56 protein-coding genes and 1 pseudogene (1 of these 57 only partly in view) are annotated in these 57,043 nt (G+C 45.2%); 28 read left to right on the top strand and 29 right to left on the bottom strand.

Annotation, left to right across the window (positions count from 1 at the left end):
* Positions 1-85 precede the first annotated feature (85 nt).
* Complete coding sequence (locus LY387_RS25225) at positions 86-331, top strand: DUF3297 family protein (RefSeq protein WP_234496870.1); 246 nt, start codon at positions 86-88, stop codon at positions 329-331.
* Positions 332-394: 63 nt separating this feature from the next.
* Here LY387_RS25225 and LY387_RS25220 read toward each other — a convergent pair whose 3' ends face one another.
* Positions 395-1,960, bottom strand: a complete 1,566-nt coding sequence (locus tag LY387_RS25220; RefSeq protein WP_234496869.1) for an arylsulfatase — start codon at positions 1,958-1,960, stop codon at positions 395-397.
* Positions 1,961-2,292: 332 nt separating this feature from the next.
* On the opposite strand from LY387_RS25220, the gene LY387_RS25215 reads away from it, so the two are divergent.
* Together LY387_RS25215 and helD are read left to right on the top strand one after the other, a co-directional pair.
* Positions 2,293-3,840: an arylsulfatase gene (locus LY387_RS25215; protein WP_234496868.1), complete on the top strand. Its 1,548-nt coding sequence runs from the start codon at positions 2,293-2,295 to the stop codon at positions 3,838-3,840.
* Between the two features lie 143 nt (positions 3,841-3,983).
* Positions 3,984-6,044, top strand: a complete 2,061-nt coding sequence (helD, locus tag LY387_RS25210; protein WP_234496867.1) for a DNA helicase IV — start codon at positions 3,984-3,986, stop codon at positions 6,042-6,044.
* 85 nt (positions 6,045-6,129) lie between these two features.
* Here helD and LY387_RS25205 read toward each other — a convergent pair whose 3' ends face one another.
* Positions 6,130-7,875: a methyl-accepting chemotaxis protein gene (locus tag LY387_RS25205; protein WP_234496866.1), complete on the bottom strand. Its 1,746-nt coding sequence runs from the start codon at positions 7,873-7,875 to the stop codon at positions 6,130-6,132.
* A gap of 330 nt (positions 7,876-8,205) precedes the next feature.
* Here LY387_RS25205 and LY387_RS25200 point away from each other — a divergent pair, with 330 nt between their 5' ends.
* On the top strand, positions 8,206-8,760 hold the full coding sequence (locus LY387_RS25200; protein ID WP_234497858.1) for an HAD-IA family hydrolase: 555 nt from the start codon (positions 8,206-8,208) through the stop codon (positions 8,758-8,760).
* 41 nt (positions 8,761-8,801) lie between these two features.
* Here the strand turns inward: LY387_RS25200 and LY387_RS25195 are convergent, their stop codons facing one another.
* Positions 8,802-9,275 carry an FKBP-type peptidyl-prolyl cis-trans isomerase gene (locus LY387_RS25195; protein ID WP_042471405.1) on the bottom strand — a complete coding sequence of 158 codons (474 nt, stop codon included), beginning with the start codon at positions 9,273-9,275 and terminating at the stop codon, positions 8,802-8,804.
* 10 nt (positions 9,276-9,285) lie between these two features.
* Positions 9,286-9,909 (bottom strand): thiol:disulfide interchange protein DsbA/DsbL, encoded by a 624-nt coding sequence (locus LY387_RS25190; protein ID WP_234497856.1) that lies wholly within the window; start codon positions 9,907-9,909, stop codon positions 9,286-9,288.
* 145 nt (positions 9,910-10,054) lie between these two features.
* Between LY387_RS25190 and LY387_RS25185 the strand changes: the two genes are divergently transcribed.
* Positions 10,055-10,681 carry an OmpA family protein gene (locus tag LY387_RS25185; RefSeq protein ID WP_234496865.1) on the top strand — a complete coding sequence of 209 codons (627 nt, stop codon included), beginning with the start codon at positions 10,055-10,057 and terminating at the stop codon, positions 10,679-10,681.
* A gap of 79 nt (positions 10,682-10,760) precedes the next feature.
* Here LY387_RS25185 and LY387_RS25180 read toward each other — a convergent pair whose 3' ends face one another.
* The gene (locus LY387_RS25180) at positions 10,761-12,509 is read right to left on the bottom strand and encodes a formate--tetrahydrofolate ligase (RefSeq protein ID WP_234496864.1); all 1,749 of its coding nucleotides are present in this window, start codon (positions 12,507-12,509) and stop codon (positions 10,761-10,763) included.
* A gap of 168 nt (positions 12,510-12,677) precedes the next feature.
* Complete coding sequence (locus LY387_RS25175) at positions 12,678-13,985, bottom strand: inosine/guanosine kinase (RefSeq protein ID WP_234497854.1); 1,308 nt, start codon at positions 13,983-13,985, stop codon at positions 12,678-12,680.
* A 210-nt stretch (positions 13,986-14,195) separates the two neighbouring features.
* Between LY387_RS25175 and LY387_RS25170 the strand changes: the two genes are divergently transcribed.
* On the top strand, positions 14,196-15,152 hold the full coding sequence (locus LY387_RS25170; protein WP_234496863.1) for a sensor domain-containing diguanylate cyclase: 957 nt from the start codon (positions 14,196-14,198) through the stop codon (positions 15,150-15,152).
* 32 nt (positions 15,153-15,184) lie between these two features.
* On the opposite strand, the gene LY387_RS25165 is transcribed toward LY387_RS25170, so the two are convergent.
* A complete protein-coding gene (locus LY387_RS25165) occupies positions 15,185-15,664 on the bottom strand; it encodes a CreA family protein (RefSeq protein WP_234496862.1) in 480 nt (159 codons plus the stop codon).
* A gap of 72 nt (positions 15,665-15,736) precedes the next feature.
* Here LY387_RS25165 and LY387_RS25160 point away from each other — a divergent pair, with 72 nt between their 5' ends.
* Positions 15,737-16,237 carry a hypothetical protein gene (locus LY387_RS25160; RefSeq protein ID WP_234496861.1) on the top strand — a complete coding sequence of 167 codons (501 nt, stop codon included), beginning with the start codon at positions 15,737-15,739 and terminating at the stop codon, positions 16,235-16,237.
* Between the two features lie 124 nt (positions 16,238-16,361).
* Entirely contained in the window at positions 16,362-17,012 is a 651-nt protein-coding gene (locus LY387_RS25155; RefSeq protein ID WP_042471422.1) for an HAD-IA family hydrolase, read from the top strand.
* 78 nt (positions 17,013-17,090) lie between these two features.
* On the opposite strand, the gene LY387_RS25150 is transcribed toward LY387_RS25155, so the two are convergent.
* The 3 genes from LY387_RS25150 to LY387_RS25140 all read right to left on the bottom strand — a co-directional run bounded on the left by LY387_RS25150 (position 17,091) and on the right by LY387_RS25140 (position 20,397).
* Positions 17,091-17,303 (bottom strand): TFIIB-type zinc ribbon-containing protein, encoded by a 213-nt coding sequence (locus LY387_RS25150; RefSeq protein WP_234496860.1) that lies wholly within the window; start codon positions 17,301-17,303, stop codon positions 17,091-17,093.
* Between the two features lie 262 nt (positions 17,304-17,565).
* The gene (locus LY387_RS25145) at positions 17,566-19,002 is read right to left on the bottom strand and encodes a methyl-accepting chemotaxis protein (protein WP_234496859.1); all 1,437 of its coding nucleotides are present in this window, start codon (positions 19,000-19,002) and stop codon (positions 17,566-17,568) included.
* 138 nt (positions 19,003-19,140) lie between these two features.
* Entirely contained in the window at positions 19,141-20,397 is a 1,257-nt protein-coding gene (locus LY387_RS25140) for an aromatic amino acid transport family protein (RefSeq protein WP_234496858.1), read from the bottom strand.
* A gap of 505 nt (positions 20,398-20,902) precedes the next feature.
* Here LY387_RS25140 and LY387_RS25135 point away from each other — a divergent pair.
* Positions 20,903-21,844, top strand: a complete 942-nt coding sequence (locus LY387_RS25135; RefSeq protein WP_234496857.1) for an endonuclease/exonuclease/phosphatase family protein — start codon at positions 20,903-20,905, stop codon at positions 21,842-21,844.
* 84 nt (positions 21,845-21,928) lie between these two features.
* Here LY387_RS25135 and LY387_RS25130 read toward each other — a convergent pair whose 3' ends face one another.
* The 4 genes from LY387_RS25130 to LY387_RS25115 form a co-directional block, all read right to left on the bottom strand.
* Positions 21,929-22,495 (bottom strand): PhnA domain-containing protein, encoded by a 567-nt coding sequence (locus LY387_RS25130; protein ID WP_234496856.1) that lies wholly within the window; start codon positions 22,493-22,495, stop codon positions 21,929-21,931.
* Between the two features lie 178 nt (positions 22,496-22,673).
* Positions 22,674-25,088: a VolA/Pla-1 family phospholipase gene (locus tag LY387_RS25125; protein WP_234496855.1), complete on the bottom strand. Its 2,415-nt coding sequence runs from the start codon at positions 25,086-25,088 to the stop codon at positions 22,674-22,676.
* Between the two features lie 22 nt (positions 25,089-25,110).
* The gene (locus LY387_RS25120; protein ID WP_234496854.1) at positions 25,111-26,361 is read right to left on the bottom strand and encodes an outer membrane protein transport protein; all 1,251 of its coding nucleotides are present in this window, start codon (positions 26,359-26,361) and stop codon (positions 25,111-25,113) included.
* A gap of 238 nt (positions 26,362-26,599) precedes the next feature.
* Positions 26,600-27,388: a M48 family metallopeptidase gene (locus LY387_RS25115; protein ID WP_234496853.1), complete on the bottom strand. Its 789-nt coding sequence runs from the start codon at positions 27,386-27,388 to the stop codon at positions 26,600-26,602.
* A gap of 97 nt (positions 27,389-27,485) precedes the next feature.
* Here LY387_RS25115 and LY387_RS25110 point away from each other — a divergent pair, with 97 nt between their 5' ends.
* The 5 genes from LY387_RS25110 to cutA all read left to right on the top strand — a co-directional run bounded on the left by LY387_RS25110 (position 27,486) and on the right by cutA (position 30,532).
* A complete protein-coding gene (locus LY387_RS25110; protein WP_234496852.1) occupies positions 27,486-27,920 on the top strand; it encodes a hotdog fold thioesterase in 435 nt (144 codons plus the stop codon).
* Entirely contained in the window at positions 27,917-28,150 is a 234-nt protein-coding gene (locus tag LY387_RS25105) for a DUF3389 domain-containing protein (RefSeq protein WP_234496851.1), read from the top strand. Before LY387_RS25110 ends, LY387_RS25105 begins: the two co-directional genes overlap by 4 nt.
* A gap of 63 nt (positions 28,151-28,213) precedes the next feature.
* Positions 28,214-29,932 (top strand): SgrR family transcriptional regulator, encoded by a 1,719-nt coding sequence (locus tag LY387_RS25100; protein WP_234496850.1) that lies wholly within the window; start codon positions 28,214-28,216, stop codon positions 29,930-29,932.
* A gap of 2 nt (positions 29,933-29,934) precedes the next feature.
* Positions 29,935-30,186, top strand: a complete 252-nt coding sequence (locus tag LY387_RS25095) for a hypothetical protein (RefSeq protein WP_234496849.1) — start codon at positions 29,935-29,937, stop codon at positions 30,184-30,186.
* Between the two features lie 22 nt (positions 30,187-30,208).
* The gene (gene cutA, locus LY387_RS25090; RefSeq protein WP_042471445.1) at positions 30,209-30,532 is read left to right on the top strand and encodes a divalent-cation tolerance protein CutA; all 324 of its coding nucleotides are present in this window, start codon (positions 30,209-30,211) and stop codon (positions 30,530-30,532) included.
* Here the strand turns inward: cutA and LY387_RS25085 are convergent.
* Positions 30,519-31,127, bottom strand: coding sequence for a DUF2238 domain-containing protein (locus LY387_RS25085; RefSeq protein ID WP_234496848.1), 609 nt, complete (start codon positions 31,125-31,127; stop codon positions 30,519-30,521). The genes cutA and LY387_RS25085 overlap by 14 nt on opposite strands.
* A 200-nt stretch (positions 31,128-31,327) precedes the next feature.
* Here LY387_RS25085 and LY387_RS25080 point away from each other — a divergent pair, with 200 nt between their 5' ends.
* Entirely contained in the window at positions 31,328-32,167 is an 840-nt protein-coding gene (locus LY387_RS25080) for an isopenicillin N synthase family dioxygenase (RefSeq protein ID WP_234496847.1), read from the top strand.
* A 165-nt stretch (positions 32,168-32,332) separates the two neighbouring features.
* Here the strand turns inward: LY387_RS25080 and LY387_RS25075 are convergent, their stop codons facing one another.
* Positions 32,333-33,442, bottom strand: coding sequence for a mechanosensitive ion channel family protein (locus LY387_RS25075; RefSeq protein WP_234496846.1), 1,110 nt, complete (start codon positions 33,440-33,442; stop codon positions 32,333-32,335).
* A 188-nt stretch (positions 33,443-33,630) separates the two neighbouring features.
* Here LY387_RS25075 and LY387_RS25070 point away from each other — a divergent pair, with 188 nt between their 5' ends.
* Positions 33,631-34,293 (top strand): potassium channel family protein, encoded by a 663-nt coding sequence (locus LY387_RS25070; protein ID WP_234496845.1) that lies wholly within the window; start codon positions 33,631-33,633, stop codon positions 34,291-34,293.
* Positions 34,294-34,352: 59 nt separating this feature from the next.
* Positions 34,353-35,657 (top strand): annotated as a pseudogene (locus LY387_RS25065) (TrkH family potassium uptake protein); the annotation flags it as partial.
* 123 nt (positions 35,658-35,780) lie between these two features.
* On the opposite strand, the gene msrB reads toward LY387_RS25065, so the two are convergent.
* Positions 35,781-36,908, bottom strand: coding sequence for a peptide-methionine (R)-S-oxide reductase MsrB (gene msrB, locus LY387_RS25060; protein WP_234496843.1), 1,128 nt, complete (start codon positions 36,906-36,908; stop codon positions 35,781-35,783).
* Between the two features lie 127 nt (positions 36,909-37,035).
* Between msrB and LY387_RS25055 the strand changes: the two genes are divergently transcribed.
* The 4 genes from LY387_RS25055 (at position 37,036) to LY387_RS25040 (ending at position 42,694) form a co-directional block, all read left to right on the top strand.
* The gene (locus tag LY387_RS25055) at positions 37,036-37,434 is read left to right on the top strand and encodes an OsmC family protein (RefSeq protein WP_042471459.1); all 399 of its coding nucleotides are present in this window, start codon (positions 37,036-37,038) and stop codon (positions 37,432-37,434) included.
* Positions 37,435-37,443: 9 nt separating this feature from the next.
* Complete coding sequence (locus tag LY387_RS25050; protein WP_234496842.1) at positions 37,444-38,319, top strand: YdcF family protein; 876 nt, start codon at positions 37,444-37,446, stop codon at positions 38,317-38,319.
* A gap of 121 nt (positions 38,320-38,440) precedes the next feature.
* A complete protein-coding gene (locus LY387_RS25045) occupies positions 38,441-41,620 on the top strand; it encodes a response regulator (protein ID WP_234496841.1) in 3,180 nt (1,059 codons plus the stop codon).
* Positions 41,621-41,779: 159 nt separating this feature from the next.
* Entirely contained in the window at positions 41,780-42,694 is a 915-nt protein-coding gene (locus LY387_RS25040) for an alpha/beta fold hydrolase (RefSeq protein WP_234496840.1), read from the top strand.
* 77 nt (positions 42,695-42,771) lie between these two features.
* Here the strand turns inward: LY387_RS25040 and LY387_RS25035 are convergent, their stop codons facing one another.
* The gene (locus tag LY387_RS25035) at positions 42,772-44,154 is read right to left on the bottom strand and encodes an MATE family efflux transporter (RefSeq protein WP_234496839.1); all 1,383 of its coding nucleotides are present in this window, start codon (positions 44,152-44,154) and stop codon (positions 42,772-42,774) included.
* A 98-nt stretch (positions 44,155-44,252) separates the two neighbouring features.
* Between LY387_RS25035 and LY387_RS25030 the strand changes: the two genes are divergently transcribed.
* The gene (locus LY387_RS25030; protein WP_234496838.1) at positions 44,253-45,152 is read left to right on the top strand and encodes a helix-turn-helix transcriptional regulator; all 900 of its coding nucleotides are present in this window, start codon (positions 44,253-44,255) and stop codon (positions 45,150-45,152) included.
* Positions 45,153-45,180: 28 nt separating this feature from the next.
* Here LY387_RS25030 and trxC read toward each other — a convergent pair whose 3' ends face one another.
* Entirely contained in the window at positions 45,181-45,618 is a 438-nt protein-coding gene (gene trxC / locus LY387_RS25025; RefSeq protein WP_234496837.1) for a thioredoxin TrxC, read from the bottom strand.
* A 220-nt stretch (positions 45,619-45,838) separates the two neighbouring features.
* On the opposite strand from trxC, the gene LY387_RS25020 reads away from it, so the two are divergent.
* Complete coding sequence (locus LY387_RS25020) at positions 45,839-46,927, top strand: ketoacyl-ACP synthase III (protein WP_234496836.1); 1,089 nt, start codon at positions 45,839-45,841, stop codon at positions 46,925-46,927.
* 114 nt (positions 46,928-47,041) lie between these two features.
* On the opposite strand, the gene LY387_RS25015 is transcribed toward LY387_RS25020, so the two are convergent.
* On the bottom strand, positions 47,042-47,296 hold the full coding sequence (locus LY387_RS25015; protein ID WP_042471468.1) for a DUF333 domain-containing protein: 255 nt from the start codon (positions 47,294-47,296) through the stop codon (positions 47,042-47,044).
* Between the two features lie 157 nt (positions 47,297-47,453).
* Entirely contained in the window at positions 47,454-48,917 is a 1,464-nt protein-coding gene (locus LY387_RS25010) for a DUF3943 domain-containing protein (protein WP_234496835.1), read from the bottom strand.
* A 182-nt stretch (positions 48,918-49,099) separates the two neighbouring features.
* Between LY387_RS25010 and LY387_RS25005 the strand changes: the two genes are divergently transcribed.
* Together LY387_RS25005 and LY387_RS25000 are read left to right on the top strand one after the other, a co-directional pair.
* A complete protein-coding gene (locus tag LY387_RS25005; RefSeq protein ID WP_042471470.1) occupies positions 49,100-49,618 on the top strand; it encodes an NUDIX hydrolase in 519 nt (172 codons plus the stop codon).
* Positions 49,619-49,638: 20 nt separating this feature from the next.
* Positions 49,639-50,295, top strand: coding sequence for a potassium channel family protein (locus LY387_RS25000; protein ID WP_042471473.1), 657 nt, complete (start codon positions 49,639-49,641; stop codon positions 50,293-50,295).
* Positions 50,296-50,318: 23 nt separating this feature from the next.
* On the opposite strand, the gene LY387_RS24995 is transcribed toward LY387_RS25000, so the two are convergent.
* Entirely contained in the window at positions 50,319-50,813 is a 495-nt protein-coding gene (locus tag LY387_RS24995) for a DUF4174 domain-containing protein (RefSeq protein ID WP_128650089.1), read from the bottom strand.
* A gap of 128 nt (positions 50,814-50,941) precedes the next feature.
* On the opposite strand from LY387_RS24995, the gene LY387_RS24990 reads away from it, so the two are divergent.
* Together LY387_RS24990 and LY387_RS24985 are read left to right on the top strand one after the other, a co-directional pair.
* Positions 50,942-51,421 (top strand): NYN domain-containing protein, encoded by a 480-nt coding sequence (locus tag LY387_RS24990; protein ID WP_234497853.1) that lies wholly within the window; start codon positions 50,942-50,944, stop codon positions 51,419-51,421.
* A 14-nt stretch (positions 51,422-51,435) separates the two neighbouring features.
* Entirely contained in the window at positions 51,436-51,843 is a 408-nt protein-coding gene (locus tag LY387_RS24985) for a nitrous oxide-stimulated promoter family protein (RefSeq protein WP_234496834.1), read from the top strand.
* 22 nt (positions 51,844-51,865) lie between these two features.
* Here the strand turns inward: LY387_RS24985 and LY387_RS24980 are convergent, their stop codons facing one another.
* Genes LY387_RS24980 through LY387_RS24970 form a run of 3 tightly spaced genes read right to left on the bottom strand, consistent with a single transcriptional unit; the run spans position 51,866 to position 53,356 of the window.
* A complete protein-coding gene (locus LY387_RS24980; RefSeq protein ID WP_234496833.1) occupies positions 51,866-52,333 on the bottom strand; it encodes a DUF3429 domain-containing protein in 468 nt (155 codons plus the stop codon).
* A 13-nt stretch (positions 52,334-52,346) separates the two neighbouring features.
* The gene (locus LY387_RS24975; protein ID WP_234496832.1) at positions 52,347-52,667 is read right to left on the bottom strand and encodes an AzlD domain-containing protein; all 321 of its coding nucleotides are present in this window, start codon (positions 52,665-52,667) and stop codon (positions 52,347-52,349) included.
* Entirely contained in the window at positions 52,664-53,356 is a 693-nt protein-coding gene (locus tag LY387_RS24970; protein WP_234496831.1) for an AzlC family ABC transporter permease, read from the bottom strand. The genes LY387_RS24975 and LY387_RS24970 overlap by 4 nt, the downstream gene beginning before the upstream one ends.
* 137 nt (positions 53,357-53,493) lie before the next feature.
* Here LY387_RS24970 and LY387_RS24965 point away from each other — a divergent pair, with 137 nt between their 5' ends.
* Positions 53,494-54,315, top strand: coding sequence for a hypothetical protein (locus tag LY387_RS24965; protein WP_234496830.1), 822 nt, complete (start codon positions 53,494-53,496; stop codon positions 54,313-54,315).
* Here the strand turns inward: LY387_RS24965 and LY387_RS24960 are convergent.
* From LY387_RS24960 to LY387_RS24945, 4 genes are all read right to left on the bottom strand, one after another.
* Entirely contained in the window at positions 54,312-55,136 is an 825-nt protein-coding gene (locus LY387_RS24960; protein ID WP_234496829.1) for an EAL domain-containing protein, read from the bottom strand. The genes LY387_RS24965 and LY387_RS24960 overlap by 4 nt on opposite strands.
* A gap of 268 nt (positions 55,137-55,404) precedes the next feature.
* A complete protein-coding gene (locus tag LY387_RS24955) occupies positions 55,405-56,193 on the bottom strand; it encodes a lipase family protein (RefSeq protein ID WP_234496828.1) in 789 nt (262 codons plus the stop codon).
* 82 nt (positions 56,194-56,275) lie between these two features.
* Entirely contained in the window at positions 56,276-56,908 is a 633-nt protein-coding gene (locus tag LY387_RS24950) for a hypothetical protein (protein ID WP_128650093.1), read from the bottom strand.
* Between the two features lie 57 nt (positions 56,909-56,965).
* A protein-coding gene (locus LY387_RS24945; RefSeq protein WP_128650094.1) for a helix-turn-helix domain-containing protein crosses the window boundary here: on the bottom strand, positions 56,966-57,043 show its 3' end. It continues 567 nt past the right edge of the window; the window shows 78 of its 645 coding nt (coding positions 568-645); its start codon lies off the right edge, out of view — the gene reads right to left on this strand; the stop codon is at positions 56,966-56,968.

Genomic DNA, 57,043 nt, shown 5'->3' with positions numbered 1-57,043 from the left:
CGACACATGCGCAGAGACTTGTTGAGGCGATAGAGTCTATTGACTACAATAAGCCACTTTTCACTAACTCATTCAGGTTATCACCATGAGCGACAACGCAAAGCCAGAATTACCAGATCATCTATCAGGCAACCCACGTAGCCCACACCACGTGGCTGAGTGTTTTGAACACCAAATCGGCATTCGCCTAAATGGTAAAGAGCGCACAGACGTTGAAGAATACTGCATCAGCGAAGGTTGGGTAAAAATCCCTTCTCCAAAGGCAAAAGACCGTTGGGGTCAACCAATGTTGATCAAGCTTAAAGGCACGGTTGAAGCGTTTTACGTTTAATCCGCCAGAAAAACAAAAGACCAGCCAAAAGGCTGGTCTTTTTTTATCGTTCACCCAACTCGATTACTTCATCTGTTGAACTTGTTGTTGAAGCTGCTCAAGTTGCTTCATCTTGCCTTGCAGACCCAGTGACTGGTAGCTAATTTCAGATGGGTTCATAATAAGACCTTGTTGCATTGGGTAATTAGGCAGAGTTTGGAAGAAATCACCCAGTACATCTTGGATTGGAACAAACAGCCACATGTTGTCTGCCATCCAACGTAAGTACATGCCTGACTCATGTGGTGCTTTCTCAAACGGGTCAGCACGTAAATGAATAATTTGTGGCCAGTTTGGAGAGAAGCGAACCGCATTTGAAATGTCGCCTTCCAACACCGCAAAGTTTAGTTTCCAGTCATGCCAACGCACAGCATTCAGTTCGCCGTTTGCAGTAAAGTACAATAGAGACTCGCGAGGTGCTTCTTCAGTTTTGCCTTCAAAGAACGGTTTAAAGTTATAGCCGTCAATGTGAACACGCCAATCTTTGCCGTTAGCTTTATAGCCTTCAGCAAGTTTCTCCTTTACATCAGGAACACCAGCGGCATCTAGTAGTGTTGGTAGCCAATCTTGGTGAGCCATCATTTCATTGATGCGAGTGCCTGGTTCAATCACGCCTGGCCAGCGAACTAACTGAGGAACACGCATTCCGCCTTCCCACGTCGTGCCTTTTTCACCATGGAATGGTGTCGCACCGCCATCAGGCCAAGTTACTGTTTCTGCACCGTTATCGGTTGTGTAGATAACGATGGTGTTGTCAGCTACATCTAACTCTTCGAGTTTATCAAGTAGAACACCAACGTGATCATCATGTTCTAACATACCGTCGGCATAGATCGAAATACCAGATTTACCTTGATATTTTTCCTGTAGTCGAGTCCATACGTGCATTCGCGTGGTGTTATGCCAAATGAAGAAAGGTTTATCAGCTTTTACTGCTCTTTCCATAAATTCTAGCGAGCTTTCTAGGAACTCTTCGTCAGCGTGCTCCATACGCTTACGCGTCATAGGACCAGTGTCTTCAATCTTACCATCCGCATAGGACTTAATTACTCCGCGTGGGCCATAGTTCTTCCGGAACTCCGGATCTTTCGGGTAGTAATATGTCTCAGGCTCTTCTTCTGCATTAAGGTGGTAAAGGTTTCCAAAGAACTCATCGAAGCCATGTTTGGTTGGTAGGTGTTCGTCTTGATCGCCTAAGTGGTTTTTACCAAACTGTGCGGTCATATAGCCTTGGTCTTTCAGAAGATCGGCAATAGTGGGCGCCCAGTCTGGGATACCGTGTGTGGAACCAGGCATACCGACAGTCAGTAGACCGGTACGAAACGGTTCTTGTCCGGTAATAAATGCAGAGCGTCCCGCAGTACATGATTGCTGTCCATAGTGATCCGTAAATAGTGCACCTTCATTAGCAATACGGTCAATGTTTGGGGTTTCGTAGCCCATCATGCCCTGGTTATACGCGCTAATATTCCAGTAACCAACATCATCACCAAAAATCGCTAGGATGTTTGGTTGGTCTGCTGCGACTGCTGCCGAAGATGTAGCAACTAGGCCTACGCCCATTGCAATCTTACTTAAGTGGTTCGCCATTCTAGACTCCATCGTCTTTTAACTTATTGGATTTGAACGAGACACCTGACGGTATCTGTATGCTCGGCACTTTAGGTCAGGCTAGGGGCAAAGTCGTCTTATAGAGACTATAAAAGAAAGTTATATTGGTATTGCATGGGTAATAAAATCAGTGGGTTATACAGAGGAGAAACGCTGTTTATATCTTTTGAGAGAGTGTGACAATATTCTCAATTACAACCTATGAAACTGTGAGGTTGGAACTAAGAAAAACGCTTTGATTAGTGGAGGTTATGCATGATTGCGACTATACGTTAATGGGCAGGACGCAACCAACTAACGTAGAGGTATACATGACAACGACTACAAGGTTTAAGCGGAGCTTAGCTGTATTGGCTACCGCGTTAATTGGTGTTTCAGCAAGCAGTTATGCTGAGGATAAGCCCAATATCCTCGTCATTTGGGGTGATGACATCGGACAATCAAACGTCAGTGCTTATACATTTGGCTTAATGGGTTATAAAACGCCGAATATCGACTCCATCGCAAAAGATGGCATGATGTTTACAGATTATTATGGGGAACAATCCTGTACAGCAGGACGTTCGACATTTATTACCGGACAAAGTGTACTTCGTACTGGGTTAAGTAAAGTTGGTCTTCCAGGCGCTGACCTTGGATTGCAAGCAGAAGATGCGACCATTGCTGAACTGCTCAAACCGCACGGCTATATGACGGGCCAATTTGGTAAAAACCACCTAGGTGATAAAGATGAGTTCTTACCGACCAATCACGGCTTTGATGAGTTCTTTGGTAACTTATACCACTTGAACGCCGAGGAAGAACCTGAAAACGTCGACTATCCAAAAGATCCTGAGTTCCGTAAACAGTTTGGCCCTAGGGGCGTCATTAAGTCTTACGCGGACGGCAAGATTGAAGATACCGGCCCGCTCACTCGTAAACGTATGGAAACCGTAGATGAAGAGACGCTATCAGCGGCGCTCGATTTTATGGATCGCGCAGTTGAGGCGAAGAAGCCATTCTTCGTTTGGTGGAACGCGACTCGAATGCACTTCCGTACCCACGTTAAAGAAGGCAACTTAGGTAAATCAGGGATCAGCTTTTATGCTGATGGCATGATTGAGCATGATAACCATGTTGGTGAGCTCCTCAAAAAAGTCGACGAGCTCGGTATTGAGGATAACACCATAGTGTTCTACTCAACTGATAATGGTCCTCATATGAACACTTGGCCTGATGCAGGTCTGACGCCATTTCGTGGTGAAAAGAACACTAACTGGGAAGGCGCTTACCGAGTTCCAGCCATGGTTAAGTGGCCAGGGAAAATTGAAGCGGGTTCAGTGTCTAACAACATCATGCACCATATGGATTGGCTACCAACCTTCTTGGCCGCAGCGGGTGAGCCTGACGTGAAAGAGAAACTCCTCAAAGGTCACCAAGCGGGCGATAAGAACTTTAAGGTTCACCTTGATGGCTACAACTTCCTCCCATATTTAACTGGTGAATCAGAAGAGTCTCCACGAGCAGAGATTTTCTATTTCTCTGATGATGGTGATCTTACCGCGCTTCGCTACAACAACTGGAAAGTGGTCTTTATGGAGCAGCGCGTAGAGGGCACACTTCGTATCTGGGCAGAACCGTTTGTTACTTTGCGAGTTCCTAAGATTTTTAACTTGAGAATGGACCCATATGAAGTCGCAGACGTTACCTCGAACACATACTATGACTGGATGCTGGATAGGGTTTACCTGCTAGTACCAGCGCAGGTGTACGTAGGTAAGTTCTTAGAAACCTTCAAAGAGTTCCCACCAAGGCAAAAAGCAGCCAGCTTCAACTTAGATGAAGTGATGGATAAGCTTCAGACTCCAACCAACAAGTAATCAATAGTGACAAACGCTCCCACGAACAGGGAGCGTTTTTATTTGGATTCTTTTTCACACTTATTACATAAACTTGGATGGAATTAGCCTTGCGATACAGTAGACTACAAACATAAAACACAACAACGCTATTCAGATTTATCATGCTGCTAACCGCTACTCCCACTGCTGAAATGTTCACTCAACACGAGTTTCGCACTATCGAACTGCAACAACATTGCTTGGTGCTTCACTCTGTGAGGGCAGAAGTGCGGATTCCATTTTGTGAATGGAGTGGCAAGCTCAGTGTGAAAAGAGGGCTGATATGGTCCTCTATCACGGTTCACGCACATGAATCTGACAACAGACAAGTGCAATGGGTTGTGCAAGGCTTACCGTGGCAAGAAGCACAACGCTTTGCGAAGCATGCGGTATCGGTATATCAAAGCTGGCATCAAGAACAATGTGCGCTTCTGAAAAACTACCTACCTAAATGGGAGCAGGAGCTCAATCGCCTGCGAACATTACCGCAGTTTCTTCCTCAATCGATGATGAACAATTGGGTTGCTGAAGTAGACAGCCAGTTTCTTGAGATGAATATGTCGATTGCGGAAGCAATGCGCACGATGCCGAACCGAATTCAAAAACTGCTTCCTTGGATTGAGGATGCTCCCAATGCTTTGCAAGAGAGAAATGTAAATTGGTTAGAAGAGGAGCGGGAGAACTGGCAGGTGCTGTTTTCACAATCTGAATCCTCGCCAATGAACTATTCACAACAGTTGGCGGTTCTGCACAACAACGATCAAAACCTTATTCTAGCTGGCGCAGGGTCGGGCAAGACAAGCGTATTGATGGCGAGAGTATCTTATCTTTTGCAGAGTCATCTCGCGCAACCTGATCAAATCTTGCTGGTGGCATTTGGACGAGAAGCCGCGCAAGAAATGCGTGATCGTCTTGAGCGGAAACTGGGTAAGACTGCGGATGAAATTTCCGTGCTGACCTTTCACCAGCTCGGTCTTCAAATCCTCAAGGAAACGGAGATTCAACCTCCGAAACTTTCGCCGTTGGCCACAGAGTCTTCGCAAAAAACAGGTTGGTGTATTGAGTGGCTCAAAAAGCATTGGATGACACCGACCAACTTTAAACGTTGGCAAAAGCATTTGTCTAAGTGGCCTATTGCGTATTTAAAAGGCGATGAAGAGCTGGGTAGTCAAAGCGAGAACCCTAAGCTCATCGCCTGGCTGGAGCAGCAACTTGATCAGCTTATCGCCACAGGCTTAAGCAAAAAGGCCATTCAGGAAAAAATCATCGATGAGTCAGATTACACTCGCCTAAATAGTGAGCTTGCGCTCTGTTGGCCATGCTATCAAGCATGGCAAAAAATGCTCAAAGACAACGATCAAATTGATTTTACCTCGATGATTACTAATGCCACGAAACGTGTTTCGTCTCGTAAATTTTCATCGCCGTGGAAGTTTATTATGGTCGATGAGTATCAAGATATCTCGCCGGATAGGCTTGCTCTTGTACAATCGCTGTGTGAACAGAAGGGTAATACGGCATCATTGTTTGCTGTGGGGGATGATTGGCAGTCGATATACCAGTTCACGGGGTCTGATGTGGATCTGACCACAGAGTTTGGTCAGCGCTTTCCTGATTCTTCAATCCATTTACTCGACACGACATATCGATTTAGTGACAAGCTGCTTGAGGTCTCCTCAGACTTCATTCAGGCCAATCCAACGCAGCTCACCAAGGAGATCAAGAGCCATAAGTCGGTTAAACAAAAGGCGGTGGTAGTAGAGCACGGTAACCGCGTTGAAAAGATCCTAGATGACCTTAATAGCAAAGCAAAGGTGACGAAATCAGTGCTGTTGTTAGGTCGCAACCATTACCACAAACCTGAGCTTTTCGACGATTGGTGCAAGCGATTCTCAAATCTATCGCTCGACTACATGACTTGCCATGCCAGTAAAGGTAAAGAAGCTGACTTTGTCATTATTGTTAATGCCGATGAGGGACAGTTCCCAGCGAAGCGTAAGTTTGTTCACCTCAACGATGCGCTGACTTCTGGCACCGATACATACCCTCATGCCGAAGAGAGACGTTTGTTTTATGTCGCAATGACTCGAGCCAAAGTGAAGGTTTGGGTGACTTACCAATCCTCACCATCGCCGTTTGTTCGAGAACTCACGGAGCATGAACAGGTTATCGTAAAGAAGTAAGGCGCTCGTCGCAGAAAAACAAAGACCTCTGTTAAAAACAGAGGCTTTTCTTTTAGTATTTAGTATTCCTATTTGGGGCGTAATACTAAATTTTGAATACAGAGATGGCTTTATCCATATGTTGAGTTTGGTTTGATACCTTTTGAACTTCCTCGATACAAGCCGTGGCATTGTTCATATTGTCCGTAGAAATCTGGTTTAGGTCTGTAATCGACTCGCCTACTTGGTTCATTACGATGCCTTGCTCTTCAATTGCAGCGGCGATTTGTTCCGAGTTGGATTGAATACGCGTCATGTCATCAGATATTTGCTGAAGTGCGGTGTCGAGTTTCGCAGAAGCACTCAGTGTTTCCGCACCTTGGGTGTTGCACTGTTCGATATCATCAACGACGGTTGTCATTTGAGATTGAATAGCGGAGACAAGATTCGTGATTTCCTCAGTAGACTGGTGAGTACGACTCGCGAGAGCGCGTACTTCATCGGCCACAACTGCGAAACCACGACCTTGCTCACCGGCACGAGCAGCTTCAATAGCCGCATTCAGTGCAAGTAAGTTCGTTTGTTCGGCAATATCTTGAATGATGTGTACCGCTCCACCTATTTTGCCGACATGGTCATTAAGAGAGCGTATCTCGTTATTGCTTTCTGCGAGCACTGCTGAGAGTGATTGAATGTTGCTAACCGTATCGTCTACGAATTGACGGCTCTGTACCGAGTTGCTTGATGCTTGGTTTACCACATCTGCCGCGTGATGCGTCGTTTGCGAAATCTCATCAATAGTCGTCACCATCTGTTGTACTGCTGTCGCCATTGAGTTGGTGTGATCGCTTTGATTGTGGAGCTGTTCGACGACGTTTTGCAGTTCAGCACTCATGCTCGCACTGCTGTTTTTTAATTGGCTTGACTGTTGTTGTGTGTCAGCAATCAGGTGTTTAAAGCTGTCGATTAACGAGTTAACTGCCTGCCCGATAGAAGCTATTTCATTGTTGCCTTTTACGCTCACTCTATGTGTTAAGTCGTTGTCTTGTGCTATTCGTGAGATCGAAGCTTGCAACAAATCAACGTCACGACTGATCGAGCGAAGGATAGTTAGGATAAGAGCGATAATTGCCAAAATGAGACCGACGGAAATAGTCCACTTAATAGTCGTCAGTGACTCTACGGCTTCATCCAACGCCGTTACCATGGTTTGGTTGAATGCTTCGAAATCCGTTTCAATACTGTGTGAACGGCTACGAGTGTCACCTAGTAATCCTTGATTGTACTTAAAGCCAATCGTTGAGCGCTGTGCTAAAACCTCTGCACTGATTTGGTCTAGGTATGCAATGCCGGTAGGAGCGGTGGTAAGCTCAGAGCCTGATAAAACTGCTCGTTCCAGTTCAACCAATGCAACGCTAGGTTGTGACAGGATCTGTTTATCTAGCTCTGTTATGAACTGCCCTAGCAACCCCGACTGCTGTGACAATCCGAGCTGCTTGTATGCTGTGACAAGGCGAGTAAAGGTATCGCGATAGCTGGCAAGTTCTTGTTCTAGCTGATTTGGCAGGTTTACACCAGATTCGGAGAGCGTCAGATCGAGCTGTCGTTTTTGATCTAGGAAGAGTGCAGCATTTTTGGTGAACTTTTCTAGGTACTTTTCATCTTTCCTCAACAAAAAGTCTTTTTCATTACGGCGTAAGTTGAGCAGCGTCACTTCGAGCTTTCCTAGTTGAGTCATAGCGCTCGATAGGTTTTCTGCATGTCTAGCGAAATAGGTACTGCTTGTCAGTACTGCGAGAATCGCCATAAGAGACAGAGCCCCGAGAATGATAAGTTGATGCTTTATCTTCATATTGAACCTTAATTCTTTCTGTATCCTTACCTAAACGTCTTCAATGGGAGAAGACGAAATCATGCAAGTTTTGTTATTATTTGTTGTCGACACCCTTTTGGGTCGCGCAATATAGCAAGCTATTGATTTCTAGTCTCTGTTAGCAGTACTACAAACAAAAAAATGGAATCGACCGCATATTAAACGCACGAATATGTTTCCATATTGATATAAATATCGGTAATAGAACGCCGTTCTTTAGTGATTTTTCTCGATAATCGATTTTGAACCGACAGCGAAGGAGTTAACGTCTTGTTACAGCTGGAAAAGTATGACGCAATCATTTTTGATATGGATGGCACACTGTTAGACACCATGCCTAATCATGACAAAGCATGGGAGATTACGGCTGAGAATTTCCAGTTTCCGTATGATCAAGCGTGGTTACATTCATTAGGTGGAATGCCTAGCTACAAAATTACTGGTGAGGTCAATAAGCGTTACCAACTTAATCTAGACCAAGGTGAAGTGTCGAGATTCAAAATGCGTACCTTCACAACGTTGCCTTTTGAAGGACAAATCATTGAGCATACGTTCGAAGTGTACAAACAACATATAGATGTTAAACCAATGGCTATCGGTACGGGAAGCCAGAGAGATTCGGCAATTCGACTTTTGACAGAAGCGGGCGTACTTGACGATTTTGAGTGCGTGGTTACAGCAACAGAGGTGGAAAACCACAAGCCAAATCCAGATACATTTGTGATAGCGGCAGAAAAAATGGGTAAGGCGCCCGAGAACTGTGTGGTCTTTGAAGATACCCAACTGGGGCTTCAAGCCGCTCATGCTGCTGGGATGGATTGCTACCTAGTAACGGAATCTGGATTTGAGTTTTATCCGGTATAAACAAAAACGCCCCGTTCAAATGACGGGGCGTTTTATAGAGATTATTGAATTTCAAGTAGCTCTACATCGAAGATCAATACCGCAGAAGGTGGGATTGGACCGGTACCGCTTTTGCCGTAGCCTAAAGTGCTGGGGATGTACAAGCGGAACTTATCGCCCTCTGACATGTACTGCAAACCTTCCGTCCAGCCTTTGATGACTTGGTTCAGACCAAAGCTGATTGGTGTACCGCGATCGACTGAGCTATCGAATACAGTACCGTCGATGAGTGTACCGTGATAGTGCACTTTTACTTTGCTCGTTGCTGTTGGCTTTTCCGTGCCTTCACCTTTTTGAAGCACTTCATACTGCAGTCCACTTTCTGTGGTGATCACGCCTTCTTTTTTACCATTTTCAAGTAGGAATGCTTGTCCTTGCTGAAAGTTCTCTTCAGCGGCTTTGCTGTTACCCCAAGTACGGTAAATCATAAATGCTGCCAGAAGCAGAACAATAATAGGAATTAGAATTTTAGACACGAGTGTTCCTTTATTTTGTTTTTAGATAGTTGATAGTTTCAGCAATCTCATCGATTCCCTGATGGCCAGAAATCATGACTTCATACTTGCCGTTAACGATGAAGGTAGGTACAGCGTTAATTTGCGCTTCCATCGACACCGCTTCAGCCTGCTCTAGATAGGTGAACAACTGCTTTTGCTGAGCTTCATCGAGTGCGTACGGGCTAACCATGTTACGAGACTCGAAAATACTGTCCAGCTCGGCTTTCTTTGCGGCTCCATCAAGGTCACGGTCTTGCACCAGTGCAAACAAGCTGTCTTTCATATCCGCAGGGACCTTGCCGCCTTCAGATTGCATGACCGCTGTGTAGAAAATCATGGCAGCAATTTTCGCACTATCATTGAACATGACATGCATTTTGCCTAATTTGGAATCAATTTTAGACTCTAGTTCAGGCAGCATTGGCTCGAGGTTACGGCAGTGGCCACAGCCTAGAGAGAACACTTCCGTTACTTGAGGTAGTCGGTAAGTCGATAGATTGGTATCTAGGGTACGGTACTGTTTGCCTTCGGTTGGCGTAGAAGAATCGCTACAAGCAGCTACAGATGCAACGAGCGCGAGAATGGCAAGAGACTTAGAAAATGTTTTTAACATCATAATGCTTCTAAATGGATTGGATGCAGAGAGTTTAACGTTGAATGAGTAGACCGCACAAGAGGGGAATAAGCGAAAGATTTTTTGTAAAGGTTTCGCTGCTTTGGTCGATATAAACAGCATGATTGAGATTTAGGAGTTGGCGATGTTAATGCTAAAGCGAGTGGTGTGGTTAACCTCTGCGATTGTACTCGCAGGATGCAGTTCAGTGTCCGAGACAACCAGTAAGATGTTTCCAGAAATGTTAGAAACAGCGCCCCGCAGTGAGCACGACGTCATGCACCCAGAGTGGGCGGATGCTCCTATCATGTCGACTGCAAAAGTTGGTGGGCCAAATGGTCAATATCGAAGTCACTCTTGGGATGAGCTAGAGACCTACCTTGTGAATCAAGGGCTGGATTATGAACTCATTCCTGGTGACTACGTCATGATTCGCCTAAAACAAAAAATCCATTTCAATACGGGCTCTGCGAATGTCGCTGATGGTTCAGCAATGTGGTTGGAGCAACTGGCGAGTTTCTTGTCTCGTCAACAAGGTGTGGATGTGGTGATTGGTGGGCACACGGATAACACGGGTACTGTTCGCTTGAATGATTCGCTGTCTGACAAAAGAGCTGAGTCAGTGAAACGCACCTTGATTGGAAAGAACGTACCAAGACAGATGATTTATACCAGAGGGTATGGTGAGTACGTTCCTGCGTGTACGAATACGACTCAATTTGGTAAAGCATGCAATCGTCGTGTAGAGCTGACCTTGATTGTTGCCCAGTGATGTAAAACTCTTAATCTTAGAAATAAGAAAAGCGACGGAGAACCGTCGCTTTTTAGTATTTCGGCAAGCTTAACGCTAATTAGCTAAGACCAACAATGTTGCCTTCGTCGTCGAGATCTAGGCTCATAAATGCTGGTTTGTCTGGAAGACCCGGCATAGTCATTACATTGCCACAAAGTGCATAGATGAAACCGGCACCCGCACATAAGCGTAACTCACGGATAACGACATCAAAGCCAGTCGGTGCACCTTTTACACTGCCATCAGTAGTAATGGAAAGTGGTGTTTTAGCAAGACAAACCGCTAGGTTATTGAATCCATGTTTCTTGTAGATTTCTAGCTGCTGCTGAGCCTGGTAAGACAAGGTTACACGAGCCGCACCGTAGCCCACCTCACACACGGTCATGAGCTTCTCTTCGATAGATTGCTCTGCTGTGTATAGTGGTTTAAAGTTCGCGTCAGTTGCACATGCTTCAATGACTTTTTCAGCAAGTGCTACTGTGCCTTCACCACCTTTAGCAAAACCTTCACTAATAGCGACTCGGCAGTTGCTGTCTAGTGCTTCGACCCACTCTTGTAGTAGCGCAAGCTCTTGCTCACTGTCTTGCGGGAAGCGGTTGATCGCCACGACAGCAGGAACGCCGTATTTTGCCACATTGTTGATGTGCCATTTCAGGTTTTCAAAGCCAGCTTCTAATGCCGCAGTATCTTCGCCGTAGATGCTGTCTGGGATAGGAGTACCAGGCTTAAGATCGTATAGACCAGAGTTTGCTTTTAGACCTCGAAGCGTTGCTACAATTACTGCGCAATCAGGTTTCTTATCCGTCGCAGAAGCCTTGATGTTACAAGCCTTCTCAAAGCCCATATCAGAACCAAAACCACCTTCTGTCACCGTAAAGTCACTCAGCTTTGTGGCGATGCTATCAGCGATAATCGATGAATTACCGTGAGCGATGTTTGCAAAAGGACCTGCGTGGATAAGTGTCGGTACGCCCTCTAGCGTTTGCATAAGCGTTGGTTCAATCGCTTCTTTCATGCTAACCGCCATTGCACCCGCTACTTGTAGGTCTTCGGTGGTCACAGGTGTGCCGTCAATAGAGTAGGCAACAACAATCTTACCAATGCGGATACGAAGATCTTTTAAATCTTTCGATAGGGCAAGGATCGCCATTAACTCTGATGCTGCAGAGATATCAAAGCCATCTTGGCGCTCGTAGCCATTGATCGTTTTGTTTACTTCGTTTTGACCGACGGTGACCATTCGTAGGGCTCGGTCGTTGTGGTCGACAACGCGTTTCCATACCACGTTTTTACTATCAATCTTAAGCGCTTTAAGACCAGTGCGAGATTCAAATGCTTCAAAGCCTTGACGCTGTTCATGGTAAATACGCGCGTCAATCGCCGCGGCCGCCAGGTTGTGAGCAGCAGTCACGGCGTGGATATCGCCTGTTAGGTGTAAGTTTAGCTCTTCCATTGGTGCAACTTGAGAATAGCCGCCGCCTGCTGCGCCGCCTTTAACACCAAAAATAGGGCCCATAGATGGCTGACGGATACATGCCATTACGGACTTGTTTAGCTTCTTTAGGCCTTGAGATAAACCAATGGTGGTGACGGTTTTGCCTTCGCCCAATGGGGTAGGCGTGATTGCGGTAACGACAATCAACTTACCATCACGGTTGTCTTTTAGGCGCGAGACCGCATCCAGTGTCACTTTCGCTTTGTGAAATCCTTGCGGGTGATACTCGTGGTCAAGAAGACCAGCTTGTTTTGCAATGTCAGAAATAGCAGAGAGTGACGTCGTACGACAGATATCGATATCAGATAGCATTAACGGTCCTTAAAAAGCCACAAAATTAATGAGGAAAACGTTTGCGTCGAGATAATACTGGTTAAAAATGCTTTGTAAAGTTAAATATTCAGAGGGCTGTTCTAAAAGTAATCAGCCTCCTGTTATTTGTATGTTTTAAAAACAAAAAAGGGCCGAAGCCCTTTTTTATTAACGATCCCAGTACGCTTCTTCTAAGCTGTCTTCTCTCTCAGGAAGAGCACGGGTGAGTCTAGGAGAGTGTTGGGTTAACACTTCGTAGCTAACTCGGTTTGCGTACTTACAAATTTGAGAGAGTGACGAATAAGTCAAACATGGTGCAACATGCTTGTCTGAGTCTGGTACATTTTTGCTATGGAATGAGTTTGCAGTCATGTCATGCAGTAATGCTGACAGTGCACCATCTCCTGCACCATTGGTGTTCTTGATCTTTAGTGGACCGCCTAAGTAAGGGCCAATGTGAGAGTAGACTTTTTGCGGATCAGAACACTCGTCCTTTCTCATCGCTCGGCTAAACTCAAACTTGTTGAAGTCTGCAAACTCGTCAGCAGATATAAGTTCGTGTGTTGTCTCTCTTAGTGTGACGTTGTCACAGTAGCCCGCCATGTAGAGGCCTGCTGGACCCGCGGTGCACAATACCAAATCAACCCAATCCAGTGCTTTGTCAGCGGCTTTTAGAGGATCGGCGAAACCGGTCAAGGCTTCACCTTCTTCTTCGTTCATCGCAACGATGGTGACGTTTTCTTTGATGTAGTCTTGCCAGAATTTCTCATTGCCTTCGATAACCCATTTAGTACCCAGAGTAAGAACGACTGGTACAGATTTCTGCTTTGCAATTTCAACGGCACGAGCGACAGCTTGAGGCATCGGATCTTCAGGTTTGCCACGCATAAGGTAAGAAGAAACAACAAGTGCAGAAGCCTTGTCAAACACTGACTCAGGTACACTCTCTGGTCGAAGCTGGTTCATCTCACCTTCGTTGATAGCGAATGTGCGTTCGCCATCATCAGTGATAAGTGTGTAGCAGCGCCCGATAGGACCATCAACCGTCTGTAGATGGTTTAGGTTCATTCTCGACGATGTGCGGCACAGGTAACGATATCCATATGACCCAACTTGAATGTTTTTAGACATTACGCCGAGTAAGACAGATTTGCTGTCCGCGAGGACTGAGTAGTTGTGAAGGGTATTACCAATAGTGTCGCCAGGGAATTGATGTGTAATCAGCTCCTTTTCGACAAGTTCGGCATACAGAGCATCCGCTTTGCTCTCTTCGAGTACGAGTGAGTGTCCTTTACTTAAATCGTATTTAGCTAGGAAGTCATCATCAACACGTGCTTCAATGTCGACGATTGTTTGCCCGACACCAACAATTGTCGGGCGGTATAGTTTTGGCGCTGATTGCGCCTGACTCACAGAAAGATCTTTCTTACTGGTCGGGAAATAGTGTTTTGACTTGCGTTGTCCAGGGAATTTCATAGTAAAGGCTAGCGGATCAAAATTTGCGGGCATAATATCACAATGCTGCAAGTTTTGTTTCATCTAATTACATTGAATTTGTGATTTGTAGCAGTGCGAAAGTGCAAAAAACAGCTCACTCCATGTCGTAAAGTGCAATGTGTATCCACTTTGTTGAAAAGGTTATATGCGATACTAATATGTAACTGAGTTTATAATGAGGTGGGTCGTATGAATATTGATAATCTCAGCATTGCAGAAATACGAGCGGTTCTGAGTCGCCTTGACTGTTATTTTTTTGTGAAAGACCAAGACCTCAAGTACACCTATGTCAACGACGCAGTGGCGCGTCTTTTTGAAAAGTCAGCAGAGGAAATTGTCGGGCGTGATGACTCTCAGTTTTTCGACTTGACGGTATGCCATGAGCTGTTGCTACATGATCGAAAAGTCCTCGGGGGAGAGTCCATCTCTCAGGTTGAAAAGAACACAGATCTTGATGGAAACGTTCGTCATTTTCAGAATCTAAAAACGCCAATTTATGACGATAGAGGTCGGGTGGTCGGGGTGTTCGGCCTTGCTATTGATATTTCAGACTCCATAGCGAAACATGACAAACTCGAATACTTAGCGATTAGAGATGTTCTAACGGGCGTATTCAATCGCCGTTATCTAGAACTGCAAATGAAAAAGGAGATCGCCTCGCATGTAAGGCACAGTAAACCTCTGTCGTTTATCATGCTTGATGTAGATAATTTTAAATCTATCAATGATAAGTATGGTCATAGCATCGGTGATTATGTTCTACAACAAGTCGGTAAGGTTATGCTGACTTCTGTAAGAGAAGAAGATGGGTGTTTTCGCTTTGGTGGGGATGAGTTTGCGCTGTTATTGCCACACACTACATTAGCTTGCGCGTTTCAGCTAGCAGAGCGCCTGCGGACGTCGATGGCAAAGCAAAGCTTTTTGTCAGAAGACGGTGAAGAATTCACGATCAACATTAGCTTGGGTGTCTCTCAGCTTTCAGAGAGCAATCAAGGGTTGTTTATGGCTAAGGCTGACGGGGCTTTGATGGCGGTGAAACGCAATCGTGATCAGAAAAATGCAACGCTGGTACATTGCGAAACGCATTCTCAAATTGCCAGTTGCTCTCGATGCCAGAATTTTGAAGCGTGCTTGAGTAAAGAATAGAGCCAACGATGTGTGTCGTTGGCTCTATTCGTTTATTGCTGTTCTAGCTCAACCGGTTTGGTTGTGTATGCCTCGGTACCCCAAAGAGGAACGGTCGATAGGCTGTGCTTAAAGCTTCCCGACGTCTCTTTTGTTGAGTAAGAAAGATACATCAGAGTTTGGTTATCAGCATCGTATATTCTGCGAACTTTCATGCTTTTGAAAAAGATGCTTTTAGACTTCTTAAAGACAATTTCGCCTGATTTTGACTTATCGATCTCTGCAATCATCTCTGGCGTTATTTCACCTGTTTGACGGCAAGAGATAGAGCTGTCACTTGGGTCGGAAAGGCTGAGATCCGCTTCAATACTAGCCACATGGCAGGTTACGCCAGTGACGATAGGGTCGTTAAGAGTGTTGAGTTTAATATCTTTTAATGTGAACATACCCAACGACACATCGCCCACTTCCTTATCACCACAGCCATAGAGGGCTAGGGTGGCAAGTGGGACCAGCATAAGCTTTTTAAGCATAAAGGTTTCCTTTTTAAATTAGGCTTTTATATACCATAACTAAGGTTACCAAAAAAATCGAATAGGATTGATATGAAAGATATAGCCACGCGTCTACAAAATAATAAAAACCAGTGGCTGGCGAGCCAAGTCGAGGGTGGTTATCCAACAAAAGAGAGCTTAAAAGGACGTGATCTTTATCTAGAGGCGCAATCAAGTTGTCATCTAGAGCCTTTAGAAGCAGGCCATGAAAGCGCCTTTGACATCGAATGGCATTTGGTTGATTTTCATCGATTAACTATTATGTTTTCGATTCTTCAATCCAAACGATGGGCAAACGAAAAGCATCAGCAGCTGATTGTCGAGTTTTTAACTCAGATCATTGTTGAACCTGCTCACTCCCTTTATCTCGGCTTCTTAAAAGGGAATCCAATTGCCGCAGCTATGCTATGCCAAGAAGGTGAAACAACACTTATCTCAGACATAACGTGTGACAATGAAACTTGTTTAATCGATAGTGATTCGCTTGCAGCTTCTCTAATACAAAGTGTTGGGATTGCAACAAATTCGCAGATTTGGTTAGAAAAACGGTGATCAATGGCTGAGTTTCGCGGATTTGTCGTTTGAAAGCGTCAAACTTTCGATTCCATCTACGTTTGGGGCAGCAAACCATATTAATATTTGACGAGAATTAAGTATAAAAGGTCGTGGAAACGTCATGTCAGGTATTAAATGTGTGTTGTTTGATTGTGATGGAACTCTAGTCGATAGTGAGCGACTTTGCTGTGAAGCGATAGTAGAGACTTTCAAGCAAGTCGGCGTTACTCTTCGATTAGAGGCGGTGTTAGATAATTTCTCTGGTGGCAAAATCGCAGATGTGCTTTCTTCTGCTCAATCTTTAGCAGGTAGTCATGTCTCTTTGGATTTACTCGAGCCAATCTACCGTGAACAAACCGAACAGCTTTTTGAAAAGAAACTCAAACCCATGGATGGCGCGGTAGAGCTTCTGGATTACTTGGATAGTTCCGGGATTGAGTACTGTGTTGTCACCAATAGTCCGACCCATAAAGCTCAGAAAATGCTGGCAACAGTTGGTTTAGAAGAGCGTTTTAAGAATGGGATTATTTCTGCTTTCGATGCGAACAGTTGGAAGCCAGAACCTGACCTTCTGCAGTATGCGGTCACTATGATGGGTTTCCTACCTGATCAGTGCTTATACATCGATGATACTTCGAAAGGTGTCAACATGGGCGTTGCTGCGGGCATACAGACCATTCATTTTGCTCTGTCTTGTGATTACAAACAGAGCGCCTCGACCTGTTTAACATCCATGAGTGACGTCATTAAACATATAGAATCTATCGATTGATTTTCTATTCTCGTAGGGTCAATTCGGTGTAAGAGCCGGCATTGATCCCTGTGATGCTTGAAACAAACATTCGCAGCTCTAGTGGATCAGCTGGACGTGTTTGATACTTGGGATGTGTTTTTGAGCAGTCGTTTCTTGGTAAACGAGTAAACTATGATGTGAGAATTGTTGGGTATAGTAGCCACAGTCTGCGCATATAAAGGTTTCACTGTCTTCCGACAATAGTCCCTCATCTGAGCCACACACAGGGCAAAGACCAAGTGGTTGGTGGGACGATTTTGATTTTGTCATAAAACCCCTTTAGTAAGCAGGACGAGTCTTGTTCTTAAATTGTAATACTATTCAGCGCATCTCTCTTGAATAACTCAATATTTTGCCAATGTAATGCGACAAATATCACTTATGGTAGCGTTAGGTTTTGCACGTTAAGTAAAACCCGAATGTTATACGGGTGGTTTTATAAATTCCTTGGTGAAAAATGATAAAAGAATCGGGGGTATGTAAAAAAATAGACCAGCAAGGCTGGTCTATTCCGGAAAAAAATCAGAGTTGTTTACGTTCTATAACGAGATAAGACTTCGCTCAGTGTTTTTGTTGCTTTCGATAGGTTTGCAACACCAATCTCACTGTTTTCCGCTACCTCACGAATCGTTGCGGATTGAGTTCGAATGTCACTGAGTTCAGCTGCGATTTCTGAAGCAACAGCGCTTTGCTCTGCCGCTGATGTTGAAATCTGAGTACTCATATCCATGACGGCGCGAGAAGAGTCCGCAATTGAGTTCACATCACTTCCAATTTCACCGATTAGACTACTGCTCGATTCTGCTTGCTCAACGGTTTGCTGCGTGATTTCAGCAATGTTTTGGCTCTCTGATTGAAGTTTCTCAATCATCGCTTGAATTTCAACTGTAGCGGCTTGAGTGCGGCTTGCTAGTGTGCGGACTTCATCTGCTACAACAGCGAAACCTCGACCTTGTTCACCGGCACGCGCAGCTTCAATAGCAGCGTTAAGCGCTAGTAGGTTGGTTTGCTCCGAGATGGCATTGATCGTCGTGATGACTTCGTTGATCTGAGTTGTATTGTCGTTTAGCGCCGCTACAGAATGTGATGCCTCTTCGATGTAGGCTGACAACTGATTGATATCTTGAATCGCCTGTTGAACACGCTGATAGCTCATCTCAACTTGTTTGGTGTCTTCTTCCGCTTGCTGGTTGGATTGAGAAGAGATGTTTGAGACTTCCTGTGCTGACGCTGTCATCTCTTCCATAGCTGTTGCTACAGAGTCTAAAGACGCATACTGATTGTTGATTTGACCATTGCTGCGAGCCATCTCTTCGTGGAAAGACGAGGCGGTCTCTTCTAAGCTAGTTGCAGATGTTTTTACTGTAGTAACAAGCTCAGTCAGTGTGTCCATTGCTTGGTCCAAAGCTACACCGATAGTGCCAAATTCATCACGACCAGCTACAAAGTTTAAGCGAGAGGTTAGATCGCCGTCCGCGATTTTGTTCACTGTGGTGTAAAGCGTGTATAACGCACCGCCGAGGAACGTGGCTAGCCAATAACTGAAGATACCAAACGGAACCAACCACAGATAAGTTAGAGCCAGGCTAACTAGGGCATCAGATTTTGCTTCAGCCATATTGTCGCTAGATGGCACACTCATAGAGTAGTGCTGACCGCTGTTAGCACGAACATTTGCTGTGACCACGCCGTTATTTATGCTAGACGGTTGCGCGTATCCTTCCGACACACCCATTTTACTCAATAGAGTCATATCGCCCATGGATTCTGCAGACTTAATATAAGCGGTTAGGCTTGATTCAACGTTCGATATTGCCTTAGCTTCCATTTGTGAAATGGTGTCTTGATATCGAGCGACAGACGAGTAGGTGAGTGCAGCAAAAAAGAGTGCAAAAGCGATCCATAGCTTGTCGTTGATCGACATTTTAATAAAGAGCGCATCGATTTTTCTGAATTGTACTTCTCTCATGGGGACTCCGTGAGTGATTTTGTTATTTTGAATAGACATAAAAAAGCCCCTACAGGGGCTTTAGTAGTGTGTATGATATCGACTTTTTATGTAATTACTTTAAGTTGATTCATATTTAGTGTGATTGAGATCACCTAATTATCCTAAACTAGGCAAAACTCCAAAGGTAACAAGCAGTTGAGCGGTAACGATCACTAGACCCGTTAACATGGCACCGTAAAGTGCAACCTGACCACCACCAGTTTGATAATGCACTGTACCTTGCTCGGTTTTTAATGAACCTTGGTTAGCGTTGACTGCGACTTTACGAATTTTAGCGATCATCACTGTAGGCAAGAAGATTGCGAGAATCGCTAGCGCTATTGCCGCATAGCCAAGTGCCATAATGAAACCTTGAGGGTAAAAAAGCGCGAAACAAAGCGGTGGTAAAAACGTCACTAGAGCCGCTATCGCACGTTTAGAGAAGGTGTTTGTTGAACTTTTCTTACTGGCTTTGCTGCCACCTAAGTCACGCAGGTATTCAAACAGTCCAAGACTTACGCCCAAGAATGACGTGATAAGCGCTAAATCAGCAAACACACCAATGATAGTCGCTAACTTCTCGACATGTACTGCACTCGAAAGCAGAGTAATCAGGTTGGATAGTCCCGAATTTTCGACGAGCGTCTCCTGCTGCACCACGCCCAGCGTTACCAATTGCCAAAACACGTAGATTACGAGCGGAAGGCTTGAGCCAATGACGATGGCTTTGCGAAGCGCTTTGGTGTCGCCCTCTAGATAGTTAACAATAGCTGGAATACTTCCGTGAAAACCAAATGAGGTAAAGACAACGGGAATTGCTGCAACAATAAGTCCTTGCTGCATAGGTAGGCTTGTTAGGTAACCCTGAGTAACGTTTGGAGCTAGAAGAAACAGTACGCTTCCCATAGCAATTAGCTTAAGGGTGAAAAGTATGCGGTTTAACTTGTCTACCGCATGTGTACCTATGGTCACAGTCAGCGCTACGATCAAGGTGAAGATCAAAGTAGCTAGAGTCGGGGAGAGTGACACCCCAAAAATCATTTCCAGGCGATCTGCAAACTGACCACCGCCGCCAGCAATATAGGCCGCGCAAAGCGCATAAAACAGAAACAGCATAGCAAAACTTGCGATGTATTTGCCCTTATCGCCGAGGATCTGTTTCGCGAGGGTATGAAGCGTTGCTGAGTGGTCGGCGTATTGGTGCAGCTCAATCATCAACAGAGCGGTATACGCCATCAGCGCCCATAACCCGAACATCAATAGAATTGATGTTCCAAAGCCTATGCCGGCTGAAGCGATAGGTAGTGCAAGCATACCGGCACCAATTGTTGTGCCTGCAATAATGAGGGTGCTTCCGAGTACTTTTGATTTCATTGTATATATATCTTTACGATTTGGGGCTGTTCAGCATTTGATAAGCGTATTTAAGACACAATTCAGATGCATGAACTAATATTTCAGCGATTATGCAGTGATAAATACTAGTGATCAAGTGCTTTGTATCATTTTATTTATAGTGTCGTAAAGATTTATTTACGGAGGGTGAGGGTGTGCTCGTAGCAAACGATTAACAATGATGTTGCTCAAGGAATTAACGAGAGATTCTTGGGTTTCTCAGAGATGTCATATAGCGTGGCTAATCTGCCTCTATCTAGAGATGTATCAGGAGCAAAGCTATGGAAAGAGAAAACAATGAACAAGAATTAGAGTGGCTAGACGCAATGGAAATTGGTTTGGTGCTCGCCGAATTGGAAGCCACTGAGTTGGATGAAGATATCTAAGCTCTGTTGGTAGTTCAGTCGAACAATAGGCGGACAAGAGTACAGTTTTCGTCTATCCTAATGAATTAGAAGGATTTGTTTGACGTTGAGGGAGTAATTTGCTGAAAACACTAATGCTGTTGGCTGCAGTACTTCCTTTTACGCTTGCGGTATACATTCGATTCTTTGAAGTGTCATGGCAACTAGAAAATTTAGCGGCCTTCCTTTCTGTACTTCCAATGTATTATGCTGCCCTCGGAATAGTATCCCTAATCGCTCGTAAAGGACTGCTTACCGTAGTGATGATTCTCACTTCGCTGAGTACTTTAGTCGGGATAAATGGGCAGAGATTCCTACAGTCAGAAGTTTGTGAGTCGAAGACTCTATCTGTGCTTCAGTACAATGTCTTTTATGAGAACACTTCGCTGGATACGCTTATCACTTATGTGCGTGAAGCTAAACCTGACCTAGTTGTACTCCAAGAAGTCACACCAAAACATGGCGAGCAGCTAACCTCACTCAATAACCTCTATCCATATAGGTTTGGCGGACAGAGAAGGATAGGGTATCCCAATGGACTCATGATCATGAGCCGCTCGTCCTTGTATGGTATGAATGTCAGGACTTCGGCAGCCGGCCACTCTATGGTCAATGTAATATGGCAAACTCGGTATCAAAGAGATGTCTTTGTTGTCGCCGCACATCCTCCGTCACCGAGAAGTGAGGTCTTATGGCTTGAGCGCAATGCGTTGATTCAAGATATAGGGTCTTTCGTTGAACGCTCTCCATTGACGTTTAACTTAGTGTTAGGGGATTTTAATTTAGCGAGTACTACCCGTAGGTTTGACCAAACGCTCTCAGATTATTCCACCCAACCTGTAGGTAGTTGGCCTCTATTTGTGAAAAGGTGGGGGATGAAGAGCTATCCTGTCGCAGCCATTGACCATCTTTGGGTGAAGAATGAAGATGTTCGATATTCACCGATTTGCTCGCGAGAGCGAGTAAAGGAGATACAGGGATCAGACCACGCTGCGATTTTGACGGTGCTGAACGTTGAATAGAGCACTATTAGATGTGTTTTTGTGTACGTTAGAAAGTAAAAAAGTGACCGTAAAGGTCACTTTTTTATATCCGTATGGTAGCGGTTATTTCTTACGGCAGTATTCCGCAATGACATACATTGCTTGACCGTTGGCGCGACCTTGAACGTGCTTCGGATCGTCAGGGTTTACGCTGATACCACGAATAACAGTACCTTGCTTGATCACTTGTGAAGACCCCTTGATTGGAAGGTCTTTGATAACAGTTACGTCGTCACCTTTCTTAAGTTCTACACCGTTTACATCACGAGGTTTTTCGATATTTTCGTCTAGACCAAGCTCTGCCCATTTCGCCACTTCTTCGTCCATATACATCATATCGACGAGGTCTTGAGCCCAACCCTCTGCAGATAGACGCTTAAGTTGACGCCAAGCCATCACTTGAACAGGCGCTACTTGACTCCACATGCTGTCGTTTAGACAACGCCAGTGGTTTACATCCATCGTCTCTGGGTTTTCGATTTGGCTTGTGCATGTGTCGCAAAGCATGATCGCGTGATCAACCGTGATTTGTGTATGAGGGGCAACAGCGAATGGCGTGAGAGCAGTTTCAGCAGCACAAAGTTCACATTTATTTTCGCAGCGTTCAAGCATGGTTGCTTCAATAGACATACAGATACCTTATTTTGATATGACCAGCAGTTTTTGAACTGATGGTTAAGATGATGTGGTACTTAATTTTAGTATCACTGGATTGATAGCCGCGCATTATACATGGTTTTAAGGAAAAGTGTGATCGTGGACATAAAAAAGCACGGCCGAAGCCGTGCTGATAATGGCTTGAATGTTATTACTCAAGAACAGTTGTGTTGGTTACCACGGCAGCGTTCGCATCAACAAACGTTACCACTTGAGTTTGCATCTCCGCGTGATGGGCTGCATCTGCAGTACCTTGTGGGACCACAAACGTTGAGTGTTGACCAACATTATTAAAGCGAACGAACGGTGTCGTTTTCGCACCAGCTCCGCTTGAAGCCGTGATGTCAGTAAGACCTAGTTTGGCAGCCAGTGGCTCAGTTCCTGCGAGTGGTGATGTTAAGACATACTTGCTAACCGTAGTGCCAGGCATAGGACCGGGTACGTTGTTTGGCACCGTAGCATCGCTCAGGACTTGTCCCATATACACAGGTGTCGCTAGGTCTTTCAATACTGTGGCGTTTGTGTACGGGTCTGCTGTGTCCAAAACGGTTTGCGCGGCAAAACCAAATTGAGCATTGGTTGATAGAAGCTTCGAGTAGTTGCTTGGATCGTCAGCTTCAAATGCTTCCAAGCAGTTTTTCTCGTAGTCTGTTTCACCAGGAGTTCCACAGCCTGCGACAAAACTGTCATACCCAATACCTGCTGCTAGCGCGACATTGTGGGTTACCACAGGTCCAAAGGACTCAGAGCCCAACAATAGGTTCGAGATCTGACCACCCGCATTCACAAAAGAAGCATTCTTAAATGAGAAAAATGCATCTGCAGCTGAATTGAGCGTTCTATTAGCTTGTGCGACAGTGGGTACGCCAAGTATCCCGCCTAGCGAGTGACCAATGAAGCTAGGTGGTGTGGTTGCCAATGACGGTAATACTGCCAGCGATGTAGTGGTTAAGCCACCTGCTGCTTGAGTAGTACCCAACGCCATACGAAGTGTAATCAGGTCCAACATAGACTGACGAATATTATCTCGAGCTACCGGGAGTACAGACAAGTTCATGTATGCCAACACGTTGGTATTCGCAGAGCGCTGGTCATCAAGACTACGTTCTCCGTGAATAGGAGCATCAATAGCGATGACCGCGTAGTTATTGGCGACGAGGTTGTTGGCGAAGAAGTAGCTGTTCTCTTTCGCTGAGGTAATGCCATGTTGATAAATCACAAGACCATCAAGTGCGCCCGCCGGATTCGTCGGTGTATAGAGTAGGAAGTTGACTGCCTCGACCGATTTCACGACAGGCACTGGTGAGTACTGTGTGATGATCCTATCTGTATCATATCGGGAACCGTCGACCTTGGTGAAGGTAAGCCCTAAAATATCCTGAAGCTTAGAAGCGGGATCGGCAAAAAACTCATTTGGGTCAATATTATAGCTAATGAGTTGCTCGGCAAAGTGAGATTGTTCCGCCTCGTTGTCAGTAATAGTATTGGTCACAATTGCCAAGCTCGTTGAACCAGATTCAAAAGGCTGGGTTGACCAATCAGCCCCTGTTTCTAGATAGTAGGGAAGATTAACCGTACCTCTGGTCACCGTTACTGTACCAGGTGTGTATTGAGAGATAACTAGGCTTCGCACGGTTTCGTTTGAAATGTACTCAATAAAGTTATCATCGGCGGCGAGTATAACGGCGAAATCATCACTGTCGCCAAAGGTCATTTGACCTATGGTATCTACGGCAGCGTTATTCGGGTTTGCGCCTTCTTTCCAAATTGTGCTGTAGGTGTAGTCGTCGCTCTGTGCCTGAGCTAACATCGCTTTCGTGGCATACAGCGTTTCACCCACAGACTGGGTAGTAAACCATGCAGAGTAGACGATGTCCTGTGCTGGTACCGCACCACCAGTTCCTGCTTGAATAAGAGCTTCAACGCCTTGTACAAGTTGTTGAGCTGATGCCAAACTTCCAGATTCATAAATACGTGATGTGGATTTTAAAGAAGCATAGCTTTGCGACATTCCAACAGGCTCTGATGTACTGTCTTTTAGGCTATTGGTCACAGCGATGATGTACTCAGATGATGCCTCAAAGTCTACAAGTGGCGTGATGATAAGGTTGCCACCTGAAGTGCTGGCGACATAATCCACGCCGTGCTGAAGTGTCTGCACGGGAAGGGGCGTTCCCGTCAGTTTGTCGCTAAGTTTGATGATTGTAACTGCATTGGGCGCTGTCGTCGCATCGAGTACACCATCAAAGGGTATAGTTAGGTTAGCCGTTGTTGACCAGCCGTCCATTTGTCCCATAGCTGCGAGTGGATTAGATAGTGCATCATCTCCGCCTGTTGGAATTTCAAGCGTTCCATCTAATGTGTTGATCAGCAGATTATTGGGAACCGGAACAGTCGCGTTTGCGCCCTGCAAAACGAATTGAAGTTTGGTTGGCTGAGCGAGTGACTCAGTAATGTAGCTTTCATAAGTTGGAAGGGTCGCTTCGCCACTTTGTTCGGCATCTCCACCACAGCCTGCTAGTAGCAGTACGCCAGATAGAGCAGTCGCAAGGTAAGTCTTTTTCATTGTTGAATCCTTTCTCTGGCTATTAGTCGAATACATAGTTCACTTGAAGAGCACCGATGGCAGCGGAAGATTTAGCGTCAAACGTCAACACTTCTCCAGCGGCATTTTCTTCAGTAAATGAGCCTGGTTTACCATGGATATAGGTAATACCCGCATCAAACGACAGCTTTGGATTCCACTGATAAGTGAAACCTGCCGAGTACCAATAACGGTCTGTATCAGGGATGCTGAGTGTAGTTTTACCCGCTTTCTTATCAAGAGCAAAGCCTGCACGTATGGTCCAGTCTTGGCTTAGGTAGTGGGTAAAGCCAACTGAGTAGCGGTCATTATCGCTATAGTCTTCTTTCTTGAAGAAACACTGACCGGCGGTGCCATCATTACAGTCAGGCGAGGTCGCTTTTAGCTCGGTAAAGCTGCTCCACTCGGTTCTAAACCAGCTGTAGTGAAGCGCCCATTTCTCTGCGAACTTGTGGTAGCCAGACAGCTCCCAAATAGAAGGAAGAGTGACGTCAAGACGACCATCGACGGTTGGAGCATTCGCTATTCCTGAGTCATAGCTAGAGAATTCACCATCTTTGAACTCAAGATCAACCGACGAACGGTAGGTGAGTGCTAAACGGTTGTTATCATTGATTTCGTACAAAGCGCCGATATTCCAGCCATAGCCAAAGGTGTCTCCTTTAAGGCCTATTAGGTTCTCTGAAGGATTGTTACTGCCAAACGCGGGTGCTAAGCCGCCTTTATGTCGAGTTAACTCTGCCTCAGCGTGCGTTAGGTTGACCCCGGCACCAATTGAGAAAGACTCATTAATTCGATACGCAATATTAGGGTTGAGGCTTACGGTGATGAGTGACGTATCGCCAGCTAAGTCACCAGCATAAATACCATCAGGGTAATCTGTCGCGACACCGTAGTTAGTAAATAGCCCAATCCCCCACGCCCATTGCTCATTGATAGGGCTAATGTAGTACGCACCAGGCACCAACTGAGTCGGTGCGACGTCTTTAGACGTTTGATTTACTGGAGATGTTTGCGTGATATCAACTTGTGGGTCAACGACAGAAATGGCGCCAGAAAATTGTGCCTTATCGAACAAAGTCATCGCAGCAGGGTTACGCGCGAGTACACTTGTATTATCCGCAACAGCACCTTCACCAGAGAAAGCGCGTCCAAGACCTGAGGCTGAATGTTCGTTTGCCTGAAATCCTGCGGCAAACAAGGAGGGGGAAGCAACAGCAAGCGCTATTGGCGTCAACAGCATTCTTCTTTTCATTTAGTCATCCTTTAATAAATGGAGGGGTTCTAAACTGCCGTATCTTTAATAGCGTAGGGTACGACTTGTCAGACCTGTTGTTAAATATATGTAAAGAATACGTAAAATCAAAGAGAAAAAGGTCAAAAATGCTACAACTCGCATATTATGCGTTGTCACAAACAGGGATAACTAGATAAGGGCAGTTTTTGGCTGCCCTTATGATTTGAGATGCATGCTTAAATGAAGTAGATGAGGTCTAGGCTTTCTTGCACGTAGGGTGGTTAATATCGTAGGCAGGCAATTGGTCTGCTTTAGCCTTTAAATCGTTGATGCGAGTGTCGTGTGACGGGTGGGTAGAGAGTAGTTCTGGTGGCTGGTTTCCACCTGAGGCTTTAGCCATGTTTTTCCAGAGTTCAACACTTTGATAAGGATCGAATCCGCTTTTCGCCATCAGTTCTAAACCAACAATGTCTGCTTCTGATTCTTGCGTTCTCCCGTAGGGTAGGATAACACCATATTGAACACCTACCCCTAGTGCGGCCATGGTCACGTCTTTATATTGAGAGCCCCCTAAAGCTACGCTGGTAACTTGCAGCCCTGTATTAGCTAACTGTGCTTGTGACAGGCGTTCGTTACTGTGATCGGCGAGCACGTGAGCAACCTCATGACCGATGACTGTCGCTAGTTGATCTTGATTAACGGCAACATCAAGTAGCCCAGTGTAAACACCGATTTTTCCGCCGGGCAAAGCAAAGGCGTTCACTTGTTCTGAATCGAATACAACCACTTCCCATTCAGCAAACTCTGGTTGGGGTGGCACGTGGTCGGTTATCGCTTTCGCAACGCACTGGACGTACTCATTAATGCGTTTATTAGTGCTAACTTTTTGCTCTTGTTTCATCTGTTCAAATGACTGCGCACCGAGTTGACTCATTTGTGCATCAGAGAACAAAATAATTTGGCCACGTCCAGTTGGAGACGACGAACAAGCCGCTAAAGCTGCGGTAACCGCAGCGGCGCAACACACCTTTGTCCAACGTTTCATTTTAGAGACTCCCTTGTCCTTTAGTGAGATGTTTGCCATTCGCAAAAACTACAGGCATCATTCTTATCATTCAATCACTTAAGTATAGGATTTATCGATGAGTATTTGGAAGAAGAATATGTCATTAGAGTCGCTTAATCGCACTTCTAAGAACACGCTGATGGAGCATCTTCAAATCGAATACACCGATTTTACCGACGACACCTTATCCGCAACGATGCCTGTGTGCAGCTTTACCCATCAGCCACTTGGGATGTTGCATGGCGGGGCTTCAGTCGTGTTAGCGGAGACTCTTGGTTCGCTAGCAGCAAACTACTGTGTGGATGAAAACCACTACTGCGTTGGACTCGATATCAACGCAAACCATATTCGAGCGATGCGCTCTGGTCATGTGATCGGCACGGCTCGCCCCGTGCACCTAGGGGTGTCGACGCAGGTTTGGCAGATTGACATTACGGATGAAAAGCAGCGACTTGTTTGCACAAGTCGACTCACGATTGCCGTGAAAAAGCAAAAGAAGGCAAAACAATGATCGTCGATTTTTCCCAAGGTAAAGTGATTGCGACGCCGCACGAGATTGTCGTTCGTTTAACGCAAGGTCAAGTCACGCTTCAAGCTCAAGTGGATGCTCTTCAGCTGATATTGCCAGCTTGCGTGTTGTCGGCAAATGGAGCGGAATGTAAATGGTCAGTAAAGCTCGATACAGTCGAACAAATAGAGGCCATTGCTTCTGAGTGCGGGATCGAGATATTGCGCTTGTAACTTGCTAATTTTGCCGATAAAGAGGAAACTAAATTCCAACAGCAATAATGGATTTTCCTCTTTATGAGCAGCCCTCGTCTTCGAAAGCAATTCGAAATATTATTTGAACACTTCTCTGGTCAAGATGCAGACACGCAACTCGATGATGTGACCGGAATTTTGTTTTGTACCCGCCGCAACGCTCGAATTGTATTGAATAAACTGGAAGAAGAGGGATGGATAGAATGGCACCCAGCTGCGGGGCGCGGTAAGCTTTCGAAGCTCATCTTCAAGCAAAATCGTAACGATGTAAGCGAGACTTTAGCAAGACGTTATCTTGAAGAAGGGCGTATCGGTCATGCGCTAAATGTGCTCGATAAAGATGCCAATAGACTTTCAAGTGTTATCCAAAGTTATTTAGGCGTGTCTCAATCTGATGGTAAACAGGTGATTCGTCTGCCTTACTATCGTCCTCTTTCGATGCTAAATCCGGCAAAGCCGATGCGTCGCTCCGAGATTCACATTGCACGCCAAGTGTTTAGTGGCCTGACTAAGTTCGATGAAAATGACGAACTACAGCCAGATCTTGCCCATCACTGGCAACAAGTCAGCGATACTCAATGGCGCTTTTATATTCGCCCCGGTGTTCGTTTTCACAATGGCGAACTCCTGAAACTCGAGCATGTTGTTTCTAGTATAGAATCGCTCAAAACTAAGAACTTATTTCGTCACCTAGAGCGAGTCGACACTCCATCTCCCTGGGTGATTGATGTTTATTTCGCTCAGCCTGATCACCGTGCACCGCAGCTGTTTGCGGAGAACGCAGCTAAAGTTTTGCCTCCAGAATCTATGCGTGGCGAAGACTTTGATCGTTATCCAATTGGCACGGGTCCGTATAGTGTCACCACCAACAATGATAAACGACTGATTTTGACAGCATTCGATGGCTATTTTGGCTATCGACCACTGCTCGATACCGTTGAGGTGTGGGTAGTCGATGAAGTCCATTCATCATTGGTTTTCCCAAGTCTTGCAGACCCTATTGCGGGCGCGCGCTCCGATATTCAAGATGGTATCGACCTTGATCCGGGTTGTACCTACCTGCTTCTAAACCGCGTTTCGGGAATCGCCCAGCATGATGCTTGGGCTCGTTACTTGTCCAGAAGACTTAACTCACTCGATATTTTCCGGATGTTAAAGGAGACGACGATTAAAGAATTAGGGATAGTGCCTGCCCATGGCATCAAACCTGGCTGGTATCATCAGCCACTATCCTCTGATGAGTCGGCGGAAAACAAAGCAGAGCATGAGTTGGATAGAGAGATCCGTATCGCTTATTACTCAGAGCACCCGACGTTCCCAGAGATATCACAGGCGATTGATACGCTGTTGAAACAAGATGGGATTCGAGCCAAGTTTATTCGATATGGAGTAGAGTCCCCAAGTCACGAAGAGGTGGATATCTGGATTCGACCTATGGGAATAGCCAGTAACCGAGAAGATGCCTTAGCAGGATGGTTGTTGGATTACAGCGATATTGAGAAAATGGCGAGGGGCGATGACTTCAGTGCCTGGTCTGATTTAGTCACAGCATGGCGCAGCCAAGCTCACGTTAAGTTTCCTGCTCAAGAGATTGGCAAGCAACTGGTGCAGGGTTATCAGGTGATACCTCTATTCCATTGCTGGCTAGGTATCAGTAAAGATCATTGCGGTAGCTTGCAAAACGCGAAATGCAACGCGCTAGGTTGGTTTGATTTTAGTAAAGTATGGGTCAAGCCTGATAACTTAGAGGTCTCTGAGTAATCATGGCAAAACCAAATAAAAAGGCACCCTCTAAAGCCGTTAATATCTTTTGTGCTAAGTGTGGATGTAAGTTGTATCGCTATCGCAAAGGTGGAAAAGGGGCGCTTGTTAAGTGTTTTAAAGAGCGTATAACGGAAGACTACACCGGTGCGCTGGGTGTGTGTCCTGATTGCGAGAGTGTATTTGGTAGAGACACCCTGATAAGGGGAGCGCCAGCTATCAAGATGATAGGTGGGAAGGTTCGGATGAAATAGGGCATCAAAAGGAAAGGGTTCGATGAAATCAAACGCAATCACAGTATTGACGACCGTCGCAACAGACGAGCAAGCCAACAAATTGATAGAAGTCCTGCTGGAATCAAGACTCGCCGCATGTATCCAAACTCAAAACATTGGAAGTCATTACGTCTGGGATGGAAAAATCTGCCATGACGAAGAGGTCATGCTTATCATCAAATCCACCAATGAAGCCTACTCAAGACTTGAGCGAACCATTATTGCCAATCACGACTATGAGGTGCCTCAAATAGTGGCATTGCCAATTGAGGCGGGCTATCGACCGTATCTCAATTGGCTAAAACAACATGTTAATCCTTACTAGGGGTCTTTAGCCCAAATAGAATCAAAGCGGTTACGGCACCCAAAGTGTCGCATAGCATGTCTTTTTGCGCATCCCAGATATCGCCTTGAGATCCTAAAAACGCAATCCCTTCATCGCCGCCCGCAAGCGCGGCGTACCACCATTCAATGATCTCATAAGCCGCCGCTAAACTCATAATTGCAAACAGAGCAAACATCATCGCCGGAAGTTTGTTCATCACCTGTTTGCGGTAAACGTACTCTGCAATAGGGAAGGCGTACAAACCTATGGAGAAGTGGGCGACTCTATCAAAGTTATTTCTCTCTGAACCAATCATCTGATTGAACCAATCGAACGGCACTTCGGCGAAGGTGTATTTTGCGCCAATGGTGTGTAAACAGAGCCAAATGAACATGAGTATGTATGCAGTCTTTGAGAACTGAAACTTACGAGAGACCGCCCAAATAAGTACAAGTATACCGACTGCTGGAATGATCTCGGCCACCCATACTGCTCGTGAGCTTGGGGCGATTGCAGAAAAGGCAAACACCAGACAGTAAAAGCCTGTGAGGAAAGTGAGTATAGGGCAGTAACGTCGCGAAGTAGGGTAGTTCATAGTTAGCATTCAGCCAAAGAATGTGTGATAAAGCATAGTATAAGAATAATAAAACACCGTTCAATTACTAAATATGTTTAATTGGCGATCAAGTGCACAAAAGAGTGACTTTATTACAAAGCTCTACATCAGTTTCTTTGAAAAACCGCCAACTTTTTTCTAACATCTGCACCAAATCATAACGACAAGAAAGTAAAGTCATGAAATTAGAAACTGTTGATTATCAGGCACCCGATGCAGCCGAGCAATTCGTCACTTCGTTACGCGAAACTGGTTTCGGTGTTCTTAAAAATCACCCAATCCCTCAAGAACTCGTCGAATCGATTTATGAGAACTGGTATCAGTTCTTTATGTCGCAAGACAAAGATGACTATCAATTTAATGTTGAGACTCAAGACGGTTACTTTCCACCGAGCGTGTCTGAGGTAGCGAAAGGTCATACTGTAAAGGACATTAAAGAGTACTTTCATGTCTATCCATGGGGACAGATTCCTCCAGAATTGAAAGAACAGATTCTGGATTACTATGAGAAAGCGAATAGCTTTGCTCAGGAGTTGTTAGGCTGGGTTGAAGCTCATGCGCCAGCAGAGGTTCAAGAGAAGTTTTCCATTGCTTTATCTGAAATGATCAACGGTAGCGAAAAGACGCTCCTCCGAGTACTTCATTACCCACCAATGACTGGTGAAGAAGAACCTGGTGCTATTCGTGCAGCAGCGCATGAAGACATCAACCTACTGACAGTGTTACCGGCGGCGAACGAGCCTGGACTGCAAGTGTTAAGCAAAGAAGGTGACTGGCTAGATGTACCTTGCGACTTTGGCAACTTAATCATCAACATCGGCGACATGCTACAAGAAGCCAGCGGCGGATATTTCCCGTCAACAACTCACCGAGTCATCAATCCAACCGGGGCAAAGCAAGAGACATCTCGCATTTCTCTCCCTTTGTTTCTGCACCCGAATCCAGAAGTTGTTCTATCAGAAAAGTACACTGCGGACAGTTACTTGATGGAGCGTCTGCGTGAACTTGGCGTAATCTAGTAAACATCGAAAAGGGCTCATGCGAGCCCTTTCCTGCTTTAATTAGCGTCCTACACCTGCCGTCCAATTCTCGCGGCATACATGCCAACTATAGCGTAATCCCTGCCAACTGTTACGTCATCCCTGCGCAGGCAGGGATCTTCTCAAAGCGATCTCAACACAGCATTACCGCTCCACAATCCCAACCGGCTGCTCAGCATCACGTGCCATCGCAATCGGGTCCACTTTCAGAGTTTGCGTTGGATAAGCGATATCAGCACCATGCTTTTTAATAATCGCCATTATCTTGAGTAGTACATCTTGCTTCACTTCATGATAACGCGCCCAGTTGACGGTTTTGGTAAAGGTATAAACAAAGAAATTAAGGGAAGATGGACCGAATGCATCGAAGTTCACCATCAGTGTTTGAGTTGCGTCGATATCCTTGTGTTGCTCCAACATCGCTTTCACTTCATCAACAATCCCATCTATTTTATCTCCGTCGTCGTAGCGTAGTCCGATGGTTTCGTAAATTCTGCGGTTTAACATACGTGATGGGTTTTCTACCACGATGTTACTAAACACGGAATTTGGAACATATAGCGGGCGCTTATCGAAAGTTCGAATAATGGTCATGCGCCAGCCAATTCGCTCAACGGTACCTTCAATAGAGCGATCAGGAGAGCGAATCCAATCACCGACCTTAAAGGGTCTATCGAAGTAGATCATCATTCCGCCAAAGAAGTTGGAAAGCAGGTCTTTCGCCGCCAAACCAACAATCAAACCACCGACACCACCAAAAGTCAGAAGACCCGAGAGGCTTAATCCAAGCGCCTGCATGATGGTAAGAATGCCGATGGTGACAAAAAACAGGCGAGCAACTTTCGCTATGGCCTGAACGGTTGTCTCATCGCGCTTTTTTTGGTCGAGTACATGAGCTTCAACATTCGAGATCAGGCGAAGGGATATCCAGATAAATGTAGAGATAACTAAAATTAAATCTATCTTACCTAACCACACAACATCGTCGTCGGAGTGAGTGGCGAGTACCAACCCAATCGAAACGGTGGCGGGCCAAACCCAGATGAGCATACTGATTGGCGCCTTGACGGCTTTAATTACCAGGTCGTCCCAAGCCAATTGGGTACGATCTGCTAGTGCTTCAAGACGCCCATAGATCACTTTCCAGATCACCCACAGGAAAAAACTACCGGTAGTAATGAGTAGCACATTGCTTAGCCAGTCATAACCGAAAGATTGAATATAGTTTTGGAGTAAATCCATCGAACTATTCATAGTTGAAGAGCACCTTTTGTTGAGCGGTTTTATCTCTACTGTTCAAGTTTAGAACTCAAAAGAGATTATGTAATTATCAGATATTACTGAATTTTTGGGCAAGATTACATTTCCATACCATATTTAATAGGAAAGAGCGCGATGATAAGCATTAAATCGCTCCAACAAAACACGCATTAGGTGCAGGTATGAAAGCAGTGACAAAGCAATACGCAGTGATTGGTTTAGGCCGATTTGGGATGACGATTTGCAGGGAGCTTTCCGAGGCAGGAGCTCAGGTTCTCGCGATAGACATTAGCGAAGATCGAGTGAAAGAAGTGTCTGGTTATGTAGCTCAAGCCATTATCGCGAATTGCACCATTGAAGATACGGTGGCAGAGCTACGATTAAATGAATATGACATGGTGATGGTATCCATTGGTAATGACGTCAATGCCAGTATTCTCACAACGCTTGTTTTGAAAGAAGCCAAGGTTAAAAAAGTCTGGGTCAAGGCGAACGATAAGTTCCAGTTTAAGATTCTCCAGAAAATAGGCGCCGATAAGATCATTATGCCTGAACGTGATATGGGCGTTCGTGTCGCTCAGAGAATGCTGGACAATCGAGTGTTTGCGTTCAACGAACTTGGCAGTGGTATGGCGCTTACAGAGATTGTCGTCGGAAGTAAGTTAATGGGGCAGACGTTGGGCGAGGTGAATCTGTGTCGCTCGGATACCATAAAAGTTCTTGGGTTTAAACGAGGACCAGATATCGACCCAAGTCCTTCATGTGATCAAGTATTAGAAATGGGCGACATGATCATTGTTGCCGGACCCGAGAAAGAGCTTTACCAGAAGATAAGAGAATCATGAGCCGACGCTTTCAACGAGGAGCGCTGTATCCTCTGAAACGAAACAGCCGACTCCCAATGCCATCAGAGCCCTATTTAATCGTTGCCAGTTTTCTTGGCGTATTGATCCCGTCTGCTTTGTTGCTCACATTCCCGGTCTTTTCGGTGACTGGACTCAGTTTTACTGATGCTTTTTTTACAGCGACCTCTGCGATTAGTGTGACTGGTTTGGGAGTTGTGGACACAGGCCAGCACTTTACCTTGTCCGGCAAAATCCTGCTCATGCTTTTGATGCAGATTGGCGGGCTGGGCCAAATGACCCTATCAGCGGTCTTGCTGTATATGTTTGGCGTTCGATTGAGCTTGAAACAGCAGGCTTTAGCGCAAGAAGCGCTGGGTCAGGATAGAAAAGTAAACATAAAAGGCTTGGTTAAGAAAATCATTATCCTTGCATTGGTTGCAGAAGCAGTCGGCGTAGCGATTCTTGCGTTTAGGTGGGTACCTGAGATGGGTTGGAATCAGGGGCTGTTCTACGCCGTTTTCCATTCTATCTCTGCGTTCAATAATGCAGGCTTTTCACTATTTTCAGACAGCATGATGAGCTTCGCTTCGGATCCGGTTGTTCTACTGGTTTTATCGAGCCTGTTTATTTTCGGTGGTTTGGGTTTTACCGTGGTGAGTGATGTTGCACAGAATGGACATAAAGGTTTCGCTCGCTTGGGATTACACACAAAGGTGATGTTAACCGCGACACCGATATTGCTGTTTAGCGGAACTTTAATGTTCTTTTTACTTGAGCGAAGCAATGCAGAAACGTTAGGCGCTTTGACACTAGATGGTCAATGGCTGTCTGCATTCTTTCAATCTGCAAGTGCGAGAACTGCGGGCTTCAACAGTGTCGATCTAGAAAAATTTGGGCAGCCAGCGCTGCTAGTGATGATCATTCTGATGTTAATTGGCGCCGGTTCCACATCGACTGGTGGGGGCATAAAGGTGTCGACCTTTGTCGTTGCATTTTACGCCACTTGGGCGTTCTTAAGACAAAAGCAATATGTAGAGATGTTCAACCGCACTGTGAGTTGGCAGACGGTGACGCGTTCTTTGGCCATCATTGTTGTAAGTGGTGCAATACTGACGCTCGCGATGTTTCTTCTTATGGTTACGCAAAATGCCGCATTTGATAGAGTGGTGTTTGAAACCATTTCTGCGTTTGCCACCGTAGGCTTAACAGCGGGACTAACCGCTGATCTGAATGACCACGGTAAGTGGATTATGATCGTTGTCATGGTCATTGGACGAATAGGGCCACTCACGTTGGCTTATATGTTAGCTCGTCCAAAGCCTACCTTACTAAAATACCCAGAAGATAATGTGCTAACGGGTTAACTGAGAATGAGTACGTTGGCGCTGTAAAAGAAAACGCGACACCCGGAAGGATCGTTAGGTGTCGCGTGCGTTCAAGTATTTTTGTCAGCGCCACGCTTGCAGCATAGGTACGTGTTGCCAAACTTACTTGTCGAACAAAGGTAGGAACTCTTCGTAGCCTTGCTGCGCGAGAAGATTTTTAGGGACGAATCGCATCGCGGCAGAGTTCATACAGTAGCGCAGGCCCGTTGGCTCAGGGCCATCTTTAAACACGTGACCGAGGTGTGAATCACCAAACCGGCTTCGCACTTCGGTACGTGGATAAATCAGTTTGTAGTCCGTAGTTGTGACAATGTAACGCTTATCGATAGGTTTAGTGAAGCTCGGCCAGCCGGTTCCCGATTTGTATTTGTCTGTTGATGAAAACAGCGGCTCGCCAGTGACGACATCGACATAAATACCATCTTGCTTGTTATCCCAATACTTGTTGTCGAACGGTCTCTCAGTACCATCTTCTTGAGTCACGTAGAACTGGAGCTCAGTGAGCGTCGCTTTTATTTCTTTGTCCGTTGGTCGCGTGTAGCTTTTGGTGTTCGCTTGACGGTCAATCATCTGACGGAGTGTGACAGGGTTATCCTTGCGGTCATCTCCGAAGATATCATCCAAGTACTGGTCTCGGCCTGAGTTGTATCTGTAGTACTTGTACTTCAAGCTGCTCTTTTTGTAATAATCTTGATGGTAATCCTCTGCAGGCCAGAAGGTGTCGTACTTTATAAGCTCTGTTGCCAGCGGCTTTTTGAAGACGCCTAATTTGTCTATTTCAGCCATAAACGTATCGGCCACCTGCTTTTGCTCATCATTATGGTAAAAGACTGCCGGTCTGTACTGTGGTCCCCTGTCTACGAATGAACCTTTGTCGTCAGTAGGGTCGATGTGTCTGAAGAAGTGGTCAAGGACTTCCTCGTAACTGACAACAGCCGCATCAAAGGTTACTTGGATGACTTCAATATGAGCCGTTTGTCCACTTGCCACTTGTCTGTAGGTTGGATCTTCGAGTTGTCCACCTGCATAACCTGATACCACGTCTACGACGCCTTTCAACTGCTCGAGGTCAGACTCAGTACACCAGAAACAGCCTCCTGCGAGCGTTGCCACTTGAGGTTGTGCTGGTTGCGTTTTGTTGTCGTCAGCCATTCCAGATTGGCTGGTCAACCCGAATATGACGGGAACGGCGATCAGTAACGACAATATGAGTTTGGCTAAGTTGGTCATAGTTACTCCTGAGACTTGATTGTCTAATTTCCTAATAAGACACAACAAACGCGCTAAAAATTTCAAATTCGCTACTTGTCGGGTTACTATCCTTATCAATATTCTCATCTGCCACTTAGAGGTTTATATGCAAGCGGAAGTGAAATGGATCGAAGGATTCAAGTTTTTAGGTCAATCTCAGTCGGGTCATTCTATTGTCATGGATGGCAGTGGGGGCGAGACAGCGCCAAGTCCTATGGAAATGGTACTAATGGCTGCTGGTGGTTGTAGCTCTGTTGATGTTGTTGATGGTCTGAAATCTGCGAATCAAGATGTCACTGATTGCACAGCCAAATTAACAACGGAAAGACGTGAAACAGCACCGCGAATCTTTACTGAAGTTAACATCCATTTTGTTGTTTCAGGCAATAACTTGGATGAGGCATTGGTTGCTAAGGTTACTAAGGACTCGCTCGAAAAATACTGCTCAGTTTGCTTGATGCTGGGTGAGGGTGTGAAGATGACGCACTCTTGGGAAATCGCATAAGGAAACAATGTGGACGAAAGGGATTTCGAACATCTCATCGTGGTATTAGGTAAGCGCCTGAACAACGATGCTCTGACGCCAGAGGGTGAATCTCGTGTTCAAGCTCTGGTCGACAGGGCAATGATACAGGATTTTTCTAATACCATAGTGGCGTTTTGTGGTGGTGTAACCAACGGGCAATCGCTGTCTGAAGCGGAGGCAATGCATCGACGCTTTCTCGAGTTGGTTCCATTCGTGAAACGAGAATTAATTGGTGCACTAATCATTGAAGATGAGTCGACAAACACGGTAGAGAACATTCGGAATTTAGCGGAAAAGCTCATAGATAGTGGCTTGGTTAGCAAAAATAAACCGTTAAATGTCACTTTGCTTTCTAGTGATTACCATTTGAAGCGAGTCTTTACCATTCAAAAACTTCTTGATGAGCAGGGACTTCTTAAACACCTTGAATACTGTTGTGGTGAAGCGGGGCTGACAATTAACTTGTCTTACGAGACTCAAGATCACATCCTTGTACCATATCCCCACAATTGCCTCTCAGGGCAACTATTTGTCCTCATCGATCAATTAACCATATATAGGGTCTTCTTAGAAGGGCAAATGAACAACGTGTTTACTCAACCGTTCGAAGAGCTCATCTCCAAACCTTATGAAATCGCAATAAGTGCACTTGATGGAATAGATAGTATATTAGATATTAATAATAAAGAGTGCCAATTATTGATTGAACAAATGCCTATTATTAGAGCACTCGTTGATAACTCTGCGAATATACACTCAGCAACTCGTGTAAACGAACACCTTCCATTGTTGGATACTCTGCTTACCTTCTTCAATCGCTATGTTGACCCTGAGCAAGATCAGTCAGTTAAGTGGTGGAAGTGAGACCTATCTCTATTTGTTCTACTCATTTATAAATTATTCACTCAATAAGTTCGACTAAAACAATAGTTTTCCTAGACTTACTATATCTAAACTTTTGTCGTAATGAATATCGGGCAACGGAATGAACAAACTCGAGTTATGGAACAACTTGTCAGTAAAACACAAAATGTTGTTGCTGGTTTTACTGCCACTAGCATTAATTGTTTTCCTCGCATCTCGCCAAATCACGTCCCTCAATAACCAACTTGCTGATCTAGAGAAAGTAGAGCGTTTGGTCAGATACTCAGAAGTGCTTTCTGATGTCCAATCTAAGGCAAATGACGCAAGACCAACATCAGATGTAGTCGATATCACAAGCTCACTAGAGTCGTTGAAAGTATTGGGCGCTGAGATATTTCCATCAGATGAAGCGGTTAGGCTTTCAGGGTTGTTGGACGACTATCAAGAGAGTGTGGTGTCCGTTGCTGAAGTTGCAGACTATGTCGAAAAGCAAGAACTCGTAGAATGGCAGGTGGATACCTACAAACAGATATTAATGATTATCGAAAAGTCGCCAGCGAAAGCCGTTCTTCCGGTCGTGGATGGTCATATGGTGGCACTTTCGCAGCTAGAGTGGTTGGTTTTTTGGGCCGATGAAGAAATCTGGCAAACGAGCGCTTTGATTCAAAGTTATCAATCTGGAGAAGCGACAGACGAGTTGAGTAAGCAAGAGATCGCCAATCTGGTACAAAACCAACAGTTATTCGTTGAGCGCTTCGTCGCCATAAACGCCGATCCTATGCAGGTCAACCTTCTGCTTGATTCATTTTCAAATCCTGCTTTCGAAGAGAGCAGTATGTTCAGAAACGTATTGCTTAGTAGCGAAGGTGTCGCATCTCTAAGTGGTGCTGAGATTAAAGCGGGCATTGATGCATTAAACCTTCGCTCCAATCTGATTCAAGGCGTTTCACTGTCTATTGAAGAACAACTACGTCAGGAAATCCGCACTCTAGTCGCCGGCTTTGAACAGCAACGTATGGGATTCTTGACGGTAGTATCGCTACTCACCGTAATGTTGATTGTCATTGGCGTGAATCTAGCTCTTCGTGTCACGAGAAACCTAGGGTTGGTGCTCAAATTTTTAGAGCAAGAAGATGACAGTCAGGCTATCTCACTAACGAGTAAAATTGGCGGTAAAGATGAATTAAGCCGATTTGCTAAAGAGGTAGAGCGCTTGACGCATGAGCGTATAGAGGGAGAGAAGCGACTTCTTGAGGCGAAGGAAGATGCCGAGCAAGCTAAGGAAAACGCGATTCAAGCAAGTAAAGCGAAGAGTAGTTTCTTGGCTAACATGTCGCATGAGATTCGAACACCGCTAAACGGTGTCATTGGTATATCAGAAGTGCTATCGGATACCGATCTTACCGCGACCCAAAAAGATTATGTCGACACGATAGAAACGTCTTCACATCTTCTGCTCAGCTTGATTAATGACATTCTGGATTTTTCTAAAATTGAATCTGGCATGCTACAGATCAACCCGCATTCAACGTCTATTCGTGAAACCATTTATGACATTGCGTCTATCGTAGCACCTAAAGTGAAAGAGAAGGGGATAGAACTCAACGTTGATATTGACTCTAAAGTTCCTTTCAGGGTCTTGGCAGACGATCACCGAATGCGCCAAGTCTTGATGAACTTCATGTCCAATGCCGTGAAGTTCACTGAAGAAGGTACTGTAACCATTGGTGTTCAGTACCAGGGCGAATCTGAGAATATGGCGAACTTACTGTTTGAGGTTAAGGATTCTGGTATTGGTATCGACAAGGCGAGACAGTCAAAAATCTTTGAAGCATTTGCTCAAGAAGATGACTCCACTACAAGGCAGTTTGGTGGCACTGGCTTAGGTCTGGCAATCAGTACGCAATTAATCGAATTGATGGGTGGTAAGATCCAGCTTGATTCAGTCAAAGGTGTAGGTAGCCGCTTCTACTTTACACTGTCTTTGGCTATCGATGAGCATGACTATCAACACAGAAATCCCCTCGTTTACGACGAGTTGGTGATGGTGTGCAACTCGAGTGTCTACGAAGAGCGAATCAAACGAGATCTGCAGTTCTATGGATTGACCGTTGATCGTGTCTCTCAATCTTTAAATGAGTTGAGCCTCACTGATGCAAGCAATAAGACACTGCTCATCTATGTAGATGGTGGTGGTGTGGACTCAGAAGAAGACAGTAAACGTTTTGCAGAAATTAATGGGCAAGGCACCGCTATTTGCCTTATCAGACAATTTGATAGTGCTAATAAAGACTTTGGTCGAAACATCTGCGCACTGATTACCTATCCGTTGCTCGGTAATCGATTACTGAAATCTCTAGAGGCTTGCTGTAAGTCATTGGCGCAAGGCGCGGTCTATGCCTCTGTGGGTAGCAAAGAGGTCGATAATCGTATTCGAGTACTCCTCGTAGAAGATAATCTGGTAAACCAGAAAGTTGCCACGCTTCATTTGAAGAAGATTGGTTGTGAGTTCGATGTTGCTAACCATGGACAGGAAGCGGTTGAACTGTATGAGAAAAACCAAAACTATACGTTTGTCTTGATGGATTGCATGATGCCAGTGATGGATGGGTTCGAGGCGACTGAAAAAATTAGGCAGCTTGAAACCCAGTTGGGGATTGCGCGTACACCTATCATCGCATTGACAGCCAGTGTAGTGGATGACGATATTCAAAAATGCTTCGATAGTGGGATGGACGATTATGTACCTAAGCCATTCAAGGCGGAAATCCTCAAAGAGAAAATTGTCTCTGCTATTGAAATGAAGCAACAAGAACTATCAGATACAGTTCAAGAGCAAACGCCAGCTATTCAAGAAATTGTCGTTCCGAAGGAAACCGTCGTAGAGGCGAGCGGAGATTCGAACAAACCAAGTCCTGTAGCGAGCAATGGGTCGCGAATTTTGTTAGTTGAGGATAACTTAGTGAATCAAAAAGTGGCCTCACTGCATTTAGCGAAGGCTGGATTTGAATACGACATTGCAGGTAATGGTCAAGAAGCGCTGGAGCTATACCAGAGCAACGTTAACTACGACGTGATTTTGATGGACTGTATGATGCCGGTAAAAGACGGTTTTGAAGCGACTCAAGACATTCGAGAGTATGAGAAACAGCAGGGTATGAACCCGACGCCGATTATTGCTTTGACGGCGAGTGTGGTCGATGATGACATTCAAAAATGTTTTGATGCGGGAATGGACGCTTACGTTCCTAAACCTGTTAGACGAGAAAAGTTGCTGCATGAAATGAGCAATTATCTTTGATTAAGAGATCTAATATAGAGCCGTCACACTACGTGGCGGCTTTTTTTATGGGAACTCTAGTCTAGTATGTCGGCGCAGCATAGTTACCTTAGGGGGGACGCTAGAAAATCAGATATAGCCTCATAAAATAACCTTCCTTTTGAACAACTGAGATACGCTATGCTTGCTGTTGCTTTCCTAGTAACCCTATGTTGCCTGTTGGCTTTGCCAATCCTAATCAGTAAGGAGAAATACGTACTGGACGATGTTCATCGTGCAGAAGCTCCGGGTCGATTTGTCGAACTGAAGTTAGGAAAGGTTCACTACCAATTAGAGGGCGATCCTGACGCGCCCTTAGTCGTGCTTGTGCACGGGTTCTCAGCTCCGTCTTATATGTGGGATAACAATCGCACCGTAATAGCGAACGCGGGATATCGTGTTCTGACGTTTGACCTTTTTGGTCGCGGTTATTCATGTCGTCCGAAGGTTGACTATGATAAAGCGCTTTTTGTCGAACAAGTTCGAGAATTGACAGAGTTGCTTGTACCTAACAAACCATTTCATATCATAGGGCTCTCTATGGGAGGGGCAATAACCTCCGCATTTGTTAAGCAGTATCCAAAGAGAATTTTGAGTGTTGGTTACTTAGCACCATTTAATCAAGCCATTGATATTGGAGCACTAACCCTGCCAATCATTGGAAAATGGTTAGGCTATACCTTGTTCATACCTAAACTTCCGGCAAATCAGACTAACGATCTCGTTGCACCTGACCAGTTTCCGTTTTGGTCAGATAAGTTTAGTGAACAGATGAAATACAAAGGCTTTAGCCGTGCGGTAATTAGCACCGGTCGTCATCTAATTACAAAAGATCCAAGTGAAGATTTTCTAGACGTGGGTACGCTTTCGGTTCCAAAACTAGTGCTCTGGGGAACGGAGGATAAAGTTATACCCCTGTCGGATCTAGAGCGTGTTGTCCAATTACTTGGTGACAATACTTCATATAGCGTATTTGAAAACGCAGGGCACGCATTGCAGTATGAATGCTATGAAAGGGTGAACAAACGAATCATCGAACACCTCAATCATGTTTAGTGAATTGTAATAACAAGAAACGCCAAAACATATGCTATGTTTTGGCGTTTCTTATCGTCCCACTAGGGAGAAGAACGTTAAGCTGTTGCTAACGTGAGGTTGTTCATCCAGTAACGCTTGAGGTAGCGATGGAAACAGAGTGAAAACTTCACGACTTCTTCTACCAACATACAGGTGTAAACCAGTTTAAATTCCAATCCGAAAATGAAAGCAGCTGATGCAGTAAGCGGTAGTCCGACACACCACATCGCGATAAAGTCCATTCTTAGACAGAACTTGTTGTCACCACCCGCTCTTAGAATGCCATTAATGATGATTAGATTGAGCATGCGCAACCAAATCGCACAACACAAAATAACCATTGCAGGTGAGGCGAGTGGGTGAAGTTCTTGAGTCGTCAAGTTCAACCACGACAATATGGTTTCTCTACCCATGAGTAGGCCCGCTCCTGTCAACAAACCAAACACTAGTACCGCCTTGATAAAAGTTTTTGACATGTTGAACGCCTGTTCAAACTCGTCTCTGCCCAGTGACTGACCCAATAATATCGAACAGGCTACAGAGATCCCAAAGAACAGAGAGTAACAGAGCGACTCAAATGGCCCCATCATGCTAAAGACAGCAAGCTCCGTCGTCCCCATATGCCCAAAAATGACTTGGTACATTAAGGTACCCATCGCCCATAATACGGCATTCAATGTTGTCGGAATCGCAAGTAATTTGTAAGACGCCCATAAACGGGTCGCGTTATCCAGAACTTGCTCTCTCATCAACCAGTGATTACGTGCTTTTAAGTAGCCCCAGATAAACAACACCTGCAGTAAGCGAGAAATGGTGGTGGCAAGTGCTGCACCTGCGACCCCCATTGCTGGCACACCCCAACCACCTTTGATTAGCCAGAAGTTCAGTGCGATGTTGATAACAATCGTCACTGCACCTAATACCAATGGTGTGACAGCGTCACCTGAAGAGCGCATTGCGGATTCTGCAACGATGACAACGTGAGTCAAGATCAATACTGGGAACGCATACCACAGGTAGGTCGCACCAAGCTCAATAACACTCGTGTCCGTCGTTTGCAGCATCATGATGTAGCTGGAAAAAACAGTGATGACAAACGTCACAGGAACAAGCAGTTTCGCACCAAAAATCATTGATAGTTTGGTGATGGTCTTTGCACTACGCTTGTCTGAGCACCCCCAATACTGAGCAACCAAAACGCCATTCGCTGATGCCATGCCAGCCATGATCATAATTGCTACGAAGTGCCATTTAGAGGCGATACCCACCGCAGCAGTCGCTTCCTTACCAAAGTCACTGACCATAAGCACATCCGCTAACGCCAAAATTGCGACCAATGCACTTTGAATCGCAACTGGGAACCCCAACTTGACGACAGCGGATAAAAGTTGACTTTGAGCCACACCGTTAGATGACTTAAGATGGTGTTGAGTTGTCATAGCTGCCTCCTAATTCAGTAAGTTAGAGATTGAATAATCGCGTGAAGAGTGTGGGGGTATTAACGTCGCTAATATAAGAAAAACGGTATTACGAAACCATGTTCAAAAATAGACAAAACCTGTGCAAATCCGTCATTGAGCAATTTCGCAGCAAAAATGAATGGGTGGATGAGGTGCATTTATCTGAGCTGTGTGAAGAGCGCTTTCTATCGGCAAGCGATGTGCCTGAGTTTTCGTCGGAAGACATCTTTATGTCAGGTATGGCGAATCTGATTGACAGCTATCATGTTGAACGTGGGGGTGTCGATGTCCACACGATATTGTTCACCATAGAAGGTGGCGGTATTTTGATAACAGAAACAGAGGTAACGGCGATAGAGCCCTACACTGTGGTTGTGTTGCCAGCAAACAGCGCGTTTCGTTTCGAAATAAACCCTCAGTATCGTCATTGGCGCATGATTTGGTTTCTACCAAAGAATCGCCCGCGTTGGCAGATGTTTGCTGATTTGGGGCAAAAGGTGCTGCCGTTCAATGGCTGTGAGCGAATGTGGGCGTTAATGACCTTGTTGTATGCGGAGATTGGTGGTCGCTCGAGTTATCGAAAACTATTGGTGAGTGAAGTATGTCGATTGATAACGGGCTATGAATCGCAAACCACAGACTCAACAGTGAGGGTACAAGCCCTGTTTGCGCAAATAGAAAGTCAATTGCACTTGCCTTGGAGCGTTAAGTCGATGGCGCATAAGGCGTTTTTGAGCGAAGAGCAATTAGCTCGAATATGTAAGCAGCTTTACGGTGTCTCTCCGAGGACGAGGTTAATTAACCTAAGAATGGAAAAAGCCTGCGACCTACTTGAGAATAATGATTGGTCGGTATCTATGATTGCAGAGCGACTGGGCTATCGAGACCCGTTTAACTTCACCCATCGATTTACCAAGCAGGTCGGCTGTTCTCCATCGGCTTATCGCAAACGTATGTTAGAAAAGTCGACCCACTAGAAAAAATGACGAGCTATCTGTGGTTAAATCAACCCTTGGATAGTGCTTGATTTAGCCATTGATCAAATTGGGTTTTAGGTAATGCGCCATTGATCATGTCGACACGTTGACCAGATTTGAACACCATAATGGTAGGAATGCTTCTGATTTGGAACTGAGCCGCAAGTTGTTGCTGTGCTTCGGTATCGACCTTTAGAAAGCGAACCTCTCCTTTGCGCTCTTCAGCAACTTGCTCAAAAACAGGTGCAAACCCGACACATGGGTTACACCAAGTCGCCCAGAAGTCGACAACGACAGGTTGTTCACTGTTAATCAAAGCACTAAAGTTATCTAGAGTGCCCTCAATAGGGCGACCGTCTAGCAGTGGCGTCTTGCAACGACCGCAGTTTGGAGACTCAGAGAGTCTATCGATTGGCAGTCGGTTGAGACCATTGCAGTTTGAGCAGCGTGTGTTGATTGTGGACATTACTTTTCTCCTTTCTATACCCTAGTTTTCTGGTACCCAAATGACTTGCGTATAGAAACGTGGATTTTTGGAAATCAGACTTCTTTGAGCCCTGGAATGTGAGTATACTCAGTCTTCTATAGTCAAGATAAGCAAGACATTGTCGGCCATTATGAATGCTTAGTGATTGATATGAATTGTTTATCTTGATTGGCGAAAACTATAAGAAAATAGGTACAGAATGACAACTTTTTACGCCGAAATTACTGGGTGGGGTAAGTGCCTTCCACCAGCAATTCTCTCTAACCATGACCTCAGCACAGTAATGGATACGTCAGACGAGTGGATTCGTACTCGTACAGGTATTGAAAATCGCCGTATTAGCCATGTTAATACTTCAGACATGGCGACGGTAGCGGCTAAGCATGCAATGGCATGTGCGGGTATCACAGCGGAAGAGGTTGATCTGATCATCGTCGCAACGTGTTCACCTGACTCGCTCATTCCAAATACGGCTTCTCGCGTTCAACAAAACCTCGGTGTACCTGCAGCGGCTGCGTTTGATTTAAACGCGGCGTGTACTGGCTTCGTGTACGGTCTTGAAACAGCGACTAAGCTGATTCAATCGGGCAATTATCGTAACGCGATTGTTATCGGTGCTGAGCGTCTTTCTTTCTTTATCGATTGGACAGAGCGCGATACGGCAGTTCTTTTTGGTGATGGCGCTGGTGCAGCTGTACTTTCTCGTACAGAAAACCAAGTAGGCCTGCAAGACGCACAAATTGGTTGTGACGCCAAAGGTCGAGATATTCTAGCTGTACCTAAATTTGGTACATCTATGGAGCGTTTCGCGGCAGACAATGGCTACTTCGAGTTTGATTTCATCGGTAAAGAGATCTTTAAGCGTGCGGTTAAAGGCATGGGTGCTGCGGCAAACACGGTATTGTCTCGCTCAAACCTGACGAAAGATGATATCAATGTTGTGATTCCTCACCAAGCGAACATCCGCATTATCCAAACGCTGTGCGACCTCTCAGGTATCGAGCAAGATAAAGCGTTTGTGAACATTCAAAACTACGGCAACACGTCTGCTGCAACAGTGCCAATTGCACTGTGTGAAGCACTCGAGCAAGGTAGAATCAAACCGCAAGATGATCTGCTGCTTGCCGCATTCGGTGCAGGATTGACGTGGGGCGCAGGACACATCAAATGGGGTGAGCGTGTTACTCCAGTAGGTACGAGTGACGCTGCGCTGCCGGTATGTGAGCAATCAGCATTGGAGCTAATGGCGACTGCGATTGAACATTGCAAAAACAAGCCAAACAAATAGGTTTGCAAGGAGAGGGGCGTACAGCGATGCGCTCCTTCTAAACGGATAAAAAACGCCAGCAGTCTTAGCGCATGCTGGCGTTTTTAGTTGACTATCGATTAGATGAATCGTCGATTAGTTGTTTTCTTTATCTCGATTTTCGTAGTAATCCCAAACCGTGTAGCGCTCTTCTTCAGAAAGTACGCAGTATGGTACGCGCTTACCATTTTCTGTAACGCGCTCAAGCTTATGACCTTGCTCCACACAATAGACGTAAGCAGGATCACTTATTACCGTGATTTCATCCACATCATACTTATCTGGTTCACTCGCACAGCCTGCTAAAATGCCCACTGCAACAGCGCCAATCATCCATTGTACTTTTTTCATTATCTCTCCTATTTGGAAGTTAGGCTTTTGCTTAAGTGTAGGAGATTTCTAATAAAAAGTGTTTTGATTCGGTCAAATTATTCAACTTTATGATGAATAATCGCTGTCATTGCTCAGTTGCTCCCAGAATTCCTACAAACTCGATAGCTCATCGCTATTAGATGTGCTTGTTACCTTCACCAAATCGGTAAATAAGGCGCGAGCCCCAAAGGCTATCACGTGCTCCAGAGTTACGGTGATACGCGTATTTCCAGTCTGCTTGAATAGACCAGTTAGCATTGAGCGTATAGTGCAAGCCTGTACCTATGTTCCACTGTAGCTTCTTGGTGTCACGGTCTTTATTCAACATCGCTTCGCCCACACCCGCATTGATGTAAGGTTTGAGCGCGTTGTCAGCAAACAAGTAGTACTGTACGTCGAAGCTGTAGTTTTCGTAGATATGCTTCTGATTATCCACGGTCGACTCATAGTTGCCTTGCATGTAACCCAAGCGTGCTGACAGTTGGTTGGTAAAATACAGACCAAGAGTGAAGGCTGGGGCAAAGTCGTTCTTTAGGTTACGTTCTTTGTCGAGTTGTGGGTAAGCAAAACCAGCACTCACACCAACAATTCCATATGTAACAGGATCGTCTGTGTATTGATGGTAGTTTTTCTTCTGACGTCGTTTTAGGCTGTCATCCGTCTCGCCAGCACCAAACGCGTACTGAACTTGCATTTGATATTTGGTTTCTACTTCGCCGTTTCTTAGAACATTGGAGTGAACGCCAACAAAACCGGTACCCGCTTTGACGATTTCGCGACCCGCAATGTTGTTTACACCACGGCCTAGGCTATCAACTGGATCTAAGAAGAATAGGGCGGTTGAACCCAGCGCATCTGAACCAAACACAGTACCGCCGCGTAAACGAATTTCCTTTTCTTTATTGAATGCCCATTCACCGTATACCCAACCCAGCGTCGGAGTAACAACGAGGTCTTGGATAGATGGTACTTCGGCAAATGCTTCAATACCGTATTCCCAATAGAAGGTCGACATTAGCGTCGAGTACATGAAGGCGTCCCATTGGCGATAGCCTGACTTACGTGCCGCTTGATAGTAAACACCACCAAAATAAGGGTGACCAATGTAGTTGATAACGTGATCATCACGATCCCAAACAGGACCAGAGCGAACGTTGTCCCACCATTTGTTCATTAACTTGATGTCGTCTTTTTCCCAGTTTGTGATGGACTCTGGCATCAGTGCCAGAACACCAGCTACACCAACACCGTAGGCAAAAATAGATTTGGTTTGAGACCAAAGGCGCTCACTGTCTTCGCCATTCTGCGGGTTAAACAGCGAGACACGGTAAGGGGAGTCATAAAAGTTTGCTTGGCTGATGGAGTCGTCTTGGCGTAGCTCTTCAAAACTGCTGTTGGTAGAAATCGATCGATATCCCAATGCATTCAGTGATTCTGATTGAGTTGAGTGAAACTCATCGTCAGTCATCATCTGATCGGAACGAATCGCTTGATTAAGTAAGTCTTGTTCTGAAACTGAGTCGCTTGATGAGTCTTCGGCTAGGGCATAAGAAGCCGAACTAAGAGCAACAGCAGCGAGAAAAGAAGTCGTTGGGTTCATAGTGATTTATATTTATTTGATTAATACGGAATTAGTTGCTTAACCTGAACTTGGGCAAGTCGGCAATACTACCATTTCTATAAATATATGTCGCAATCGAATTGACTAGAAAACGCCATACAACTGTAAGTTCATATTTTTGTGGTAAACTTCACGAAAACAGACCATTAAAGAGCAAAACTGTGAGACAAATTACCACTGCTATCCACCCAGATATCTCTCACCTAGACGATAAAACGATCATAAAACGAAACGCGACGCGCGCAATCGTTGTTGATGGTGAAGACATTCTTCTACTCTATACAGAGCGTTATCACGATTACTCTTTGCCGGGTGGCGGCTTAGATGATGGAGAAGACGTTATTGCGGGTATGGTGCGTGAACTTGAAGAAGAGACGGGCGCGAAGAACATCCATGGTATCAAACCGTTTGGCATCTACGAAGAGTTTCGGCCTTGGTATAAAGACGATGCTGATGTTATGCATATGATTTCGTTCTGTTATTCTTGTAAAGTTGACCGTGAGTTAGGGCAGACCGCTTATGAAGATTATGAGGTGAAAAATGGAATGAAACCTCTATGGGTCAACATCCATGATGCTATTGCCTTTAACGAAAAAACCATTGCTGAAAGCGACAAAAAAGGCATGAGTATCGAGCGAGAAACGTATCTGTTGCATCTTATTGCCAAAGAGATGCTGTAGCGTTAGGGAGAATGCATTCGATGAAATTGATGAGTAAAGACGACAACTTTTTCTTCTTGCTAGGCTCATTGTTGGTTCTTTTTTTTATGAGCGCCATGGTGCATCAGTTTAAAGATGACGCACAGGACTATGTCCTTGCCTTGATCATCTTATGTATGAGTACCTCGATAGTTGGCGTCCACCGAAAACAGACCTTTTACCGCTCTTGGTATGCGGTGATGATAACGGTTGCGGTTATTTCAGGTGTGTTTTCGCTGTTTGATGACTACGACTTGTCTCTGGTTACCCTGTTTTCATTGCTATTTTTCGTGCTTGCTCAGACTTACTCTGCGCTGAAGCAAGTGATGATGCCAACAAAAGTCACGCTGAATCAGATTGTTGGTTCTATTTGTGTCTACTTGTTGTTTGGGCTGTCGTTCGCTTTCATCTATCTCATTCAATTGGAGCTGTTTGAAGCTCCTTTTAATGGATTGGAGGCTAAGCCATGGCTGGATAACTTGTTCGATGTGATTTACTTCAGCTTTATTACATTGACGACCGTTGGCTATGGCGATATTTCTCCGGCGCTAGCGATCCCGAGATTTTTTGTGTTCCTCGAGTCAATTACTGGCAGTTTCTATCTGGCAATCATGGTCGCAAGCCTGGTTAGCAGCCATCTAGCTCAAAAAGACGCATAGTTCTTTATTGGTGCACATTTATCCTAAATCGAGCAGCGGCTTGCTGCTCGCTTCATCTCAGCTTGTCTCATTGGCATAGCATCAATAGTATCTTTGATTTCAATCCAATTGGTTGTCGGACCCCAACGAAGTTTCTCTGTGCCATCTTTGCCAATGAGTATTGCCTTGTGGTCACCTTCTTTGATGTCGTACATCTTAACCAACTTACTGTAGTCGAAAGTGTCTTTTACCCACCCAGGTGATGAGAACCCATCTTTGGTCATTACCATGGTGACAACGTCACGCTCTTCAAGGGCACACTCGTTAATTAGCGTACCGAGTAAGAACTCGTCCACCAATACGTCTTTGGTAGGAGCAAAATACATGACGCTGCGATGTGACAGTCCATGATAGAGGTGACCTTCATGATACTGAGAACCATGAGGATCGCTTTGATGCCCCTCTTTAGCGTATTCTGGATAGCCACAAGCTGTGGCACTGACTAGCGATGCGATTGCGATAAATACGATACCTTTCATAGTTGCCTCCTACCTAGCGACCAAAAGGTTATACGTTAAGTTTAGCCACTGAGATTCGTCTCACTAAGTTCCACTTCAGGACAATAAATTTGATACACTGCCGCCAAGGCAAATTCAATATCATGATTATGAAAAAAACAGCCATATTCGTTGACGTTCAAAACGTCTACTACACAACACGTCAAGCTTTCGCGGGTCGCTTTGATTACAACGCGTTTTGGGCTCGAGTGAGTGAGAGTAGTCACGTCGAAATCGCTCGTGCTTATGCGATTGCTTCACAAGATCAAAAGCAGAGGCAGTTTCACCACATTCTCCGCGGAATAGGGTTCGATGTTCAGCTCAAGCCCTTTATCCAACGTTCTGACGGCAGCGCAAAGGGAGACTGGGATGTCGGTATTGCGCTTGATGTATTCGAAATGGCCCAAACGGTAGACCATGTTGTCTTGGTTTCTGGCGATGGAGACTTTCAAATCTTAGTTGAGCGCATCCAACAGCGTTTTGGAACTAAAGTAACCGTAGTGGGGGTTGAGCAACTCACCGCTAACAACCTTATTGATGCAGCGGATCAATTTATTCCAATCGAGTCAAGCCTGCTGATTGGCGGATAGATTGAGAGGGTGTCATGAAGAAAAGCAGTGAAATCTTAGTTGGTGAGTTAGAAACCGAGTTCAAAACGGTTGCTGCTATGATGAAGATCTATTGCAAGCAACACCATGGTAGCTCAACGCTGTGTCAGCAATGTCGAGAGCTCCTCGTTTATGCTGAAACTAAGTTGGATCGCTGTCCTTATGGAGAGTCTAAGCCGACTTGTAATAAATGCCCAATCCACTGCTACAAACCAGAAGAAAAACAGCAGATGAAAGCCGTGATGCGCTACGCAGGGCCGCGCATGTTGCTACCACATCCGATTTTGTCGATTCGACATCTTCTACATGAACGCCGCGAAGTACCACCAAAACCGAAAGCGGGTTTGTCTAACCGAGCACGCCGTAAAGCTCAGTCTTCCGATAAACAGTCTTCAGATAAATAGTCTTCAGATAAATAGTCTCACGTTAGTGGGCGCCGGCGAAAGCAACGATATGTGCAACGGCCACGCCCACAGTCAAATGGCTGCGCAGACGCTTATAATCTTTAGGAAACTCGTCTCCTAAAGCGTTAAGCTTGATTCTCTCGACCAGCCAAACGCAAACATATCCAACTAACGCCACGACGACGCCTAATCGAAACTGCTCTGGTGCGATGATAATCACCAGCCATCCCATCAGGCAGATGAGGTTACTTAGCAGTAAAATAGGGAAGGAGAGTTTATGTGTCGCGTAGGCAAGAGCGTGTGACCACAAAATACCGCACAGAAAACTCAAAATGATGGCACTGTACGCCAAGAACAGCAGTCTGGTATTAACGCCCATAAAGTCGGCGCTTGCCGTAAATGTCGCGATACACAGTGCAAAAGGAACTAGCCCAAGATAACCTAGCCAGCTCATCAACGCGATGGTTTTAGTCGATTCCCGATTTTCCATGTTCCCTCAATCATTAAGCTGCGAATACCCACAAGTTTAAGACGAGAAACACTAAGATGCTAACTATGGTGGTGACTAATACGTCCTTGATAATTCGAGCTAAGATAATCGCAAATGTCGCTGCCAATAGATAAGGCAAGTTATCAGACAGTACGAGTTCGCCATGCGGGAGAAAGACGATGGGCCCCCAAATCGCTGTCAACACGGCTGGACTCGCGTAGGCTAGAAAGCGCTGTGCACCGCTACTGATCCGCAAAGGAACTTTGGGTTCCAAAAATAGGTACCGGCTTAAAAAAACAATCGCGGTAAGTACAAGAATTACGAGATACGTCATCGCTTCATTTTCTCCTCACACAGGTATCCAACCGTCATGCCGACGATGCTGGATATAACCAAACCAAGCTCAATGTCTAAAGCCGCGAAGAGCACTGACGATACTAACGCTGATAAAGCAGCAAGGAATATAGGTAAAGTGGTAATGTTAGGAACAACAATGGCAATGAAAGTGGCGGCAACGGCAAACTCCAGACCATATTGCTGAAGGTTTGGGATCTTTGCTCCGATAATAATGCCAACGACCGTCGCTAAGTTCCAAATGAGATAGAAGGAAAGACCGGCTCCTAAGGCATACCATCTATCAAACTTCTCTGGTTTATGGTGTCCGCAAAGTGCGAACAGCTCATCTGTTAACAAGAAGCCAAGAGATAGCCGCCATCGCAACGGCAAATCTTTGATATGGCTGCGCATAGATAAGCTATAAAGGAAGTGACGAGAAGTAATAAAGAATATGGTCACGACCATGGTAAGGAGCGTCGCACCGGATTTTATCATACCCATTGCGACGAGTTGAGCTGCACCTGCGAAGAGTATCGCGCTCATCGCCTGTCCCTCTAGTGGTGTGAGACCTGAATCAATTGCAAATGAACCGGCGAGAAAGCCCCAGGGCACGACTGCCAAACTCAATGGCAGCATGGCAACACATCCCTTGGTGGCGCGCGCAACACGCGATGAAGAATTATCCATAAATACACTCCTTGTGTGACATAGATTGTATTTAACTGAATGATTTTCAAGGCTTGGAGCATATAAAATCGGAATTATTCATCACGCTGACTCCTTGATACTATCTCGCTCCCTGTTTCAACTTGAGTATCCCTCTGATGCTACGAACTCTTACTTCGATCATTCTTTTAGGCATGTCCACGTCGGCAATATCTGCGGAGCATGAAACCAAAACCGGTATTAAGGATGAAGATTATGGTCGTACGCTGCCCTTTTTTGGCGATCGTGTGAGAGATATGGGTATTAAGCTTCCAAAGCCAATTGGAATCTCTCTATTTACCCACCAGCAGGAAGATCTTATGCAGCTCGGGGATTTCAAGATTGATGGTGAACCCGTAGACGATATATTGCCAAATGGCGGCAGCCAAACGACAAATACAACAAGCATTGTTGCTGTGAGGGGAGATGTATGGGTGCTTCCGTTTTGGGGCTTTAACGCCATGATTGGTAAAGCGGTCACGTCGTCAGACATAGCAATCGGTATAAGCGATTTTTCGAATGGTAACCTAGAGCGACTAGAGATCAATGGTATGGCAACGTCCTCAACGATTACTGCAGTCGGTACCACGTTAGCGTATGGACATAAGCAATTCTTTACGACAGTCGATGCTCAATACGTGTCGACCTCTGTCTCTGGTGTCGGTGTGAGTCTCGACGCCTTAGTGGTGACGCCATTAATTGGACTGAATATAGGTGACAGTGGTTGGCGAATTGTGGTCGGCGGCCAATACCAAGATTATCAGAGACAACTTAAAGGGCAGTTAGGCGATATTAGGTTTAGTGCCAAACAAACGTCCAGCCGCTGGTCAACAATGGTAGGCATGCAAAAAGCCTTTACCGACAACTGGGAGGCGTCGTTGATGGCTCAGAGCGGTAAAACGAGAGAAGGCTTTACGTTCATGCTTGGCAAACGCTTTTAACTAACCAGCTTTAAACGGGGAAGTAGAGCTTGTGGCATGGCTAAGTGGTAGCCTTGAAAGAAGTCAATATCCAGCGCTTTCATCGCTTCAAGCTGGCGTTCTGTTTCTACACCTTCAATCACTGTCTTGGCGTGACACTCTTTTGCCAGTGTAATGCCATTAAGGAGTGGTTCTTTGGTGCCTTCCATATAATCAATCAGCAGTTGTCTATCCAGTTTTAAGATATTGGGTTTAACCTGGGCCACACGCTCCGGACTCGACTCTTTGCACCCAAAGTCATCGATAGCAATCAAAAAGTCTTCTTTAGTTAGGTGGTTTGCCGCTGAAGCCAGGGTTTTGGAACTAAACGCAGTAAGCTCAACCAGCTCAACAACGACTCGTCGACAATCGATTTGTAGCGCCTTTAATCGGGACATCAGCAAGGATGAACGAATACCTTCTGCAGCAAGTCGCTCACTTGAGATAGGGAGGAAGTTAAGAAAAATCAGTCTCTCTCGATAGTTCGACATACTAAAATTACGTAGATGGATCGCTCGGCTTAATCTATCCACATTAAGCTGGTCTGCTAAAGAAACGCTTTCATTTTGGAAGTACAAGTTGGGTGGGATCGGGTCACCGTTTTTGTCGAATAACCTTACTAAAGCCTCCATACCGATAATAATACTCGAACGACTAAATATCGGTTGAAACACACTCTTAAGGGTGAGGTCTTTGTACTGCGCGATATAGCAACCGTTTTCTTCGGTTCGAATACACTGAGTAAATTGATGTTTTTCAGTAAGGAGCATCTTTTTGGAAACTGATATTGACGTTGTGATCATCTTGTCACGGTTAGATGACAAGTCAAATCGGTTTGGTGAATGAACAGAGGTTCAGTATTAGGAAGGCATTAGCGAAATGAAACGCAGATCAACATTTCATCTATAAAATAGAGCATAAAATGTGCACAATCATTGATAATTTGAACTATTAAACATTTTATCTCTATATTGAGTGAGTTAGATCATATAAAACACGTAAATGTTAGTAATCTAAATACAAATTTAAAAATATTTGTTTTTATGCAATTTTTTTGAAGAAACTCTCATTTCAGCGTTCGTCGAAAAAATCTTTGTTTCGAATGTACTTGCTCATCAGGTGGTAAGAGAAAGGGCGAATTATCCATGAGACCAACGACCGACCTAGACGGACAATGGTCGGTGTATTCTCGTAAATTCTTCCATTGTAGAGCCAAAGCAGTTTTCCTACGTGCCAGTAGATAAGTGGAAGCGGAGGTAGAAAGGTGACGATATCGAGATCGCAGCATATTCGATAAGTTTTGTGGGCGAGCTGAAAATTCTTTTTAAACTTGAGCCCTCCAACGGCTGGCTGTCCAAAGGTCACAATCCGCTTTATCGACTTTGGATATGCCGTCTCTAGTGCATCTGCGATGATACAACCGATAGCGCCGCCAGAAGAGTGGCCAGTAATCGTAATTCGCTTACCGTCTTCGATTAACTCTGATGCAATCTTTATCGTTCGCTCAAAAAGCGTTAGCCCAAGTTTGTCTTTCTTGTGAGCAGGTTGGCTCTCTTGATTCAGAATATAGTGGAAACCGGCGTGAATGCGATAGTCCAAGCCAAATTTTTTACAACAGCGTTGCCACATAGCAAAGGTGAGTAACCAGTCGGTTAGACTGTGAGAGCCTTTAATTACGATGACGGCTTCTTCTTTGTCTTTACTCCAAAGGATACGAACGACTGTTTTTCCGTAGCGATTCGAGACAATTCGTTGGCCGTTGGGGTCGAATCCATAGCGAGTTTGTTTAAACACTCTAGGATAAGCGAGGTTACAAAGTACAGCGTATTTCTCGTATTGGTAGCGTTTTAAACTCTTCACAATCTTTGCGGTTTTTTATGGGATTACAATACTATGAAAAACCTTAGTGAAAGTTTGATGACATGTCGAAGAATGCAGGCAACTACATTGTGGTGACAGCATACAATTGAACATACTTGAGAACCGTTTCTCCGGAGCCAGGCTTAGTCAGTGGGTGTATATGTGTCACATAATTAGGTACAACACCAAAGCGTTCGGAGAGTGTTGAACTCATTGATGTTTCTGAAGGCAATAACCTTACACCTTGTTTGATATAGGCTGCTTCATCTAACTGCGTGTCGTTGTTCCACCAACTAATAAGAGAGCGGCTCTGGTGACAGCGACTTAGCCAGTGATCAGCAATAATTACTAACAGATCTCGTTGCTGTACTGCAAACTGATATTCCGCTAGCCACTCGTTAATCAGTGAGTAAATATGGTCGCGACTATTTTGGTTTCCATTGACGAAATGATATGCCAGGACCCAAACCGTACCGTAAGAGGTGGTCACACGGTAGGTGCTGCTCAATTTCGGCGGCTCACTACAATCTAGAGATACAATTTCAGCGCTTAAACTCTGCTGTTCGAAATCAGATTTAATACGACGTGCGAACGCAAGTGACAAATGATGGCTAGTAAGTCCACCATTATGTACGGCCGGATAATGTTGTAAACAAAGTGCTTGGCAGTCCGTTTTAAATCGACGGATGCTATGCACGACGTTATCGAGAAGCATAACTCTTTCCTTGTCTCAGATACGGATTACCAGAGGCGTACTCCGTATCAGAATTCCTTATATACGCTTTTCCCATGTCCCCCAACGTACAACACCAAGAATCTCGATCTCATCGTCGTTTACCTGATGGATCGC

It is taken from the genome of Vibrio maritimus, from assembly GCF_021441885.1.
Taxonomy (GTDB): domain Bacteria; phylum Pseudomonadota; class Gammaproteobacteria; order Enterobacterales; family Vibrionaceae; genus Vibrio; species Vibrio maritimus_B.
The sequence above is the reverse complement of the archived record's forward strand: the minus strand, read 5'-3'. Positions and strand labels throughout refer to the sequence as shown.

Coding starts and splice junctions, on each gene's coding strand:
- LY387_RS25225 (WP_234496870.1), top strand. CDS start 86: ATGAGCGACAACGCAAAGCCAGAATTACCAGATCATCTATCAGGCAAC.
- LY387_RS25220 (WP_234496869.1), bottom strand. CDS start 1,960: ATGGCGAACCACTTAAGTAAGATTGCAATGGGCGTAGGCCTAGTTGCT.
- LY387_RS25215 (WP_234496868.1), top strand. CDS start 2,293: ATGACAACGACTACAAGGTTTAAGCGGAGCTTAGCTGTATTGGCTACC.
- helD (WP_234496867.1), top strand. CDS start 3,984: ATGCTGCTAACCGCTACTCCCACTGCTGAAATGTTCACTCAACACGAG.
- LY387_RS25205 (WP_234496866.1), bottom strand. CDS start 7,875: ATGAAGATAAAGCATCAACTTATCATTCTCGGGGCTCTGTCTCTTATG.
- LY387_RS25200 (WP_234497858.1), top strand. CDS start 8,206: ATGGATGGCACACTGTTAGACACCATGCCTAATCATGACAAAGCATGG.
- LY387_RS25190 (WP_234497856.1), bottom strand. CDS start 9,909: ATGTTAAAAACATTTTCTAAGTCTCTTGCCATTCTCGCGCTCGTTGCA.
- LY387_RS25185 (WP_234496865.1), top strand. CDS start 10,055: ATGTTAATGCTAAAGCGAGTGGTGTGGTTAACCTCTGCGATTGTACTC.
- LY387_RS25180 (WP_234496864.1), bottom strand. CDS start 12,509: ATGCTATCTGATATCGATATCTGTCGTACGACGTCACTCTCTGCTATT.
- LY387_RS25175 (WP_234497854.1), bottom strand. CDS start 13,985: ATGAAATTCCCTGGACAACGCAAGTCAAAACACTATTTCCCGACCAGT.
- LY387_RS25170 (WP_234496863.1), top strand. CDS start 14,196: ATGAATATTGATAATCTCAGCATTGCAGAAATACGAGCGGTTCTGAGT.
- LY387_RS25165 (WP_234496862.1), bottom strand. CDS start 15,664: ATGCTTAAAAAGCTTATGCTGGTCCCACTTGCCACCCTAGCCCTCTAT.
- LY387_RS25160 (WP_234496861.1), top strand. CDS start 15,737: ATGAAAGATATAGCCACGCGTCTACAAAATAATAAAAACCAGTGGCTG.
- LY387_RS25155 (WP_042471422.1), top strand. CDS start 16,362: ATGTCAGGTATTAAATGTGTGTTGTTTGATTGTGATGGAACTCTAGTC.
- LY387_RS25150 (WP_234496860.1), bottom strand. CDS start 17,303: ATGACAAAATCAAAATCGTCCCACCAACCACTTGGTCTTTGCCCTGTG.
- LY387_RS25145 (WP_234496859.1), bottom strand. CDS start 19,002: ATGAGAGAAGTACAATTCAGAAAAATCGATGCGCTCTTTATTAAAATG.
- LY387_RS25140 (WP_234496858.1), bottom strand. CDS start 20,397: ATGAAATCAAAAGTACTCGGAAGCACCCTCATTATTGCAGGCACAACA.
- LY387_RS25130 (WP_234496856.1), bottom strand. CDS start 22,495: ATGTCTATTGAAGCAACCATGCTTGAACGCTGCGAAAATAAATGTGAA.
- LY387_RS25125 (WP_234496855.1), bottom strand. CDS start 25,088: ATGAAAAAGACTTACCTTGCGACTGCTCTATCTGGCGTACTGCTACTA.
- LY387_RS25120 (WP_234496854.1), bottom strand. CDS start 26,361: ATGAAAAGAAGAATGCTGTTGACGCCAATAGCGCTTGCTGTTGCTTCC.
- LY387_RS25115 (WP_234496853.1), bottom strand. CDS start 27,388: ATGAAACGTTGGACAAAGGTGTGTTGCGCCGCTGCGGTTACCGCAGCT.
- LY387_RS25110 (WP_234496852.1), top strand. CDS start 27,486: ATGAGTATTTGGAAGAAGAATATGTCATTAGAGTCGCTTAATCGCACT.
- LY387_RS25105 (WP_234496851.1), top strand. CDS start 27,917: ATGATCGTCGATTTTTCCCAAGGTAAAGTGATTGCGACGCCGCACGAG.
- LY387_RS25100 (WP_234496850.1), top strand. CDS start 28,214: ATGAGCAGCCCTCGTCTTCGAAAGCAATTCGAAATATTATTTGAACAC.
- LY387_RS25095 (WP_234496849.1), top strand. CDS start 29,935: ATGGCAAAACCAAATAAAAAGGCACCCTCTAAAGCCGTTAATATCTTT.
- cutA (WP_042471445.1), top strand. CDS start 30,209: ATGAAATCAAACGCAATCACAGTATTGACGACCGTCGCAACAGACGAG.
- LY387_RS25085 (WP_234496848.1), bottom strand. CDS start 31,127: ATGAACTACCCTACTTCGCGACGTTACTGCCCTATACTCACTTTCCTC.
- LY387_RS25080 (WP_234496847.1), top strand. CDS start 31,328: ATGAAATTAGAAACTGTTGATTATCAGGCACCCGATGCAGCCGAGCAA.
- LY387_RS25075 (WP_234496846.1), bottom strand. CDS start 33,442: ATGAATAGTTCGATGGATTTACTCCAAAACTATATTCAATCTTTCGGT.
- LY387_RS25070 (WP_234496845.1), top strand. CDS start 33,631: ATGAAAGCAGTGACAAAGCAATACGCAGTGATTGGTTTAGGCCGATTT.
- msrB (WP_234496843.1), bottom strand. CDS start 36,908: ATGACCAACTTAGCCAAACTCATATTGTCGTTACTGATCGCCGTTCCC.
- LY387_RS25055 (WP_042471459.1), top strand. CDS start 37,036: ATGCAAGCGGAAGTGAAATGGATCGAAGGATTCAAGTTTTTAGGTCAA.
- LY387_RS25045 (WP_234496841.1), top strand. CDS start 38,441: ATGAACAAACTCGAGTTATGGAACAACTTGTCAGTAAAACACAAAATG.
- LY387_RS25040 (WP_234496840.1), top strand. CDS start 41,780: ATGCTTGCTGTTGCTTTCCTAGTAACCCTATGTTGCCTGTTGGCTTTG.
- LY387_RS25035 (WP_234496839.1), bottom strand. CDS start 44,154: ATGACAACTCAACACCATCTTAAGTCATCTAACGGTGTGGCTCAAAGT.
- LY387_RS25030 (WP_234496838.1), top strand. CDS start 44,253: ATGTTCAAAAATAGACAAAACCTGTGCAAATCCGTCATTGAGCAATTT.
- trxC (WP_234496837.1), bottom strand. CDS start 45,618: ATGTCCACAATCAACACACGCTGCTCAAACTGCAATGGTCTCAACCGA.
- LY387_RS25020 (WP_234496836.1), top strand. CDS start 45,839: ATGACAACTTTTTACGCCGAAATTACTGGGTGGGGTAAGTGCCTTCCA.
- LY387_RS25015 (WP_042471468.1), bottom strand. CDS start 47,296: ATGAAAAAAGTACAATGGATGATTGGCGCTGTTGCAGTGGGCATTTTA.
- LY387_RS25010 (WP_234496835.1), bottom strand. CDS start 48,917: ATGAACCCAACGACTTCTTTTCTCGCTGCTGTTGCTCTTAGTTCGGCT.
- LY387_RS25000 (WP_042471473.1), top strand. CDS start 49,639: ATGAAATTGATGAGTAAAGACGACAACTTTTTCTTCTTGCTAGGCTCA.
- LY387_RS24995 (WP_128650089.1), bottom strand. CDS start 50,813: ATGAAAGGTATCGTATTTATCGCAATCGCATCGCTAGTCAGTGCCACA.
- LY387_RS24990 (WP_234497853.1), top strand. CDS start 50,942: ATGAAAAAAACAGCCATATTCGTTGACGTTCAAAACGTCTACTACACA.
- LY387_RS24985 (WP_234496834.1), top strand. CDS start 51,436: ATGAAGAAAAGCAGTGAAATCTTAGTTGGTGAGTTAGAAACCGAGTTC.
- LY387_RS24980 (WP_234496833.1), bottom strand. CDS start 52,333: ATGGAAAATCGGGAATCGACTAAAACCATCGCGTTGATGAGCTGGCTA.
- LY387_RS24975 (WP_234496832.1), bottom strand. CDS start 52,667: ATGACGTATCTCGTAATTCTTGTACTTACCGCGATTGTTTTTTTAAGC.
- LY387_RS24970 (WP_234496831.1), bottom strand. CDS start 53,356: ATGGATAATTCTTCATCGCGTGTTGCGCGCGCCACCAAGGGATGTGTT.
- LY387_RS24965 (WP_234496830.1), top strand. CDS start 53,494: ATGCTACGAACTCTTACTTCGATCATTCTTTTAGGCATGTCCACGTCG.
- LY387_RS24960 (WP_234496829.1), bottom strand. CDS start 55,136: ATGATCACAACGTCAATATCAGTTTCCAAAAAGATGCTCCTTACTGAA.
- LY387_RS24950 (WP_128650093.1), bottom strand. CDS start 56,908: ATGCTTCTCGATAACGTCGTGCATAGCATCCGTCGATTTAAAACGGAC.